The organism is Histophilus somni 2336 (assembly GCF_000019405.1).
Classification (GTDB): Bacteria; Pseudomonadota; Gammaproteobacteria; order Enterobacterales; family Pasteurellaceae; genus Histophilus; species Histophilus somni.
On the sequence record NC_010519.1, the window covers coordinates 1,897,666 to 1,955,336 of the forward strand.

Below are 57,671 nucleotides of genomic sequence, written 5' to 3' on the forward strand. Positions count from 1 at the left end.
AGGTTAATTGATGTTGAGCCGTTACTCGGATATTGCCTTTTGCATTCAGTTGTGTTGCAACCACATCCTCATTGCGACTTCGATTATTTGATTCAGTTTTATTGCGTTGATAGCCCACCGATACAACACCATTCGAAAGACTACCACTCAAACCGCTTTTTTTGGCTTTCTCCCTATAGTCCGTCATTTTTGTATTGATGAGTACATTCAAATCAATGTCTTTTGCAGTAATATCAATATGTTGTTTCGCATTTATATCGGTAGCTTCGGTTTTTAATTTATCACCTGCCACAAGTACAATACTGTCACCGTTTAACAAGCTACCCTGATAGTTATCTTGCTGTTCGTTATAGTGCGTTTCTTTACTTTTCTTAGAAATAGCATTACCGCTTTTATAGCGATGCTGTTCCTCAAGTGTTGATACTGTTTTTATTGCCCCAAATACCATCTCATTTGTTGCAAGTGCGGTCAGTTTTTTCGCTGTTTCAATCGCCGTACTTTGCGTGTAAAGATTATCGGTTTCTAGGCGGATATTGCCGTTGCTTTGTATCCGGCTAATAATGAGGTTTTGATTGGTTTCTTGACGGCGGTGGTCGCCTGTCCCTAGTTTTTCACTGTGTTGGGTAGAAAGTGCGGTGCTTTTTAGGCTGTTTTTAATATTAAGCAGGCTGTCACCTGTGCCACTGTTAATAATATCACTGCCGATTTGGTTAAGATTGTCGGCGTTGATATATAATGTGCCGTCTTCGCCTTTCACGTGGAGTAATGCCTTACGGTCAAGGTGCATGTTTTTATAATGGTACCCATAACTTGGATTGCTACTTTCATCGGTTTTCGTGGTTGAGCGGTGTGAAAATGTGCCACTTACATTCAAGGCTAATCTGCTTTGTGCTTCAATGTGTCCGCCTTCATTAGTTAAATCCCCTGATGTCTGAACATAAAGTCGTTGGGCGGATAAGGTACCTTGATTATGCAAGCTATCGCCATTTAACTGCATCACTTCCCGTCCGAAAATCCTGCCTTGGTTAATCAGTTCGCTGTTTTTTGCATAAATGTTATTCGCTGAAATCAGGCTGCCTTTTGTGGTTAATGGTGAAAAATCTGCTTTGTTCGCTACAAGATAGACTTTCGGTACCAATACTTCTTGTTGACTTCCATTAGGTAGTGTCACTGTTTCAGTTTCCAGCCACACAATATCGGAAGTCAACCTTGCCATTTGTGCTTTACTCAGTTTCACGCCAGGTCGGAGGGTAAATTCATTTGCTAGAGTTTGGCTGAATTTAACTGCCGAATCCATTAAGGCTTGATATTGCACTTCAAAATCTTGCTGATGCCCTGAAGGGAGTTTACCGGTTAATTGATAAAGTTGTTCTCGCACAAGGCGTTGTTCATAGTAGCCGTCGCCTAAACGTTTTTGTACTTGATTTGAGTCATAACGAAGAGCATTAAACATATAATCACTACTTAACCATTTACGATAATCGGTAAAGGCTGGGGTGGTTTCCACTAAAATATGACTGTCCGCTTGCGGATTGATTTGATAAAGAGAAGAACTCGGTAGTATTGTTGTCCCTTGTGTAAAACGAATTTCACCCTTGCCGTCTGTTATTTTAATAAATGGAGCTGTAGTTTGAGAATTGCTTTGTGCTGTCGTAGCAACGGCATAATCCCCTTGAGTTTGACTAAATACCACATTTAATGGAATAGTCACATTATCCACGGTATGGCGGTCATGTCGTCCTCCCCATTTGCGTTGGAAATAGCGTTTGAACCCTCCTCGCCATTTTGACCAAGTAAATTCGTGATTACCGAATTCTTCCGTAGAATGAATGCCTTCTTCATCAGTGTTTTTAAACGGACTATTTTCATCTTGACTTACTAAATTTCCACCGGACAGTATTAGCGAACGGTCATTATGCACCGCACCTTGAAACCACATATCGCCACCAGCCAATATTTTACCCGGTGCGGTTTGTTTCACCACCGTTTGGCTGATTTTGCGACGGTTGAGGTTAATGTCCCAAAAGCGATCATAGATTTTGTTGGAAAAGGCGGCGTTGTGCTTTTCAATTGCCTTTTCTAATTGCTCAAATTGTGTCTCATTGGCTTTCAACCAATCTAAATAAGGTTTCAGTTGCAATGAAAGTGCGGTCTGTTTTGCCTGATATTCTAACTTGTTTACCTCATAATCCGCTTTTTCGGTTTCATAGCTTTGTAGACGTTTAGCAAAATCCGCTTCTGACTCATTATTTTCTCGAGTGGGTTTTTCGGGTTCATTGGGAATGTCAAAATAGGCTTGTAACAGATTTACATCAGGATAATCTTTGAGGGTCAAATGTACTTTTTCATCTAAATGAATATTAAAATGTGACCAAGCCCCGTCATTAGGTAGATACAAAGAATGTGGTTTAATTTGACAATTTTTCTTACCGGTAAGATTGCTGCAACTTTCTTCATTCGGCATCGGTAAGACATAACCGTTAAAGTTGCCATTGGATTCTCTCTCTTTTAACTCAGTTGCTCTAGATGCTACTTTACCGGCTCGACTAAAAGATATCCAACGCAAGGTGTTAAAATCAATTTTGGCAGAATTAGGTTGTCCTTCGGGTAATAAATAATGTTCATTTAATTGGGTATCACTTTGTAATTCAAACGCTGTTTTTAAATGTTCGTTACTATTGATTAAGGATTTCACTCCAAAATAAGCATTGCCGGCCACATCAATTAACCCACTTTGATTTTTAAAATTATCGGCAAAAGATGAGTTTTCAGAAGATAACTCGACTTCCTCAGTTGAATTCAAACGGCGACCGACAAACAAATCCCCCTGACTCAACAGACTTGGACCTTCCGTGATTTGACCGTTTTGCTTTTCCGCTATGGTCAAAAATTGTTTTTGGTTTATCAGTTCAGGTGCTGCCAAATCCAATCGTTTATGAGCGGCAATGACGGCGGATTTAACATCGTTATTATTGCTTGATAGTTGCTCGTCTCGATTGACAATACGAGCACCGGCTTCAATGACGACTTTATCGCCTAATATTTGTCCCGTGCCAATATTTTCCACCGTCTCTGTTGCTTTGATAACTGTCTTTTCCGTTCCTAATACCGCACCTCGGTTAATCAGAGATTTTTCACTTTCAATCCGATTTTGTCTTCCTCGAATCACACCGCTCGAAGTCTGTTCGATATTCTCTTTTGCTTTTACCTCAACCCTCTCTTCTGCATACAGCTTGCCTGCATTATCTAAAGTGCGGTCGGTTTTAAGACGGTTTTTTGTCGCTGCTATTATTTGACCGGATGCGGTATTCACAATCTTGCCCTGACTATCAATCACTATCTCTGAGCTACTTGCACCAATATGCCCTGCATTGCGTACCCCAACGCCGTTTTCTGTACCGATAAGATAAATTTTGCCCGAATACATTCCGCCAAGCTCTGCTACATCAAGGGAAAATTGCGGTTGTGACTCGCCTGAAACGTGTTGGGTTGTGTGAATAATTTGCAAAGTTTTGTCGGAATCAAACCGCTTGATACTATTTTTCCCTGTGATAACGGTTGCTTCTTTTTTCGACCAAATCCCTGCATTCACTTCCGCTTCTCGAGCGAGGATTTCAGTATAATCCACACGACTGTTGTCCAAGCCTTTGCCGCTGACATTGATTTTACCGGCTTCAACCTTAAAACTCTCCACTTCCCCGTTTTTAATCTCAGGCTTGCCTGTAGAAAGTGTCACTCGACCGGAATTTATCACACCGCAACCTTCACAATGTAGCCCGGAGGGGTTGGCTATAATCACATCCGCTTTGCCGCCTGCTACTTCCACATAGCCTTTCATCACGGACGGCGAAGAAGAATTGATCTCGTTTAAAATCACTTTCGCCTCACCTTGGGCGAGATAAGGATTAGCCGTCACCTGCCCTGCAAGTTGGGTAGAAGTGCTTGTGCGACTGTTATTTAAAATTACTCCTTTCTCGGCAACATCAAATTGTGAATATTTATTATGGGAAAGCCCTTTGGTATTGGGCGTTTGAATATTGACTTGCGGAAGCCCATTGGTAGTTTGTAAAACAATCGGTTGTTGGGTTTTTGGGGCGGATTTATCCGCTTGAATAATTAAAGTTTCAGCAAAAGCAGAAGAGAAAAACGAAGAAAAAGAAACAAACTCCAAGGCACAAAACAAACTGAAATAAAGAGGTTTTAACAGAGCTAAAAGCGAAGAAAAATCGACCGCACTTTTTGAACAAACAGAAGACGAACATGAAGATTTGTCTTGGGATTTTGCAAGTTCTGATACAACGATTAAACGTTGTAAGGGGTTACTAAAAATAATGCAAAAATGTTGTGTGTTCATAATAAATCCTCCTGATTTTTCCGTTTTGATTATCCCAACCTGCCATTCGGCGTTTTTGTACTTCAATTTCCGACTTATCAATATAGTTTTGCGATTGATGTGACCAAAGTGCGGTGGAAATTGTGGTTTTTCTGTGACTGTCACGATAAATCAAATAAAACAAAACAATGTGCGCTTATCGGTTTCGCTTTCACCTGAATAAATATAGCTGTTATCAAACGCCCATTGATGGATAGGATAGCAAGGCAATTCAGTATAAGAAAGCAAAAGTGATTCAGGGGGAGAGATATTTAGGCGAATATCGGGTTTAGGCTGTGATTTATCATCTTTTGCCTGCTGATGTTGTTGGGCTATATCGTTTAATTGAGTATCAAATGTATTAGTGAAAGTGGTAGTGGATATTACGGAAGAAATTAAGCTTAAAATGAGTGTTTGATGGCATTTCATAATATCAAATAGAAAATTATATAGTCATTCTAAGTAGAATATAGAATTTATCATTTTTTGCAAATAATGTTACTCAGTATTTAGGAAAAGAAGAGTATGGTTGATATTTTGTTGGGATGTTCGGGGAATATTATCGGGTATGGTTTAGTACCGTTTGGTGATACACTTACTTCAGCCAAAAGAAAAATGGGAGAAAATTATTCTCCTATATTTATGTTACGGATAGACAAACTCCGTTTTATCTTTTAAATGGATGGATTTTATACCGAACACTTCATTCCTTTTGGAGTTTTATGTCAATGGGGATTGGAATACATCTGTCATCTCTGAATCAACTTAGCAAAATGCGATCCCACCATGTATTAAGTAAAACTATTAAATTACTTGGTTTGTATGTGAAATTACATTACATAGTTTTATTAGTTGGTGCTGATCGCTATAGTTTGCATTATATTTCAATGAGATTAAGCAGTTGTTGCAGCTTCCATTGAGAATAAACGTAATTTATTCATTATATAATTCAATAAGATACCGTAAGCAGGTACGAAGAATAGAATACTAATGAAAATTTTAAATAAATAATCTACAGAACCGATTTCGACCCAGTGTTCAGCCATAAACGGATCGTTACTTGCGTAGAAAGCAATACCAAAGAATATGAACGTATCCGCCAGTGAGCCGAATACCATAGAGCAACTTGGTGCAATCCACCAAGTTTTTAATTTACGTAAATGGTTAAATACATACACATCTAATAGTTGCCCAAACAGGTAAGCCGCAAAACTGGCAAACGCAATACGGAAGACAAATGTGTTAAATGATGTAAGTACATGTAAACCTTGATATTGGCTATCGGAAAATAATGTTGAAACAAGATAGCTGATGATTAGTGCGGGGATCATAACGACAAAAATAATCCATCTTGCTTCTCTAGCACCAAAAACTCGCACGGTTAAATCTGTGGCTAAGAAAATAAAAGGAAAGGTGAAAGCTCCCCATGTATTGTGAAACGAAAAATTCTCCGCAAATCCTAAAGTTGTGAGAGGAATGGTAATTTCAAAAGGAATTTGAACGAGGTAGTTGCTTGCCGTAATGATAAATATATGGAAGAAACTCAAGATGATTAATGCACGTTTTTTTTGTTGATCATTGAAGATCGAAGAGATGTTTTTCATTTTGTGTACCTTTTTGATAAATAAAATTGGGGTTAGGGAACCCAATATAAACATGTCCAAAATTGGAGACGGAGAATGATACTGAATTAAGAAAATATTTCAACTAATATTTACAAGCCAAATTGCTATTTTTTTGCTATTCTACACGACAATTTTTATATTACATTTAATGGATCACAGTCATGAGCGAACCAGAAAATCTTGCACAAAATCAACCGCACTTTTCCAAAGATACAACGCATTTTGGATTTCAAACTGTTGCAAAATCAGAGAAACAAAAATTAGTTGCCAATGTTTTTCATTCCGTAGCGGCAAAATATGATTTGATGAATGATTTACTTTCTTTCGGCATTCATCGAGTTTGGAAACGCTTTACTATTGATTGTAGCGGAGTGAGAAAGGGGCATAAAGTCCTCGATCTTGCTGGTGGTACAGGGGATTTTTCCGCAAAGTTTTCTCGTATCGTAGGTGAAACGGGAAAAGTGATTTTGGCGGATATTAATTCTTCAATGTTGGACGTTGGACGTGAGAAATTAAGAAATCTTGGTATCGTGGGTAATGTTGATTATGTGCAAGCCAATGCGGAAGAATTACCTTTTGCAGATAATACGTTTGACTGTGTGATAATCAGTTTCGGGTTGCGTAATGTAACAGATAAAGACAAAGCATTACGTTCAATGTTTCGGGTATTAAAACCGGGTGGACGGTTGTTAGTGTTAGAGTTTTCTAAACCTATTTTGGATCCTTTAAGTAAGATCTATCATTTTTATTCTTTTAATGTATTGCCAAAAATTGGTGAAATTGTTGTGAATGATAGTGACAGCTATCGTTATCTGGCAGAATCTATCCGTATGCACCCGAAACAGGACATATTAAAAGAGATGATGATAAATGCCGGTTTTGAACAAGTCGGTTATTATAATTTAACCGCCGGTATTGTGGCTTTACACCGAGGCTATAAATTTTAGGATAGAGTATGTTGCCTGATTTTAATTCTTTGAAAACACAGTTTATGTTACCGCAGTTTATTAATGCGGGATGTGAACTGTTATTAAATTATCTTTTGCGACGGACAAGTCATCGTGAAAGATACTTGCGTCAATTACAAGGTAAGATCTTAAAGCTGACATTACAAAAAACACATTTTTCTTTGTATTTCGTTTTTTCAGCACAGCAAGTGGATTTATTGAACCATTATGAAGGTGAGGCGGATTGTACAGTGGATATTGCGGTAAATTTATTATTGCAAATGCCGAAAAAATCGGAAATAAGTCGATTTATTAATGATAATTCCCTTCAATTTAGCGGGGATTTGCAGATATTACAAGATTTTGTGGAATTAATGGAAATGTTGGAAAAAGATCCGGCAGAGCTGATTTCTCCTTACGTTGGTGATGTGATTGCACATAGTGCGGTCAGTTTTCTTAAAAATTTAACAGAATCAATAAAGTATCGGCTTACGCAAAGTCAGCAATTTTGGGCGGAGCGTTTGACAGAAGAGTGGACAGTACTTTCGTCCAAATTGGCTGTAATGGATTTTTGCGATCAAGTGGAAAGTTTAGCAAAACAGACCGCACTTTTAGAACAAAAAATTAATCAGATTTTAGCATGATGAAATTTAATGATATTAAACGTTTATATAAAATAGTACGTGTTTTTTTATCTTATGGCATTGATGAAATTTTACCGCATAATAAATATACTCGTTCAATTCGTTGTTGGCGAATGTTATTTTTTTGGTTAAAAAATAAACATAACAATAAAGCTTTTGGATTACGTTTGCGTTTGGCTTTACAAGAGTTAGGACCAGTTTGGATAAAGTTGGGGCAAATGTTATCGACACGTCGTGATTTATTTCCTGCGGAAATTGCTGATGAATTGGCTTTATTACAAGATAACGTTGAGGCTTTTTCAGGAAAGATTGCTCGTCAGCAAATAGAACAAGCTTTGGGTTCTTCTCTAGAAAATTGGTTTACAGATTTTGATGAAAATGCACTTGCTTCCGCATCTATTGCACAAGTTCATACTGCAAAACTTAAATTGGGCGAGGAACAGGAAAAGGAAGTGGTCATCAAGGTGTTGCGTCCAAATATTCAGCCACAAATTGAGGCGGATTTAAGTTGGATGTATAAATTAGCCGGTTTACTGCCCAAATTATTTCGTGAGGGGTATCGTTTAAGAGCGGTCGAAGTTATTCAAGAATATGAAAAAACTTTGCGTGATGAGCTTGATTTACGTGTCGAAATGGCGAATGCAATAAAGTTGCGAGAAAATTTTCTTGATAGTCCGATGTTATATATTCCAAAAATGTATGAAGCATTTTGTCATAAAAATGTGATTGTGATGGAGCGTATTTACGGCATTCCTGTTTCCGATGTTGAGACATTACAACGAAACGGCACTGATATGAAGCTATTGGCGGAAAGAGGTGTACAAGTTTTTTTTACGCAAGTATTTCGTGATAGTTTTTTTCATGCAGATATGCACCCAGGCAATATTTTTGTGAATCCGCTTCGTCCTGAAAATCCGCAATATATTGGTATTGACTGTGGCATTGTGGGGAAATTAAATGAGAGTGATAAACGCTATTTAGCCGAAAGTTTTGTGGCATTTTTTAATCGTGATTATCGTCGGGTTGCACAAATGCACGTAGATGCCGGCTGGACCCCACAAGATACGAATATTGATGATTTCGAACAAGCATTTCGAGAGGTATGTGAACCGATTTTCGCCAAGCCTTTATCTGAAATTTCATTTGCACAAGTTTTACTGAATTTATTTAATGTAGCACGTGAATTTAATATGCAAGTTCAACCGCAGTTAGTGTTATTGCAAAAAACGTTACTTTATATTGAAGGATTAGGGCGTCAACTTTATCCTCAATTAGATTTATGGGATACAGCAAAACCCTTTTTACAAAATTGGTTGAACGAGCAAATAGGTATGAAGGCAACATTTAAAAAGTTGAAAGCCAAATTGCCTTATTTGCAGGAGCATCTACCTGATTTTCCTGAAACTTTAATGGACGCCTTGAAACAACAAAAATTTATTAGTCAGCAATTAGTGGAAATTAACAAGAAGTTAGCTAAACAACAACGTTGGCAAAAGAAAATGTTTGTATTAATTGTGGGAATAGTGATTTTTTCTGTAACGTTATGGCAATTCGCTGCATTGCCGTTGGCGATAAGTGCGGGGTTATTCTTAGTTGGTTTTTTAGTTTGGCTAATCGGTTTTTTGTTACCTTAATGCGTTAGATCAAAAATAATCCAGTTTAGCTATTGTCACTATGATTTAAAATGGTTATATTCTGCAAGATTTTTTATTAAGTTTAATGTCATAGGAGAAATAAAATGGGATTAAGTTGGCAACAATTACTAATTTTGCTTTTAGTTGTTGTGGTTATTTTCGGTACTAAAAAATTAAGAAATATTGGTTCAGATCTTGGCGGTGCGGTAAAAGACTTCAAGAAAGCAATGAATGATGATCAACCTAAAGATGCCGAATTTAAAAAAATTTCCGAAGAGGTAGAGCAAACTTCAGTCGAAAATTCAAAACAAAAAGAGCAGGCGTAATCTGTGTTTGATATTGGTTTCTCCGAACTTGTTTTACTTTTCGTTGTGGGCTTGATAGTACTGGGACCACAGCGTTTGCCTGTAGCTGTTCGTACGGTAATGGGTTGGGTAAGGACTGTGCGAAGCTTAGCGACAAATGTACAAAATGAACTTAGTCAGGAATTAAAACTGAAAGAGTTACAAGAAAGCATTAAAAAAGCTGAAGATCTCAATATTTCCCAATTATCTCCGGAACTTAGTGAAACCGTAGAAGAATTACGTCAATCAGCACAAAAAATTAAAATGAATTTAGAGGAGAAAGCTGCTGAAACAAATTCTTCTGTTGAAGAGCAAGTGCAAGAACTGAAAAGTGCGGTGCAAAATTCACAGGGTACTGCAACGACCGAAATAGAAAAAAATCTTGATTTTCCTTCCGGTGAGTTATCTCCTGCTGAACTTGCAGAGTTAGCGGAAGAGGGAGAACCTATGTTGGAACTTACTGAATCTGATTTTTCAGAAAAGGAGCCAACGACTATCTCGTCTAATGAAGTGATTGAAAATAGTAAAGAAAAAGTATGAGTGTCGAAAAGTCTCAGCCATTAATTAACCATTTATTAGAACTGCGTGATAGATTATTACGCAGTATCATTTTTGTAGTCGTAATATTTCTCGCCTTAGTTTATTTCGCAAATGATATTTATAATTTTGTTGCCTCGCCTTTATTAGATGTATTGCCTGCCGGTGCGACAATGATTGCGACGAATATTGCGACACCTTTCTTTACTCCGATTAAGTTAACCGCAGTAGTTGCTTTGTTTATTTCAGTGCCTTTTTTGTTATATCAAATTTGGGCGTTTGTTGCTCCTGCATTGTATCAACATGAGAAACGTCTAGTTTATCCTTTGCTGTTTTCCAGTACGTTGTTGTTCTATCTCGGTGTCGCTTTTGCTTATTATGTGGTATTTCCATTGGTATTTGCTTTTTTGACTAAGACCGCACCGGAAGGCGTTGCTATCGCTACGGATATTAGTAGTTATCTGGATTTTGTTTTAGCCCTATTCTTAGCCTTTGGGATATGTTTTGAAGTGCCGGTAGCCATTGTTTTATTATGCTGGAGCGGTGTGACTACGCCGGATGATTTAAGAAAAAAAAGACCTTACATTATTGTTGCTGCATTTTTTATTGGTATGCTACTAACGCCTCCTGATGCGATTTCTCAAACATTGTTGGCTTTGCCGATGTGTTTATTATTTGAGATAGGTGTTATTTGTGCGGGTTTTTATCAGCCAAAAGATGAACAGGAAAAATCATAAAAATGATTTGAATTTGAGTGAATAAGATTAAATTATTCGCTCTGGTTTGTAGAAAGGATTGGAAAATGACTAAACAAATATTTACCGGATATCCTCAACGCCGTTTACGTCGTATGCGTAAGCAGGATTTTAGTCGTCGTTTGATGTCGGAAAATAAGCTGACAGTAGATGACTTGATTTATCCTGTGTTTATTATTGAGGGAGAAAATCATCGTGAGTCGGTGCCTTCTATGCCCAATGTGGAGAGGTTAACGCTCGATCAACTTTTACTTGAAGCGGAATTGATGGTGAAATACGGTGTGCCTGTTATTGCATTGTTTCCTGTCATTGAACAAGAGAAAAAATCCTTAATGGCGGAAGAGGCTTATAATCAAGACGGCTTAGTTCAACGAGCGGTAAAAGCATTAAAAGCAAATTTCCCTGAATTAGGTGTACTGACTGATGTGGCTTTAGATCCTTATACTGTTCATGGACAAGATGGGATTATTGATGAATATGGATATGTACTCAATGATGTAACTTCTGATGTACTTATAAAACAAGCCCTTTCTCATGCTCAAGCAGGGGCGGATATTGTTGCCCCTAGCGATATGATGGACGGTAGAATTGGTAGAATTCGTACCGCACTTGAAAAGCAAGGCTTTGTTAATACACTCATTATGGCTTATTCTGCTAAGTATGCCTCAAATTATTACGGACCATTTCGTGATGCTGTCGGATCTGCATCAAACTTAAAAGGGGGCGACAAAAAAACCTATCAACTGGATCCTGCTAATTCTAATGAGGGATTACAAGAGGTTGCTCTTGATATTGAAGAAGGTGCGGATATGGTTATGGTTAAACCGGGTATGCCCTATTTGGATATGGTTTATCGAGTTAAAGATCAATTCGGCGTGCCGACTTTTGCTTATCAAGTATCTGGCGAATACGCTATGCACATGGCAGCTATTCAAAATGGTTGGCTAAAAGAAAAAGAATGTATTATGGAGAGTTTACTTTGCTTTAAACGAGCAGGTGCGGACGGAATTTTAACTTATTTTGCTAAACAGGTAGCGGAATGGTTGTATTTAGACGAAAAGAATAAATAATTTAAAATAGATTTTACTTTAACCCACTTCGTGTTAGCGAAGTGGGTTTTGTTTATCTACAATTGTATGTCTAATTTATCATAGGCTCGAGAAACTTTTTCTAACGCCTTATCAACAGAAATATCACGTGCAAGAATAACACCTAAACGACGATGCCCATTGACTTCGCCTTTGCCGAATAAGCGAATATTAGTATTAGGTTCTTGTAATACTTCGAATAAATTACCAAATTGTACTTGGTTAGATTTGCCTTCAACGACAATCGCTTTTGAGGCAGCGGGGCTAATTAAATTAATTTCAGGAATTGGTAATCCTAATATGGCTCTTGCATGAAGTGCAAATTCAGAAAGCTCTTGCGAGATTAACGTAACCATTCCTGTATCATGAGGGCGAGGAGAAACTTCATTGAAAATAACATCATCTCCACAGACAAACATTTCTACGCCAAAAATACCGCGTCCGCCGAGTTCTGTAGTAATTTTTTCAGCAATATGTTGAGCCTTGGCGAGTGCTTGTACAGACATTGCTTGCGGTTGCCAAGACTCACGATAGTCCCCTTTTTCTTGACGATGTCCGATAGGTGCTAGAAATGAAGTTCCTTCTGCATGGCGTACAGTTAATAAAGTAATCTCATAATCAAATTTAACGAAACCTTCAACGATCACACGACCGGCTCCCGCTCTTCCCCCTTGTTGTGCATAGTCCCATGCTTTTTGTAGGTCGTCTTTGCTTTTTAAGATACTCTGACCATGTCCAGAAGAAGACATAATCGGTTTGATCACACAAGGAATGCCAAGGTTTTCGACCGCACTTTGAAAGTCATCAAAATTATCTACAAATTGATAATTTGATGTTGGCAACTTTAATTTTTCTGCTGCAAGGCGACGAATACCTTCACGGTTCATCGTTAATTGTGTAGCTTTAGCAGTTGGAACAACATTAAAGCCGGCTTGCTCCAATTCAACTAGTGTTGAGGTTGCGATTGCTTCGACTTCCGGCACGATATAATCCGGTTTTTCTTTTTCAATTAATGCTTTCAAAGCATCTCCATCTAACATTGAAATAGTGTAAGAGCGGTGTGCAACTTGTTGTGCCGGTGCATTTTCATAGCGATCTACCGCAATCACTTCTACACCAAGACGTTGTAATTCTATAACGACTTCTTTGCCTAGTTCACCTGAACCAAGAAGCATGACTTTTGTTGCTTTAGGTGTTAAAGCTGTTCCTAATATTGTCATTTTTTGTCCTTTTACATTGTGTTTTTTATTAAAATAAGATTTAAGAATTGAGTAAATTATCATCTAAAAGTAGATCTTCATTTTTATTAATACCTACGCCTCGATTAAGAATATTCCGTGCAATATTATGTGCATCTTCCAATGAATGTTCAGTATAGGTTCCACATTGATATTCGTTTAGTTCAGGAATTTCGGCTTGATTTTTGACGTTTAAAATATCTTGCATTGAAGCTGACCAAGCGTTTGCAACTTGTTGTTCATTCGGCATGCCAATTAATGACATATAAAATCCGGTTCGACAGCCCATGGGCGAAATATCAATAATTTCAATTTGTTCACTATTTAAATGATCACGCATAAATCCTGCGAATAAGTGTTCTAAAGTGTGAATGCCTTTAGGAGAGAGGATTTCTTTATTAGGAATACAAAAACGAAGATCAAAAACAGTGATATTGTCGCCTTTTGGTGTTCGCATTGTTTTTGCAACACGCACAGCAGGGGCATTCATTCTCGTATGATCAACTTTAAAACTGTCAAGTAGTGGCATAATTTTTCCTTTAGAGAGCATTAAAATAGATTATTGACCGGTATTGTATTTACCTAGAAATTGTATTGTAACGTATTGCTATAACAAAAACCTGATTTTTTATGATATAGGTCATGATTTTTAATTTATTGTCGATAATTTTAAATTTTATGTAGATTTTCTTTATTTTATTGAGCTTTATACTTTTTCTTATCCTATCAAATTAATTCGTCTTTTTTTTATAAAAATAGGGTAGAATAGCCGATCGAATAATTCAACATAACTTCGCAGGAGAATAATCATGGTAACTCGTAGGGAATTGGCAAATGCAATCCGTTTTTTAAGTATGGATGCGGTACAAAAAGCAAAATCTGGGCATCCGGGAGCTCCGATGGGAATGGCGGATATTGCGGAAGTATTATGGCGTGATTTTTTAAATCATAATCCGACTAATCCTCAATGGGCAAATCGTGATCGTTTTGTGTTATCTAACGGTCATGGCTCAATGTTAATTTATAGTTTACTGCATCTCACCGGTTACGATCTTTCTATCGAAGATTTAAAACAATTTCGTCAATTACATTCCAAGACTCCGGGGCACCCTGAATACGGTTATGCACCAGGTATTGAAACCACAACGGGTCCATTAGGTCAAGGCATTACTAACGCTGTAGGCATGGCGATTGCAGAAAAAACGTTAGCCGCACAATTTAATCGAGCAGGTCATGACATTGTTGATCATCATACTTACGTTTTTCTAGGGGATGGTTGCTTAATGGAGGGTATTTCTCATGAGGCTTGTTCATTAGCCGGCACGTTAGGTCTAGGTAAATTGATTGCTTTTTATGATGATAATAATATTTCCATTGACGGTCATGTAGATGGTTGGTTCACTGATGATACACAAAAACGCTTTGAGGCTTACGGCTGGCATGTTATTCCTGCTGTTGATGGACATAATGCAGAACAAATTATTGAAGCAATAAAACAAGCTCAGGCTGAGAAAAATAAACCAACTTTAATTATGTGTAAGACGATTATTGGCTATGGTTCTCCAAATAAGCAAAATACTCATGATAGCCATGGGGCACCATTAGGTGATGAAGAAATCGCTTTAACTCGTCAAGCATTAAATTGGAATTACGCACCTTTTGAAATTCCTGCTGATATTTATGCAAAATGGAATGCTCACGAAAAAGGACAAGTGGCGGAAAACGCATGGAATGAAAAATTTGCCGCTTATGAGAAAGCTTATCCTGAATTAGCAGTTGAATTTAAACGCCGTTTAAATGGGGAATTACCGGCAAACTGGGCAACAGAAAGCCAAGCCTTTATTGAAAAATTACAAGCAAATCCAGCCAATATTGCAAGTCGCAAAGCGTCACAAAATGCGATTGAAGCGTATGCAAAATTATTACCGGAATTTTTAGGCGGGTCAGCTGATTTAGCGGGGTCAAACTTAACGTTATGGTCTGGTTCAAAACCCATTCGTGCGACAGAAAATATAGATGGTAACTATATTAATTATGGCGTGCGTGAATTCGGAATGTCTGCCATCATGAATGGTATTGCATTGCACGGCGGATTTATTCCTTATGGTGCAACGTTCTTAATGTTTATGGAATATGCACATAATGCAGTGCGTATGGCAGCCTTGATGAAACAACGTTCATTATTTGTTTATACACATGACTCTATCGGTTTAGGAGAAGACGGTCCGACGCATCAACCTGTTGAGCAAACAACCGCACTTCGCTTAATTCCAAATTTAGAAACATGGCGTCCTTGCGACCAAGTGGAATCTGCAATCGCATGGAAAGCAGCGGTTGAACGTCAAGACGGTCCAAGTGCATTAATTTTCACTCGACAAAATCTTGCTCAAATGAACCGCACTTCTGAGCAATTGGAAAACGTGAAACGTGGCGGTTATATCTTGCGTGCATGCTGTGAAAAAGGTGATTGTCCAGATTTAATCTTGATCGCCACCGGTTCTGAAGTGGAATTAGCGATGAAAGCAGCGGAAGCGTTAGATGCGGAAGGCGTGAAAGTCCGTGTGGTATCAATGCCGAGTACGAATGTATTTGATAAACAAGATGTTGCGTACCGTGAGGCAGTATTACCAAGTGCGGTGACTAAACGTGTTGCAATTGAAGCGGGTATTTCAGATTTCTGGTACAAATATGTTGGTACTAACGGACGTATCGTTGGTATGAATAGCTTTGGTGAATCAGCACCGGCAGATCAACTGTTTAAACTCTTTGGCTTCACTGTTGAAAATATTGTGGCAAAGGCAAAAGAGATTTTATAATCAGTTAAAGTTTAATTTTGTGAGCGGGTAAATTTACCCGCTCTTTTTCAGTATTATGTAGCAGTTGTACAAAGCTTAATTTAGTATTTCTGCTACATTTTTTCTTACTCTCATTACAATTTAAAGGTAAGAAAAAATGAATGCCTTAGAAAAGTTATTATGCGATGACGCTTCAAGCACTAAATTTACAAATTAAATCACCATTTTCGGCAAGTTCGCTACAATCCGATTGGTTTCCAAACTTACGGTAACCACCCGTAAAAATAGTTCCATCGGGTAACGTGGGTTTTGCATGGTTTCGATAGCCCAATCATTCGCATCATTTACAATGCCACTTGCTTTATCGACTTTCACCGATTGACGTTCAATCACCCATTCCAATGCAGGTTTGCCGTTAACCACATAGCCGTAAGCCTCTTCGGGGATATTTTCCAGCGTAAATTTTTTGTTATAAATCACTTTAGTTGGATCATCTTCATTTTTGCCTGTTTCAAGATTCAAGCGTTTTGGGTGTTTCATTTTTTCCACATAAAAATCGCTATCAGCACCGCCAACAATCCTATCATTTGAAATAGATAAACCGCCTGTAAACAATACGCCGTTATACATCGGCACGGTTTCAAAATTTAAATGATAGTGAGCTAATTCACGCCCAGCATTAGAAAATGCCCAAAAATCGACCGCACTTTTTACTCTAGGAATGCGTGGCAATTGCTTACTGAGATTATCCGCATATTTTTCCCGATAATCTTCGCTATGTAATAACCCATAGATATAGTAGAAAATATCTTCTTTTTGGATATTTTCTTGCTCGCCGTAAAATTCGGTGAAGTGTTTTAAGGCTTCATCGGTGATCGCCGAGCGTCTTTGGTAAGTTTTTGGCGGAATTTGACCGCTTGTATTTTGTTCTGTCATTGTTTGGTTATCCTGTTTTATTCGTAAATCCACATCGGAAAACATTGTCCGTTCGCTTGTAATTGAACATCGGGTATCTGATCGGTAATAATCACCGAAAAGCCCTTGCTCGTTCCCAGTCCTGTTATGCAAATCGCCAAATTCTCTACTCGTAGATCCACATCGGGAAGCATTGTGCATCGCCGATGAGATGCAGATCGGGGATCTCGTTGCTGATGAGAATTGAGAATCCCTTGTTGCCTGTAACTGTGAGGCAGATGATAATGTTGTCTGTCTGTCTGTCTGTCTGTCTGTTTGTCTGTATTTTCTACGCTATCAAACAAATCTTTTGGGAAACCTTGACCGCCCGAATGTTGCATATTGAGATCTGGGATTACATTCGTCATTACAGCAGAAAATTCTTTTCCTGAATTTCCTGAACCGCTTAAATAGATCATTTGATTTATAACATTGGGAACAGGAAATAATTTGGGTAACTGATATGGACGATGGTTAAATGTTTTATCAAAATAAATATGATTTTTAGTATAAGGTCTATACAATCCTTGTCTTATTTTATCTTTAGAGAATCTTTCTTTTTCTCCTTTACTTAGCTTAGGATAAAGACTGCTAGACCAACTTATTTTAGAATCATCTTTATCAGCAAACTGTACAGGATCAATTTCTAAATTTGTTTTTCTTTGAATATTTAATCTATCTATTTCATTATTAAAAAATGTAATAGAATTATTCATATTTTCAGATAATCTTTCTTTAGAAAAATTGTAAACCCAAGCATCACGATTTGTCTGTAATCCAGCTGAATAATTTTCAAATATAGTAGGTTCTTTATTATTTTTATCTTTTGAGCCTAGGACCATATAACTATCAAAATTCGGATCTCGTTGATTTAGCCAGTCATTAAACTGATCGGGAATAATTTCCTGCCATTGTTCTGTTTTTGTAATTCCGTTAATTGAACCAAATTCAGCGATTTTTTCTAATTTTTCTTTTTTTGATAGAAAATCACCAATATCATAAAAATGAATATTGCCATTTTTTTCTTTATCTGGATTTTTAACTAAAATAGAAATAGCAACTCCTGTCATAATATCAAAAACATTTTGACCTTCTTTTTTAGCCGAAATGCCAGATTTACCACGAATGGCACCTCTTAAATGGAAAATATAAAGATCGCTAAATTCATCGTGTAAACATTTACGTAATCCATTTGCTGCATTCGTTTCTAAAAAACCAGCATTGGTAATGAAACCAATTACTCCTTTATCTTGAATACGATCACTTGCCCAACGTATCGCTTTAATATAGCTATCATAAAGTGCATTTTTATTTGTTGCAGTTGAATGTAAAGCATAGGTATTTCTAATTTTTTCTTCTAATAATGGATAACTTGTGTTTTCATTATTATCATTTGCTGATGTTTGCCCAACTGAATACGGCGGATTGCCAATAATCACTTGAATATCCAATTCCTTTTGACGTTTACGGCGTTCGCTGTTTTCTACCAAAATTTGATCGATGAGATCTTCTTTTTCGTACATTTGGAAAGTATCAGTTAAACAGATACCATTGAAAGGTTGGTAAGCGGTTGGATTTTCGTTATTTTTTGCAAGTAGCGAGTGATAAACACTTTCAATGTTAATTGCCGCAATGTAATAAGCGAGTAAGACAATTTCATTGGCGTGAATTTCATTATATTTTTGCGGTAATTTTTCAGGCGGAATAATCCCGCTTTGCAATAATCGGGTAATGAATGTTCCTGTTCCCGTAAATGGGTCTAAAATTTGTACACCTTTATCGGCAAGGCTAGCGTTAAATTCATTTTGTAGCACATCTTCCACCGAGCGGATAATAAAATCCACTACTTGAATTGGGGTGTACACAATACCTAATTTATCTTTTAATTTTTTAAATGCTTGAGCAAAGAAATTATCATATAAATCTTTGATGATAGATTGTCGTCCTTCTGGACTTTTGATATTGCTAATGCGTTGCTGAATACCCTCGTAGAACTCTTGTAACTGCTTGGTTTCTGCATTGGCGATATTTTCGCCTTGTAAAATAGTAATAGTTTCACTTAATGCTTTAGACATTGGGTTGTGTTCGGTGAAATTATCGTTAGCAAATAAGGCATCAAAAACTGGTTTGGTAATTAAATGCTGAGCTAACATTTCAATCACTTCATCATCACTAATCGCATTATTTAAATCATCACGCAATTCTGCCGCAAAGGCGTTGAAAGCGGTGATTTGGCGTTGATTGTTAGGGTTTTCCAAAATCGCTTTAATCCGGTCTATATGAGTTTGAGCAATTTTTGCCACATCTGCCGCCCATTCTTCCCAGTGCATACGATTTCCACATTTTTTCACGATTTTGGTAACTAATGCACGCTCAATTTCGCCAATTTCAAACTCAAATTCTTCTTGAGTTGGAAAATCAGCTCCCGTGCCTTTACCTCCGATATTGTGTTGATTTCGCCCCGATTTTTCATATTTTTTCTTTTTCTTGTTTTGATCTTTTGGCTGCTTTTTCAAAATTTGCGAGATGGTAGAAATGACTTCGATTTTATCTTTGGCTGTACCATCAAACTGCATTTTGTTGATCATTGCATCAAAGCGGTCATCGTGAGAACGCAGAGCATTAAGCACTTGCCATACTACTTTATAGTTTTCATTATTATCTAAGGCTTCTTCTGGCGTTTTCCCGGCAGGAATCACTACAGGCAAAATGACATAACCTCGCTTTTTGCCTTCTGTTTTCCGCATTACACGCCCTACCGATTGCACTACGTCAATTTGTGAGTTTCTTGCAGTTAAGAATAACACGGCATCAAGGGCTGGTACGTCCACACCTTCGGATAAACAGCGGACATTTGAGAGAATGCGGCAGGTGTTATATTCCGTTTCCGATTTCAACCAGCCGATTTTGCCTGTTTTTTCACTAGCATTCATTGAGCCGTCTACGTGTTCCGCTTCACATTTTAGTTGTAGCGATTGGTTGAGATCATAAGGTAAGCCCTGTTCTTCCAATGATGCAATTTCTTGTTCTTGATAGGTTTCAACTACCGTCGAGAACATCTCTGCAATCGCTTTGGAACTCACTTTGTGTTTATTACCTCTGTAATTTTTCTCAATCACTTGGCAAAATGCTACCGCACGTTTCATGGGCTGATAATCATCGGCAAGATCTTCTTCCACACCATATTTTGATAATGCTTTCCAACAGCCAACGATTTTTGCCGCATCGTCCACTTGGATTTCATTACCTTCTGCATTCAAAAGATTCTGCAAACGGCGGTTAATATGAGCCTCTTCAACGGCAAGTACTAATACTTTATAATCGACTAATAAGCCTTTTTTCACTGCGGTAGAAAAGCTGATTGTAAATAGCTCTTCGCCAAAAAGTGTTTTATCGTCCATTGAATAAACTTCCACCCCTTCAGATTTTTTGGCATCTTCGGTATAGATGCGTGGGGTGGCAGTCATATAAAGACGTTTTTTTGCTTGGATATAATCATTATTGTGAATGCGAACAAATGCCGATTCTCGTTCATCGTCAAAGGTATGTCCTGTAGTGCGGTGGGCTTCATCACAAATGATAAGATCAAAACTATTTAAGCCTAATTTTTGAGCCTGATGGATAACATCAATTGAGTGGTAGGTAGAAAAGATCACGGTCATTGCTTCATTGGCATTTTTGCATTTTATACCCCGAATTAAACCGCTTGCATCGGTTGTGGCAGGGTAGGAAAGCTCGTGTAATTTAGTTTGAACTAAATCATCGTTAGATTGTTTGCCGACATCACTATCGGAACAGACCGCAAAGCTGTGCAGTTTTACACTGCTTTCTTGTGTCCATTCAGTTAAAGTTTGAGAAAGTAGTGCAAGACTTGGTACGAGAAACAGTACGCTTTTCCCTTGTCCAGCCATTGCTTCGGCAATTTTGAGTGAAGAAAAGGTTTTACCAGTACCGCAAGCCATAATTAGCTTACCACGATCGGCAGTTTCTAAACCTCTTTTAACTGCTTTTAGTGCTTGAATTTGGTGTTCTCTTAATTCCTTTTTAGCACGCAATACAACCGGTTGTTTTGGCACATATTTTTGCCAATCGATCACACTTTCTTCAAAATTGGAACGGTTGATAATATTGACTGGAATAAGTTGATCAGCAAGGGATTTTTCTGCATTTTCAGACCAATGGTTTGTCGTGGTAACAATTAAACGATGTGTAAAATCTTTTTTACCCGATGCAGTGAAAAAGCTATCAATATCGCTTTTTTGAATGCGGTAATCGGCAGAATAGTTTTTGCATTGAATAGCGGTAAATGTGCTATCAAAACCAACAGCGACTAAGTCGATACCTGTATCATTTTTATTTGTGCCTTCCGGTTGATATTTTTCTACCCAATCAGCAAAGGTGAGAATTTCTTGATAGAGATTCGCATATTGCGGTTCGTTGGTGAGATAGTGTTGAGTTAAGGTTTCAAAATAAGTGCCTTTTTCACGCTGGGTTTGCGAATTTTCTTGCAGGCAGATTAAAAGTTGAGAAAATGCTGATTGATTGATTGATTGATTGATTGATTGATTGATTGATTGATTGATTGATTGATTGATTGATTGATTGATTGATTGATTGATTGATTGATTGATTGATTAGACATCATATTTTCCTTTTATCATTGTATCAACACGCTGAATTTGATCTGATAAAGAATAGCAGGTTAGTTTAAGTTGAGCTAGTAAGAGCGGGTAAATTTACCCGCTTTTTTTTGCTTTTTGGTTAAGTGAAGAATAAAAACTCAAATAGAATAATCGCTATTTTGTCTTAATAGCATTGAGTTAGATCCCCCTTTAATGTAAACTATTGTCCCGTCTTTATGGGAAGTTGTTTGTTGTCAAAGCAAATTCTCCAACACTTATTTTCATATCAAAAACACATAGGTTTAATATGGCTACCAATTATATTTTTGTAACCGGCGGCGTTGTATCTTCTTTGGGAAAAGGAATTGCAGCGGCATCTTTAGCTGCGATTTTAGAAGCTCGTGGCTTAAATGTAACTATTATGAAACTCGATCCTTATATTAATGTAGATCCGGGGACAATGAGTCCGACACAACATGGTGAAGTTTTTGTGACTCAAGATGGTGCTGAAACAGATCTTGATTTAGGGCATTATGAGCGTTTTATTCGTACTAAAATGACGAAACGTAATAACTTTACGGCAGGAAAAATTTATTCAGAAGTTTTGCGGAAAGAACGTCGTGGTGATTATTTGGGGGCAACTATTCAAGTTATTCCGCATATTACTAATGAAATTAAATCTCGTGTCATTGATGGTGCGGCGGGATATGATGTTGCCATTGTTGAAGTGGGTGGAACTGTTGGTGACATTGAATCGTTGCCATTTTTAGAGGCATTACGCCAGTTAGCCGTCCAAGTTGGGCGTGAACGGACTATTTTTATGCATCTAACTTTGGTACCTTATATTCCAACTGCCGGAGAGGTAAAAACCAAACCGACACAACACTCCGTTAAAGAGTTACTCTCAATTGGTATTCAGCCTGATGTATTAATTTGTCGTTCAGATCGTATGATTCCACCCAATGAGCGTGCGAAAATTGCCCTTTTCTGCAATGTACCGGAAAGAGCGGTTATTTCTTTAAAAGATGTATCATCTATTTATCAAATTCCGGCTTTATTAAAATCACAAGGTTTAGATGATTTCATTTGCCAACGTTTCCGTCTTGATTGTCAAGAAGCGGATTTATCTGAATGGGAAAAAGTGCTTTATCAAGAAGCAAATCCGACAGGTGAAGTCACTATTGGTATGGTTGGTAAATATACAGAATTACCTGATGCTTATAAATCTGTTAATGAAGCCTTGAAACATGCGGGATTGACTAATCGTTTAACAGTCAATATTAAATACATTGATTCGCAAGATGTCGAAACGAAAGGCATAGATATTTTAAAAGATTTGGATGGTATTTTAATTCCTGGTGGCTTTGGCTATCGTGGTGTAGAGGGCAAAATCTTAACAGCACAATATGCTCGTGAAAACAACGTACCTTATTTAGGAATCTGTTTAGGTATGCAAGTGGCGTTTATTGAATATGCACGTCATGTTGCCGGACTAAAAGGTGCAAATTCTTCCGAATTTGACCGCACTTGTGAATATCCAGTCATTGCGTTAATTACTGAATGGCAAGATGCAGAAGGTAATGTGGAAGTGCGTTCTGATGAAAGCGATTTAGGTGGGACAATGCGGTTAGGTGCACAGCAATGTCATTTAGTCGCAGGAAGTTTAGCACATCAATTATACGGTTCGGATATTATTGAGGAGCGTCATCGTCATCGTTATGAAGTGAACAATGTTATTCGTCCGCAAGTTGAGAAAGCAGGACTGAAAGTAACAGGCTTAAGTGCGGATAAAAAATTGGTAGAAATTATCGAAGTACCAAATCATCCTTGGTTTGTTGCTTGTCAATTTCATCCGGAGTTTACTTCAACACCTCGTGATGGACATCCGCTATTTGCAGGCTTTGTAAAAGCCGCAAGCGAAAACCGGAAAAAATAAACGTGCAGAAAATAAAAATAGCTTGGGAAATCCAAGCTATTTTTTTCTTATTGATATAGTTCCGACACAAGTTGAGGAGAGAGCAATCTTTCTTTTTCATGGAATAGGGTTCCCATGTAGTAAGACCCGAACGGAGTAAAATGATCTTGATCGCCATAAATAGATTTATTTCCTACATAAACTGTATCACCTAAATATTTTGCCGCATCAACCCATGTAACATTCGGAATGTTTTTAATTAATTGGAAGATTTCATTGTTGCTTACGGTATTGTCCGCCAATTTTTGGATCGGATTTAAATATTTATCTAAGTCATATTTTGCTAAGAATGCATTTCTAAGAGCGGAACGATTTAACGAGATATTATTCGCAAACACATAGACTTTTTTTATTTTTGCCAGATGTTTAACCATCGCTTGAAATTTTTGATCAAAATCAGCAATTACAAAGGAATTAGGATTGAATCTCGGTACAGGTGTACCGCCTCTTTTTAACTCATAAAACATGGAAATAAAAATGACAGGATAAGATTCAATTTTTTGCCAATATTGTGCACAATCTTTATCCTCAAATGAGAGGCAATCACGAATGTTTAAAATATCCGAACGCCACCCTTCTTTTGAACCGACATAATTTAAAAAATCTTCTAGATGCCCTGCATGCGAATCACCTATGGTTAAAATTTTACTTGGAATATTGAGAGGCAATACTTCTTGTTCCGCTTTCTGAGCTTGTAAAGCAGAAGTTTTATGCTTTATATGAGAACGTACACTTAAATTGTAGCCGATGACAACTAATGATGGGATTAAATATAATAGGAAAAAAGACTGTTTAAAGGTTAATTTAGATTTTCTAATAGGTTGTTCCAATAAATAATAACTTAATGCCGAACAAATAAAAGTGAGTACGATGATTGTTGACATCCTCCCCCGCCTAAAGGCAGGGGATTCCTACTAGCTCCCACAGCAAGCTGTGGGCTACTCTCGGTGGGTTTCTACTGCTGATCTCTATTGAGATTCACTTCATAGACGCTTCGGGTATGTCCTACCCTGATATTTATTATGCTTGGACTATTGCTTGCCCACGTGTGAGAACATTCATTGCTCCCACTACATCGGCATTTTCTGTATAGCCACATTCTACACATTTAAAATGAGCTTGAGTTTCACGGTTTTCTTTTGCAATATGCCCACAACAAGGGCAAGTTCGACTAGTATTCTGTGCTGGAACAGCAACTAAAAATCCGCCAAGCCATTGCGTTTTATAGCCCAGTTGTCGTCTGAACTCAAACCAAGACTGATCTAATATCGCACGGTTTAAACCTGATTTCTGTTTCACGTTTTTACCGTGTTCTTCCGCTGTGCCTTTTGCCGATTTGGACATATTCGCAACTTGCAAATCTTCAACATAGATCATTGCGTGGTTTTTGCTGATTTGGGTTGAGATTTTATGCAAAAAATCTTTTCGGCAGTTGGCGATTTTATGATGCAACCGGCTGATTTTTTCTTTCAGTTTTTGCCAGTTTTTACTGAACTTCACTTTATTTTTAAGCTGTTTTTGCAGTTTGGCTAACTTACCTTTGTAGGTTTTAAACGCATTTATCGGCTCAAAAAATTCGCCATTGGAAAGGGTTGCAAAGCGTGCAATGCCCATATCAATGCCGATTTCTCCGCCTTTATGCATCGGGATTTCGTGTTCAAATTCCGTTTGAATGCTCACAAAAAAGCGACCGCACTTTTGGCTGACGGTCACATTTTTCACTTCGCCCACAATTTCACGACTATTACGATAGCGAACCCAACCGATTTTCGGCAGATACAAGCGGTCGTTTTGTGGCTGAATTTTGCAGCCTTGCGGAAAACGAAAGCTCTCTTTTATGCCTTTTTTCTTGAATGTTGGGAAACTTGAATGTTTCTGAAAGAAATTTTTGAACGCACTTTCAAGGTCTTTTAACGACTGTTGCAACACTTGAGAATGGCATTCTTTGAGCCAAATTAGCTCTTTTTTCCATTGCGGAAGTAGAGATGTTAATTTTGAATAGCTGAATTTTTGATTATTGTCTTGTTCATATTGCTCGTTCTGCCAAGCTAACGCTCGATTAAACACAAAACGGGAACAACCGCAAAACTGCTTGATTTTACGGATTTGTTCACCATTCGGTCTAATTTCAAACTTAAAGGCTTTACGGAGTAACATTGCACAAATTAGAATACAAAGATTGTTATTATTCTACACTTGGTCTATGAAAAAAGAAACAGAGATTAGACGTGGTCGCCACGTTGTTTTTAACTTACACGTTCATTTAGTTTTCGTGACTAAATATCGCAGAGAAGTTTTTACTAAATTTATTCTTGATGACTTAAAAGCGATTTTTGAATCCGTCTGTTCGGATTTTGAAGCAAAATTAGTAGAATTTGATGGCGAAGACGATCACGTTCATTTACTTGTTGAATATCCACCGAAAGTAGCTATATCAAATCTTGTGAACAGTTTAAAAGGCGTTTCAAGCAGAATGATTAGAAAGAAAAACTATCCGAGTATTCGCAAAAAATTATGGGGAAATCAGCTTTGGTCTCCGTCTTATTTTGCAAGTAGTTGCGGTGGTGCACCTATATCTATTATTCGCCAATACATTGAGCAACAACAAACACCTGATTAGTTAGGTTTGAAACGGCTACGCCGTTTGTGCCTTATATCCCCGACCTAAAGGACGGGGCTTTACGGCACTGTCTGGTAAAAAATTGTCCGCACTTTGTAAAGTGATCTAAATCACATTTTTTTAAAATCATTGAAATAATCCTGTTATTTGATTAATTTTGGTCTGTAGTGATTGCTGTTAGGCTCTTTCTCGTACTCATAAACGGCAATGGGGCTTTTGTGAATTGTGATAGATTGATATTTATCAAAATCTAATCCTATCTTACGCAATCCTTTGAATATTTGCCCTTTGTGCGTAAACTCCGAAATATTTTCATTGTTGCCGTCTATGGTTTTGCCTGTTACCACATAAAAAGCCTTTATTCTGCGTTTTGGTTTTTGCATTTAATCAGGCTCGCTAATTAATTGATAAAGTGCAATTCCGCCATGTGGTTGCCCTGTATGGTCTATGCTATTAATTCTTGTGGTTTCGATTTGATAGCCTTTCTCACGTAACTCTTTAATTCTCTGTGCGGGCGAGGCAATCCCCATCTGCCTAAAATCAAAAGTACTTGAGCTACGCTCTCTCAATACCTTTAAAATAGTTCTGCACTGTGTCGCTTTTGAATTGTCTTTTAGAACTCCTACCATGCTTCCCCCTTAACTTGCGATATAGCTTTCAATATCAGCTAACCGCCAACGAGTAGAACGCCCGCACTTCTTCGCCTTTGGAAACTCGCCCTTATTCATTAGCTTGTAAATTGTGGTAGTAGAAAAGCCTGTAATTGCTTTCACATCTTCAATATTAATTAGTTTCTTTTGGTAAGGTTGAACAGATTGAGCTTGTTCAATAGTTTGGATAGTTTCGCTTTGTGTTGTCATAATTTCCCCTTTAGGTTTGGTGTTGTTTGTATGTGGGGAATTGTGTTGGAAAATAACTTTTATTTCATCTTATTGATTTTTAAATTAAAAACTCGTTTTCAAATAAGGCTTAATTGAAAAGAAAATCCCCTTATTTGAAAACTAAAAGGGCTTAATTAAAAAGATTATTTTTGTTTAGAGGGGAATTTAGAGGGGAATATAGACAATCCATTTATTCTTAAATTGTCATCTATTAAATTGTCTAAGGTTGGATATTTTATATCGCTAGTTCTAATTCCATGCTCTTTCATATCCGCATTTATTGCGTCAAATAATGCGTTTCTGCTTTGATAGTCTTGATAGTTTTTTAACACTAGTAGGGAAAAAAGATCGCGTTGCGGTTGGCTAATTCGTCCTTGCTTTGGTTGGGTTAAAACATCATCAGATTTAACCGCACTTTCTGCCCTTTTAGCTTGTTCTAGCTGTTTTTCAAGCTCGGCTATTTGTTCATCTTTCGCTTGAATGGTTGAATTTGCTTGTTCAAGTTCGGCAATGTGGGCATGTAGTTCGGCTATTTGTTGCAACATCACTAATCTTTCAGCTAAGCCCACGGGGCTTTTATTTATATCTGTATTTCTTACAAATTCTTCAGTTCTTGTAAGTGCCATTCCTACCGCTAGTTTTATCTCATTTTGATATTTATTATTTAAAGCCTCTTTATCAAGAGTGCTTATTCCTAAGATATTTTCTATCTGTTTTCGGTCAATGAAAATATTATTTTGGTAATCTGTCAAATAATCTTTTGCGGTGCAAGTGTCATCAAAAATTAGTGCTTGTTTATCAGTTTTAATCTCTTCTAAAGCAGAAAAAAATTCACTACCGCAAATACTCTGAGGTTTGTTACTAATATCTTCTGTTATAATGTATGTTTTTATTCCATGCTCTGACTCCCAATATTCAAATGCTTCATCCCCCCACAATTGATCATCTGTTTTTCTAATATCGTGCGGTTCAAGTTTTATCAATAATAGGGTTGCAATCTCACTATAAAATGCTTGAGGATTGTGTTTCTTTATAAATTCTAGAAGTTCAGAAATGGAAATAAAATCTTGCTCTCTCTGCTTTCTTATTGCTATAAGCTCGCTTGTAACATCAAACATCTTAAACGCCCCTATTCGTTACCCTATCTAGTGAGGGTGCAACAAGGAATAGATAGGGCTATTCCCTTTCGGCTCGGTTAATTACTCCTAGCCTAGTTGCACCAATTTGAAAATTCATGCTTGGTTGTTATATATAAAACAATCCTTTCTTCTTGTCTATTTGTATTTCTTCGGTTGTGTTTCTATTTTACTGTTTATTTTTACAGTCATCAACTAAACTAAACAATCGTAATAAATGCGTCATAAATCATTTACCGTTACAAAACTAGGACAATTCAAAACTTAAAATAGGACAAAACGACTTCTAAATAGGACAAAATAACCTCTAAATAGGACAAAATAACCTCTAAATAGGACAGATTTTATTATTAATATTTTATAAGTTATTGTTTTTATTATATATATTATTTTTACGTCCTATTTGTCCTATTACTTTTTCTATCGCGTATAAAAAAAGCATTTTTAAGGTAATAATAGACAATAAAAAGCCTTGCTAGATAACAAGGCTATTATTCATTGAATTGATTTTAGATTATTCAGAAAGTGTTAATAATATTCCGCACTTTTCGCAATAATCCCCCCATGCTTGATATGCTTGCTTTCTTTCCTCTAGGTAATCATATCTATCATATATAGCCTGTATTTTCCCTTTCCCTGTTGAATTGTGTGCTATTGCCAACTCTCCAACGACAACAGAAAAGCCAATCTGACTAAGATAGGATCTAAATACTACCCTCAACCCATGTGCGTCTTGTTTATCTCTATAGCCGTTATCCCTTAATGCATTGCTTACAGTATCTAGTCCTATGGTTTTATTTCTGTTTCTCACTCTAGGGAATAAATAAGGGCTTGAGCCGTTAAATTGCCTAATTGTGCCTATAAGTTTAATCATTTGTGAGGATAAAGGAATTATATGATCTTTGGGCTGTTCTCTTAGCTTTCTAGTTTGTTTCATGTTCTCCGAGGGGATAATAAGCAACTTATTACCATCATCAACAAAAGCCCATTCAATGCGTGTTAGCTCTTTCTGTCTCAACCCTGTGAGCAAAGTCAAGTTAAATGCAAAGAGTGTATTAAACTCTAGCTTACCCTCATTGAAAGCGGTGTTTATTGCCTTTAATAGCTCCGGTAGCTCTGCAGGTGTAATAGCTGGGTGATTTTTTGCCAGTGGTGCTATAAAATCATCTTTTGCTAAATTGCAATTATGCCCCTCTATAATGCCTAGCTTAATGCCATAATCTAGAGTAGCTTTTACAAGTCTATGTAATTTATCAAGAGTATTGCTAGCCCCTATTTCTCTGTAAACGTCTATTAATAATCTAGGTGTTATTTCTGAAAGTGGTATTTCTGCGAGCTTGGGGAATATATGCCTTTCTAACCTTTGCCAATTCCTCGCTCTAGTGTCTTCATTGGGTGCTTTTGTTGGGTATATTTCAGCATACCATTTAGCACAAACATATTTAAAAGTGTTTCGTTCTAATGCCTGTGTGTTTTGTTTTTGGTCTCTGTGTGTTTTAGGATCGATATTTTGAGCGAGCAGGGCTAAATACTCGTCTCTTATCTTTCTTGCTTGTAGTAGTGATATTTCAGGATATTTGCCAATGCTGATTTCTGTCCGCTTTTTAGTATAAGGCTTGTAATAGTTAAAACGCCATATCTTTGAACCGCTAATCTCTACAGATAAAAAAAGCCCGTTGCCGTCTCTTAATGGATAAGCTTTTTTTTTAATCTTCGCTTTTTCTATTTCTGTATTTGAAAGAGGTTTGATTAATCTTGCCATAAGTTTAGTAGTATAAAAAAGAAAAAAATAAAGTGCTTTGCACCCTTTAAAATCAAGGCTCTAGCGATTTTTAGTAGTATAATTTTTTAGATAAAAATGTATTTTATGATTTTATACTACCATTTATACTACTAAAATTCATTGCTTTAAACATATAAATACGAATAAACACAAAAGAATAAAAACAATAAAAGGACGTTAAAGCCAGTATTTACAAGGGTTTATTTAATGAATTTGAAAGAGTGGGAAAGAATGGAAAATTGAAGTTGGTGCCAGTGGTCGGACTCGAACCGACACGCTTTTAAGGGCGGCGGATTTTGAATCAAGTGCGTAGAACTGTTCAAATAATATTCGCAAATACACACTTACTACGATGTATCCAGCCAATACATCCACTAGGATTTTCTGTCCGAATTCCAGACGATCCTGATCTTACACATTCTTTCAAGTTTGTAAAGCCTGATAATGATTTTATAGTATATTTTTTACAGGTTAGATTACAAATATAATATATACTAGCTTGACTTTAGGAGATAATCATTATAATCTGATTGTCAAGGTGGCGTTACCTTAATAACGCAATGAGTTGTTGGCTCATCGTCAATCTGATATTAATCTAGGATGTAAAGGCCTAGCGGTGGCAGGCACCAGAAAACTCTGATACTAATCTAGGATGTAAAGGCCTAGCGGTGGCAGACACCAGAATAAACCAACATTTAGGCCCACTTAATTGTGGGCTTAATACTTTATGAAAGAAGCAAATATGACTAATAAATTTACTGGATACAAAAAACTAAGCATTAATGACTTGAAAAAATTTGAGTATAATTTAGAGCATATAAGAAATGCCGCAATCTTTTTCAAAGATCATTTTCTTAGTAAAGAAATGATATATAGTACTGAAAAAGAAAGTACATCCGTTATCTTTCAAAGAAGCAATTTTATGCACTTGTGCGGAATATATTATGAACCCGGTGCGAGTGAATTTTTTAATCTTGCCTTATTAAAACAAATAGACCTAAATAAGGTTTATATAAAAAATGATGGCACAACATTCCAAAAGTTGTCTGTTTTAAGTTCTATAGATTTTTTAATTAATCCAGAGATAACTTTGTCATCAGGTGCAATTTATTTAAACCTTTCTTTTGATAAAGCTCTTAGAACTAAAACCAGAGTCTTTGCTCTCACATTGATAAATGACAATCACTTATTTATTCCACAATCTTTACTGAATCTTAGGACCATGAATGATTTCCCTAAGGGTAACAAAATTATTGGTATAAAATCAGTTCATTTAGAAGATAAAACAGAAATCATCTACTTATAGAAAAAAGAATAAGAGAAATTATATTCTCCCATTTTTATTTTATCAGAGTAAATTCACAATCTTGGGCATTTGCATTATCAAGGCAATACTCAAAGGAGCTCAATCTTTGATAAATCATCAACGGAGAAGTCAATTAAGGCACTTGCAAGAACATTTAAGGATAGTGATCATACTTATGGGAAGCTCAGGAACTTCTCAGAAGCTCCGCTGTTTCTTGACTCAAAGTCATCAAGATTAATTTATTAGCTGATTTGGTTTCCTATGCCATATTTAGGCATTATGAACATAATGATAGCTCATTTTACGATCTTATAAAGAATAACTTTGATCATCATAATGGACGTATTCACGGTTTATATTTACGAAATACAGAGGATATAATCCCATAAGTATGAAGTATAGAAGGGCGATATCCTCTCTAATAATAAACTCTCTCAACATTTCTATGTCATACTCAATATATCAGAGCTTAATACTAATATCATTATGCATTGACAATTTCTGAATGACATAGATATTTTCCGGTTTCTTCATTAATTGAGTAACAGCGGTATATCAAAATCTATATAGTACCTAAGAAAGGCTTACTTGCTTAGAAATATATTAAAAAATATCTTTTAGCTTATTTTGAAGCATATCTTACTATCTTATGAATACATAGGGGAAAATATTCTAAATTTATTCTAGCGATATACAGAGCTTTATCATTAATAGTATTAAGGGATTTACATCTAATTTTTAGATGCTCTAGATAGTCTTTCTACCATATGAAGAATTGTCGTTTTATCTTGTTCTGAGCTATTTCTATAATAGCTTAATAAAATTTCTTCTTCTTTAGTAATGCTTAATCTTTCTCTAATTCTCAATACCCCACTATTGAGCAAAACATTTTTTATATCAGAAAGTATTTGATTTAGAAATTTTTCATTTTCTTTTTGAATATCATCTATCAATTCCTGTTTCAATGCCAAAGTTTCCTTAGTTACTCCTAAACTAGTTTGTACAGATTCTGGCATATCATACACGTAGTATTCAAAAACATTACCTTTCACTCCAGAGACACGCCGTCTACGCCATTTATCTTTTTTAGCATATAAGATTATACCTTGTGGTGTTGAAGGGAGCCCTCCTACATCTAAAAGCTCTTTAAGAGTATACCATTCTTTCATATTACCTCATTGACTTTATTTTAAATTTAAGTTAAATTTAACTTAAATTGAATTAACTTTAACTTAAAAGATCAAGGCTAATTCAAGGAGATCTAGTCTACATTAAATTGAGTGCTATTTGAAGATCGCTTATCTAAATGAGGTTTTGTATGAGTTTTGAACAATTATTGCATTTATTTTTCTTAGAACGGAATCATAGACCTGCCACTATACGTTCTTATCAAAATGTAATAGCGCAGATTGTTAAATTTTATCCAGATAAAGAACCTGAACAAATATCTAAGCTTGACTTATTAGAATGGAGAAAGTATTGCCTCAATAAAATGAGCCCAATTACTTGGAATAGTTATATCAGACATCTTAAAGCTATTTTTAATTATGCTATAGATAATGAGCTATTTGAGTACCCTAAAAATTTATTTAAAGGCCTTATGGTAAGACCTGATAAGCCAAAGAAAAAACTACTAACAGAAAGGCAAATCCATTTTTTAGAAATCTCTTTGGAAAATGAGGAGAAATTACCTCATTATTTACAACCTGCTTATTTTACTAAAGCTTTAATCTACACTTTAAAATATACAGCTATCAGACAATCCCAGCTATTACAGCTAAAAATTTCTGATATCGATATGACAAGCAAAATTATAAATATAAGAGCTGAAACCAATAAGAATCATGAACACCATGAAATTCCAATTTCAGATAAATTATATCCATACCTAAAAAGATTGATATTAGAATCAAGAGCTAGAAGCACTAGTTCAGATGAGCAGTTATTTAACATTAATCGCTTTTCATTAGTTACTACATCAAGAAATAAGAAAATGACAGAAGGACAACTAGTTCATTTTTTTCGCCATATTTCTGAATTTATAGGATTTACAGTAACTTCACATCGATTCCGACATACAACTGCAACAGAAGTCCTAAAGCAATCAGGGGATATCTATGCAGTGAAGCAATTACTTGGACATAAAGATCTCACTGTAACTCTAACATATATTCACAATGATCCTGAAATGCTAAGAAAACATGTCAATTCGTTGTAGAAATGATGCTACATAGATAAAATAAGGGACTGACGTAGATTAGTAAGTATGCTAGTCTACGTCAGCCCCGATTTTTTAATTAATCCAGAGATAACTTTGTCATCGGGTGCAATTTATTTAAACCTTTCTTTTGATAAAGCTCTTAGAACTAAAACCAGAGTCTTTGCTCTCACATTGATAAATGACGATCACTTATTTATTCCACAATCTTTACTGAATCTTAGGACCATGAATAATTTTCCTAAGGGTGACAAAATTATTGGTATAAAATCAGTTCATTTAGAAGATAAAACAGAAATTATTTATTTATAGGCTGAATTTACAATCCAAGTGCAACAAAAAAAGAAGTACTCATCAACTAGAATATAATTTTGTTTCCACACAAAAACCACTTCCAAATGATGAGTACTTCCTACCGACATCTTACAATAAACGAGCGAGAAAAGATAATGATTTTACTCGCACAGGGCAAAAAACAAGCAGAAATTGCCAAAGCACTGGGACGTAGCTCCAGCACCATTTCTCGCGAGCTGAAACGACACGCTCTAGAAAGCTACAGTGCAACGAACGCACAAAACAGCTATTTGAAGCATCGTCAAAATAGCAAAGCACAGCGCAAATTAGAGCAGCCTGAATATTTCAATTTGGTGCAAGAAAAGTTTCTGACAGAAAACTGGTCGCCCGAACAAATCAGCGCACGATTAAAATTGGAAAAATCTGAATTATCCATTAGTTATTCAACCATTTATCGTGGTATTTATTCAGGGTTGTTTGATATAGGCGAACGCAAAGCCAGTCGCAAACTGCGCCACAAAGGCAAAACACGGCATACAAAAAATCATCATGAAAAACGTGGCAAAATTCAGATATCCAACCATTTGAACGACCGTCCCATTTCGGCGCAAAATCGCAGTCGCTTTGGACATTGGGAAGCCGATACCGTACTGGGTAAAGCGGGTGGAGCTTGTTTGCTGACGCTGACGGAACGCAAAAGTCGTTTTGAGTTGGTGAAGAAAATTCCTGCCAAAAAAGCCGAAGCAGTCCAAAAAGACATGATTGAATTGCTGGATTCACATATATTGCGGTCAATTACGCCAGACCGTGGTAAAGAATTTGCCCAACATCGTTTGGTAACAGAAGCACTGGGTGTAGAATTTTACTTCCCCGAGCCGCATCAACCGTGGACACGGGGAACGAATGAAAATACAAATGGGTTACTTCGTGAATACTTTCCGAAGCACCAAGACATCAATCAGTGGAGCGAAGTTGATATTCAACAGGTGGTCAATAAACTGAATTTACGACCGCGTAAATGTTTGGGTTGGAAAACACCTTATGAAGTTTACTTCAAAAAAACGTTGCACTTGGTTTGACAATTCAAGTGAAAATTCAGTTGCTGATATAAAATAATTTAGCCACCTTATTTCTAAGGCGGCTATTATTTGTTAGTAAAATATTAGCTCATTATCATCAATTTCATCTAAAATTGAGATTTGAGATAAATCTTCCACTATCACTGATTTTTCTATATTGTTACCACAGCCTTTCTCAGTAGTGCTATTTACAAGTGGTGCAATTTGTTGCTCCAGTTTATGAGACCAATTTCCCATCAAATGAGCCAGCGTATACATTTGAATTTTTGTTTCATTCAATAGCGTATCACCAACTACAATACAAGCAGGAATATGTAATAACGATAGCTGGATATAACACATCATGGCAGCTGTAAAATCAACATCTTGACAATGAACCCAAAGTTGTTGTTGGGGATTGTATTTCGCATCAAACATCGCATTAACACAACCAATCACCATTACACCCGAACCACAAGTTGGTTCTGATAAAGTAACAAATCCCTGTTGTGAGATGATTCTATCACAGTCCTGTAGTGTAACTTTCGCCATTAGATCTGCGATGTGAGATGGTGTAAAGTATTGCCCTCTATAACCATCACCAAGATTGAGATTCATAAATACTGAGCCTAAGAAATCATAGCGTTTTTGTGTTAAAGCATTCACCGTAACAGCTAACAATTCTGCTAATTGAGTAAACTCAGAATCTGAATATCGTGCCTTAGCATGAGCAAAGCGTTCTCGCAAATTAGGTTCTGCTTGATCTCGATACGTTACTAGGTACATATCAAGTGCAGAGAGTGTAATAAAATCATAAAACACTTCTGAACGTCGATAATGTGGTGCGATACGTTGAAATAAGCTGATAAATTGCTTTTCAAAGTTTTCCATTAGACTACTCCTTAAAGTTTACGGAGTAATCCCCCTAGGGAATTACCCCTAGGGTGGAAAAATTAATTAAGGCTATTCAAGTTTCTCTTCGAACTCATCTTCAAATTCTTCATTAAAGACTTCCTCAGCAAAACTGCGAATACCCCTATCATCTATGTAAATATTGCAGTATGAGCCATCAAGATTTGCGATATATTTGCCCGCAAACCACATTCCCGGCTCAAAAAATGAAAGTATAAACTCAATGTCAGGAAAGGCAGTACAAAGTGCTTGGAACCAACCATCAGGTGGTCCCCATGGCGTATCAAATAGGCAATTAATAGATCCATTATCATTAAAGCTAACTTGACAGCTATCTGAACATACATTCCATTTACAGCCCCACTGTTCATTTGACCAGTCATACCAATCTTTGTAACCATGTTGAGCTAGGTTAGACAGATATTGCTGGCCTAATGCGAGGTTTAGCCATAATATACTTTGTTGTTCAGGACGTTTTATCAACCAGTTGATAAAATGACCTACATCCCAGCGATGATGCTTTGCCTTAGCATATATCCGATCAATTTCGGACCCATAGATATACTTTTTGAGTAGAGGGCGTGTTAAACGTCTATTTGGTGAAATTTTTAGAAATTCCATTGCTCTATCACCAAGACTACTTGATTCAATGCAGATTGATTCTGGCATTGGAACGAGTAATTCAAAGTCTAAACACCATTTATCACTTTCAGTTTTTCTGAAAAGCTTAGGAATAATTTGTTTAGCTTGGATACAATCGCAAAAAATTTGTAGTTTATTTTCACACCAGTTTGGCATAATGTACTCCTAAATAAAGTAGGGGTACACTTGCCTTGAGGCAATGTACCCCAAGGGTTAAAAGATAATCGATACATAATTCCTAAAGGATTATGTATTACTATGAAAGATTGTGTTGAAAGTACCTTTCAGCAAAGAGTTAAGCTGCTTCTTCAAAGACCTCGTTTTTATCAGCCAGCTGTGAGATATTTAATGCATCTAACATATATTGACAAGCTTCACGAGCTTTACCAGAAGCCCGGACAATAGCCCGTTTATCTTCTTTTATAACTCTTATCCAACTTTCAATATATGCCGCATTTTGAGGTACCGTATCAAATCCAAGGTAGGCACACAAAAATGCTCCCCCCATTTCGGCAACCAACTCCTCAAAAGCATAGACTTTGTTTCCAAATTTTGCTTTTCCGGAGGTAATACCCTCACGATCGAGCCTTTTAGCAGCACCAGTTGCATGAGTCATTTCGTGCAATAACACACTATGAAACGCTTGAGCATTTTCAAACTGTTTTATTTCCGGCATTACAACTAAATCTGCACTGGGTTGATAATATGCCCGATTACTCGGTTTCATTTCCACGTGTAAATCCATTCCTTTGATAATCTGCCGAATATCAGCAAAAATCTCGTATTGGTTTGGATCCGATGTAGGCTGTTTAGGTTCTGATATAGGATCGTACAGTTCCTCGGGTAAATTTTCACACTGGTCTAGATTGAACAGATTGTGCTTCTTAATGAAAAAGTGTTGTTCAATTTCTGGATTACCTTCCTCGTCATACACAATATTTCCCTCCTCATCAAGTTTTTCTCTCTTATCAGGACGGTAGTTCATTACAACAGTAGCTTTTTCACCTTTACGGATATATCCGCCGAGCTCGTTAGCTTTTTTTGCTGTAATCCACTTACTCTGTTTGTAACCGTATTCTGCGGTAGCAATCCAGAGTAATAGTGTGTTGATACCAGAATACAATCGGTTAGAGACCGCATTACGAGGTAATGCCATATTACATTCTGGATGACTCCACGGTTTTAACCATGGTGCAGTCCCCTGTTCCAGTGCTGCAACAATTCGGTCTGTGATATGTTGGTATAAATCAAATTTAGTTTGAGTGTTCATTAGTGTTTCTCCAAAGTTCAGGTAGAAAATGGGGAAACACTATTACCCTTATCGGGCACTAGTTTCCCCGATGGGTGGTTTAAAATCTCAACAGAGATAGTTTTTCTAGGTTCATCAAAACCAGTAGAACTGCCTATAATGCAGTAACTACAGATAATTTGTTAATCAGTATTGATTCAAGTTAAACATAATCCTCATATCGAAAATTACTTTGGTAATACAAAGTTACATTATTTCAGATCCATTAAAGTAAACGTTGAAAGCTATTAGCAGCAATAAAGTGATAACTTTTTTCCGCAGCTTCTGTTTCCGTAATCATTCCCTGCTCCAGCAAAACATGGGTGATTCCATTGAAAAACTGATGTAATAGAAATGAAATAAAACCTGTTGTTTCAACTTTTACTGGGCGACAATGAAACTGCATATCCTGCCAAAGTTTAATATCATCTTTTAACTGTTGAGAGCTCACAATTTCATATACAACAGCAGAAATATTAACTAAATTACCGTTGTTATTCAGCCAAATTGTATAACGATTCCAATCTCCTTTTCTCATTGGCTCTATACAAATGTGAAATAGGTATTGGTAGGCTTTATTATTTAAATTGCGGTTATCCCAGATGTATTTGAGTAAATCTAAATCGTGTTTCATAATGTTTCTCCAAAAGAAAAAAGTGGAGAAACATCTTACCTATAGGGAAAATATTTCCCCACAGGGTAAAAAACAATCTCGATAAGCGGTCAAATTGAAATAAAAAACCTACAAATCAGGCATGCAAGTAGGCAAAACGTGCGGCATTACTACGAGCAGAAGCTATAGCATTACTAATAAGCTCTTGTCGATAACCACTCAATGAATGGTCTGTCGGCGAATAGCTTACGCCTGTAATTTCATCGCTACCTAGTTGAATGCCACTTTCCTTATCAGTAACGGTTGCTACAAAATCAGCATAGCAAAGTTTCCCTTGTAGGATTTCCTCTATCATTGCCTCAAAATCGCAGACATCACCACATAGCCAATCAACAGACTCTGAATAAAATTCAGAGGATTTACGTTTAAGTTCTATCAGATAGTTTTCCGTGTTAAATTTGAAAATAGTTTCCGTCTGATACGGTGAGGCCTCAATAATCTGATAGCCATTCGATTCTAAGGCACAGGAAGTATCTTTAATATACTGACCTAAATCTTGAATAAATCCATCCCACAGGGCTTTGTATTTTTCCACTTTTGATGTAGGGAAATACCACTCTTTTCGGGCATCACGATCATAGAAAAATGCCAAATCATCTGCTGTTCTAACAGAAAGCTCCATCGTATTACAATGCGAATAGCGGTACCCAAAACTATTTCGTATGATTTCAAAATCCACGCCATAGTGAGGCTCCCAAGATTCAATGTGATTCAGCAGATTAGAAAACATTTTTTGTGTGCGTTTCTGAGGATTTAGCTTGTTGAAAAGATTAATTAACGTCTCCGTATTAAGCCTACCGTAGAATGCTACGCCATCGCCTTGACAATGAGAAAGTGAATACTCAATGTTTAAGCAATTAGGAAAACCAGCTTTAACAAGAGCGTGTTTAAAATAAGTGTTTAAGACTGAGCCAGACATTGCGCTTCTCCTAAAATTAGAGGGAAACACATTACCCTTTTCCGGAAATTGTGTTTCCCGAAAGGGTGAAAGATTGATTACCACTTATCGAAGTTAATCGCTCTGAATTTATAAACGGATATAGGTTGATCATAGAGTTCTGTTTCCGAAATCCAATTGTGTTCAACCAAGATTTCTCTGACAAGATACATAAATGTACTCATCAAATGACGACTATGACTAAACCCGTTTCCACCAACATAAGCAAACCCTCTCAGGGTTTTGCGAATTCCTGCTTTAACAACAAGGTAAGTAATATCAACCTCGCCATAAGACGGGCAGACATCAAAGCGAGAAAAAACAGAAAATGCTTTGCCAAACTTGGTCTCACGCTCTAATTTCACACTGAATAGATCATGTGCATGGCGTAAATTCCAAAGTACACTGTATAAGTGCAAATCTGTTTCGGTATATTGAATTTTTTTACGAGCCATAATGTTTCTCCTAAAAAATAAAAGGGAAACATTACTTCCCTCTGGGGATAATGCCTCCCCTTGTGAGGTATAAGAATAGGATGTGAATATGAAGTTGCCTATGCTCGACTAACAATTAGCTTGCCGTTCTGCTCGGACACACTCAGAAAGCGAAAATTAAGTCCTTGCCGAGACGGCATTTGTTGCATAAATCGCACGCTTTTGATGTCCTTATCTCGATTTTGCCACGCTTCTAAAGCTCTATGACTAATTTCTTGCTGTAAGGCTTGATGCTCTGATGTCCATTCATTAAGTTTAGTTGGTAAAACATCTCCAATACAGGAAAGTCTAATATGAACTAACATACATTTCTCCAGAATAAGGGGAAATGCATTCCCCTTAAGGGAAACAACATTTCCCCGATGGGTGAGTTAAATTAGATTAAAGAGAGCTGAGTACCAAAAACGGCAGCCATACCACATACAAAGGCAATAATGGCAGCCAACAAAGTCCAGAAAAACATCTTACGCTTAATGCGGGAAATTTCCTGTTCATATTCGGCTGCTTGTTCGTCTAAGCACATTTGCAGTTCTAAGGCTCGCATTTCATCTTCTTCAGCAATCCGTTGATTGATGCCTTTGGTGACTTCAACATACTTGCTTTTGGCTTTATGTTTCGCTGAAACAAAAATATTACCTAGCTTGTTGCCAAGTTTCCAAAAAAGAGAAGGTTTTACGGTTTTGGATGATTCAAACGGGATAACATCCCATCCTGCGGTTTGTTGACTCATAGCGAGTTCTCCTAAAAGTTAAGTGAATAAAATTCCTCAGGAGATCGCAATTCCAAGGGAATTGAAATATCCCTCGGAAGGTAGGTGTGTAGGTAGCATTCCTGCAAATTTGCAGAGTTCCCTTTCAGAATGCTGGGAGACATTTTGGGTAAATAACTCAACTACCTCTAAGGATAGCCGCCGCTTTTCAAGAGTTATGCGACTTTTAAGGGCTGTATCTACAGCGTCTTAATGCTTAATATCATACGAATTCCTCCAATAAAATCAACCGTTTTTTTGTTCAAAAAATATCTCTTTTTTGAAAAGAGTTTTTCCTATCCTCAACATAAAAATCTCGCTAATTTTCTGCTTATTTGTTCGGGAGGAGAGCGTGATGAAAGTAAGTAGATTTCTGGGATATTGCAGTATAGTAACAGGTGTGTTTTCGCCCCTTGCACAAGCACAACCCAATATCATCGTCTATACCACAAAGATGTACCCTATTCAAAATTCACAACTTGCTTCCCAGATTTATTATCTTGACCAAGTAGAGAATTTTGAAGAGTCAATCAGTCGAAACCTCAGTAAATCACCAGAGATTGCCGAACAAGAAATGCGTGCATTCTTTAATTCAGCAGATTGGAAAGCCCAAGAGCAACAATTAAAAGACGCTTATCAAGGCGTGATCAGTGGATGGCAAAATGGCATTAAGAAAGTACCTGCGGTGTTTTTTGATAATCCACAATCTTCTCCGAGTGTGATTTATGGTACGACTGACGTACAGAAAGCATTAGATGAATGGCATAAATGGGTTAAACAACAAGGTGAATCAAAATGAAAAAAACGTTTCTTACGATACTGATCTCTGCCAGTTTAGCTGTCCCAACAACCTTATATCCTCAACCAGCCAGAGCCTCATTGAATACCGCTTCCATTGCTGCATCAAGTGCCTCAACAAGCTGTTTGGAATATAAAGTTGTTGGAACCTGTTTTTGGTTATTTTGTACCTACTTTGGATGTAAGGTTCGCACATCAACCAAAATTAAGCATTATTTACCTGAAATGGTTGTTTCATCTTATAACCACGATGGGCAAACGCCATGGACAGAATTACAAGCTCTCAATCCTGGTGTAAAAGGTGGAGAATACCGTTCTCCACAACGCCAATACTCTCAACTCACTTTCAAAAATGCGGATGCGTTTGGACACCCACAAGGAGCTATCGGTCAATTATTAGGAAATACGGGGTACTATTGTAAAACTCAAACTACGCCATTTATGCCTTACTTTTTGAGTGGGCTGGATTTTTTTGCCTGGCGTGAAAATATGCCGGAAATGTTTTACCCGGAAGCTCTGACTCCGGGAATGCGGGAAGTTGGCCGTGTAGGCGATAGCTGGGGAAATATTTACCCACGTTCCGGTTGGGTAACCCAAGCACACGATTATAAAGCCTCTGCGACCATTGTGCAGAGAGTGGCAGACATTGTGAGCCGAACAGCTCAGCCACACATTTATTTCCCAGCAGCCAAAACAGGTGGTGCAGGAGAATGGCCTCCAGGACCGGTCGAAGAGGGACAAGCAAGAACACATAAATGGCAAATACTTTACCCTCAAATGTCAAATACCTGCTCTGTTTTTCCTAATGGAGGGCAAACAGATACCTATTCTTCTCAAATTTCAAATCAAGGTGATTATGCTTGGGCATTATGGCGACCTTATAGTTGTTGCAAACGCCGTGGGCAAACATTCCTTTACAGTATTGATTGGTCACACTAATAACATTGGGAGCAATAATGAAATCTCACTTTAACTTCAAAAAATCCCACTTACGGATCACGACAGCATTATTATCAAGTGTATCAGGACTATCTTATGCCGATTCGATTACGGATAAACTGGAATTTAGTAAGTCGGATTCGATTATTTCAGACCGTGTTTTTTACCAAATCGGCGGTGGAATGGGTTATATGGCTCCACCTAGTCGTGGTAATACCAAAGTTGTTGATTTAGGAATTGGTTGGAAAGCGAATTTAACCTGTGGTAATTTTGATATTAAAACGACCATTAAAAATGATTTAAACGGTCTCAAAGACGGCTTTAAAGATTTAATGGGGAATGTCATTGATTCAGCGAAAGGTGCGGTTGCAAGTATGCCTGCAATGGTATTGCAACGGGCCAACCCTCAACTCTACGATTTACTCACAAATGGTATGTACCAAGGTAAGCTGGATTTCAACCGTCTTAAAACCAGTTGTGAAGAAATGTCCAAAGTTTTAGCAGATCATACACTGGGAGGAAAATGGGGGCAAGCAGCTGATTTAGAAAGCTATAAGCAAATTACCTCCTCTCAACCTGATGCAAAACAAGCTCAAAAAGACCTGGAAGATAAAAAAGGGAAAGATGGGCGAGTTTGGATAGGAGGTCAGAAAAAAGGTGGGGAAAACCAAGAAGCTATCAATGTTGTTGGCGATGTTGTCAAAGCTGGGTTTAATTTACTGAACAAACGTAATGCCTTAGATACCAGTACAATTTCAGGTTCAAGCTGTGATGGGAATCTTTGCCAAACTTGGGATAATCCACAAACAGCAGCCGATTTTTTAACTAAGATTATTGGTGAACAATCTATTTCGACTTGTAAAGAGGATTGTGGCACTAAAACCAGCTCAAAAGCCGGTGTAGGCTTGAGTCCGGAAATTGAGGAAGAACATGTTCGTACTATTGTCAAATTAGAGAATGTACTGAATATGGATGTGCCTAAGGCTGAATTGTTAGCTGATTTGAGTTCAACTACTGTACCAGTAACAAGAGGGCTTATTGAGAGTCTTCGAGATGATCCTGATGTTGAGGTATTAAGCCAACGCTTATCTGCAGAAATTGCGACTAGTAAGATAATGGAAAAAATGCTCCTGGCTCGGCGAGCAGTCTTAGCTGGTATGCGTGAGCCAAATGTCGCTCAAAATGCGGATGCACAAGTAGAACTGGAAAGAGTACTCAATATTATTGACCGTGAAATTTCCCAAGTAAAACTAGAAATGGATATGCAAAAAATGATCACCGGCAATACGGCTTCGGTGATTTTGCAAAGCAAATCCGAACGAGAAGCTCTTGCTGGTGCTCATAGTTTATCTCAAGACAGTCTGGATAAACGTGTTCAAGGACTTGAAAACGGTAATGTTGCATTAACTGATTTAGAGGCAGGCTCTAATATTAACCTCTCTCGTAGAAATATTGCATTGAGTATCCCGAATATTCCGAATGTAGCTGCTCTCATACCTAATCTGCCAAATCGAGGTGGTTCAGGTGTAGGTGGAAATTTCCCATCACTCGCACAAATCAGCGGTTCAACGATGGATCAAGCAACAGGATTACTACGTAATTTTGAAGGCTTTATCTCTAAGGCTCAATGGGATGTAAATGCTCATCGAGTAGGATATGGTTCCGATACAATTACCCGAGCTGATGGTACGATCGTAAAAGTAACCAAAGATACGGTCATTACCAAAGAAGATGCAGAGCGTGATTTGGCCCGCCGAACAGCTATCTTCGCAAATAATGTGAGAAAAGAGCTTGGAGATTCAAATTGGAATGCGTTACCGCCGAACGCTCAAGCTGTTTTAGTGTCTTATGCATATAATTATGGTTCACTTGCTAAAACAAAAAGCGTACTTGATGCAGCCAGAAGATCAGCTCAAAGTGGTGATATGAATGCTTTAGCTACTGCAATCAGAAATCGCCAAGTTGATAATAATGGCATCAATGCACGTCGCCGGAATCAGGAAGCTGACTATATTCTCGGTAAAAATTAACCTCATAAGGAGTTACATTTATGCGTAAATTATTAGGTATTACTGTACTTACACTTTGTACAACTTCAGCATTTGCAACGGATAAAAATGTGGTATTTTCTTGTACCAGCACAGAAGGTAAACCTCTCACAGTTAAACGGGTAGGAAATGATTACGAGTATTCGTATGATAAAACTATCTTCAAAAACCCAATCAAAAAAGCGGTGACCAACGATGGCTCAATTATCGCTAGAGGATCAGGTTTTACCACGTATGCATTAGAACTGAAAAATGATGGTTTGAAGTATGTAGTTGGGTTTGTTCAACCAAATGGTAACTCAAAAGAGTTTATTGAGCCTGGAGCAACGATTAGCCGTGATAATGATCAACCAAGCATTGGCTCTGTAGATTGTGATCCTTACAAAAAAATCTATTATAAGTTTGATGTTCATTTAATGAATACCTTGTAATGCGATAATTCAATAATATGGGGGAATGGCTTGATTTTTCATCCCCCATACTCTATTATATAGATGTGGTGCTAGAGCCAGCCCACGTTAAAAAATACAAAGCTCGGTAGATGAACTATTGTGGTGCCAGAGCCGGCCCACGTTAAAAAATACAAAGCTCGGTAGATGAGGCCCCTTAAGTCGTAAGATTTAAGGGGTTTTGCTTAGGATATAAAATGGATATTACAACACAAAATATTGAACTTAGATACTTATCTGAGCAGTTTTACCTTGATGTCGCTCCACATCTGAAAGAAATTTTGCTTAAAGAGACTCGCCCATACTGTGTTCTATTAGTTAGAGTTAAAAATTTAGATTTTGCCCTACCATTGCGTTCTAATTTACCTGAAAGAGAAGGAGTTGGAATTAAAACGATACCTAATCCTCAGGAATACGGCAAATTTAAAGGAATTGATTTCTCAAAAGCCATTCTACTGACAGATAAAAGCTATTTAAAAACAGATACCGTTCAGCTCAAAAACAAATCAGAATTGTTGAATATCCAAGGTAATGAGCGTAGAATTGTTCGTGAATTTAAGAAATATGTGAGTGAATATATCACTGCACATAAAAACGGTTATAAATTAGATCATAAATTTGAATATACAACTTTAATTAATTATCATACTGAGCTGAAAATCAGCTAATTAGAATAATTGGAGGAGCTATGAAATTTATCGATTTCGGAAAGCAGCTCGCTAACCCAGTTAAATTTATCAAACAGAATACTGCATTTTTACCTAAGCCTATTCAACAAGTGGTCGTTTTTGCGGTAATTTTTGCAGGATTGCCTCTATTTATCTTGGGTTTCTTTATTCTCAGAATATGGGCTTATAAGCATATTTCTTTGTATAGTGAATATAAAGATATGGCTAATTCAGAAATATCGTCTAAAGATACAGATTTAAAATCACTTTTTTCTGATGATGAAGAACAAGAAGATGATGAATATCAATATGGGTATGATGGACCAGGTATATATCTAGGTAATTACCGTGTTGATGAGTAAAAGTAAATAGAGTGGTATATACCACTCTATTATTCAGTTGTTAGATTATTTCCCTATCTTGGAACCCGCTGTTTTAGAGTCTCTAGAACCAGTAGTTAAATGACTTGCAAACTCTCCCATTTTTACTCCTACCCAAGACATACTGCCTAGCCAAATCGCTGGTAAGACCAAGAACATAGAACCCATCACAAAATTCACAATAATATCGTCTTGTGTATTTTCAAGGAAATAAGGGTTTATTCTGCTATGTGTGCCTGAATCATAGAGGACCGACAGCAACCAAGAGTCAAGCCATCTAGCTAGTTCCCACCAAAATGTGAGTGTAACTAATGCGAAATTCACAAAAGTTAGCGTAACCAATGTTTTTAACGAATAACCACTCATAACCATAATTAAAGGCGTGAGAATAATCAATGCCATTAATGCAAATGAATGCACCATCGGTAATGCTTGCCGCATCGAATCAAAAGCAGGGAATGCTCCGATACTGCCTAATGACAGACCAAACATTGAAGCTGTTTTAGTCACTTCATTTGTAAATGATCTGTCTAAATTTCCCCCATACCCGGGATAAACTTTCCCTCTCGAAATATCCATATTCTCAGCTCGTAATACGGTACGAAGTATGGATTCATCGGAATTTTCTTTACTGCTGAAAAAATCAATCACTTTTGCAGAGAAGTTCTGTTTTACATCATCTAATAAACGATCTTTTAAACCATTATTCGCCGTATCCCACCACTCTGCACAATTTGGAAAACCACCCTCTCCATTATTCGGCAATCCATTATCCCGAGAAGCATTATAGGGAAATAGACTATGAGGTTGTTGGGCTCGATAACGGGGATAAAGCTCGCTATTTGCAATCAAAATACGGCCACCTAACCAGCTAGTCTCACGAACCTGTGCTGGGCTCAATGAAAGTTGGCTATTTTGAATTTTCTGACGTGCCGGTACATAGCATTGTTGTACAAATAAGCGAACCTCTGTCAATAATGCTGGATTATTGATTTTCTCGTGTTGAACTTCAAAACGAACTTGACGTAAATCCGGTTTGCAGGGAATTGAAGCTGTTAAGGCGTGTGTTACCCCTTTGTTGATTTGATGAAATAATCCCCACCAGATAGGGACTCTCGCTTGTTGATCACCCAATTCAGAGTTCATTTGGTTATAACCACTATCCTCTGGTGCAGTTGGAACACGATAACCACAGGCTTTAGAACGTTCTACATTCAACTCAATATTATTCAGGTTGATCGGTATCATTGGAGCTAAGACCAATACAACGACAAACATCGCCGGGTAAAATTTGAGGCTGAGCCAAGTAATAAGTAAATCCCCTTTATTACCTTCGTCCTCACCTTGTTTTTTGACTTCCATCCACGTACTGATTAAGACAAAAATGAGAGGCAGAACAAACAACCCTGTTTGAACCAATACAGCGAAAATATTGTTGTTGATGATCCAAGCCAGTAAGGTAAGAAAGTATTCTAAGTAACTATCTACGGTAAAGGTCATCTCATCCTCCTTAAAGTAGATACAGTAAATTAAGTCCCTCAATAATTGGGATGACAGATAAAATCATTAACCTGGCTTTTAATGGCATTTGCCCTTTTCGATTAAGTTGTACCATCAATAGCCAAATAGCTACATATAAAACAAATCGCCATCCCAACCAGGCATAGCGGGTTTCATAGAACCACGCTTGAAAATTTGTGGAAGGAAAATAGGTCATTGCCAACCAGCCAACAACGAGTAGTAATAAAATAATACCGATGATCATCAAGGTTATTTTTAATACAGTAATAACCCTTGTCATTTTAGGCTTTGTTGTATCAGACTTCATTATTATCTATTACCTCGTTATACACAGAGTTATCCGCAATTGATGTGGATAAGGGTAAAAGATTACTTTTCAAACCGAGATACTGAGTAAGGAATGCCGAAAACCAATAAGCATCCACATGATCAGCTATTTCAATAATTAAACGAGCTGACCATTCACTGTTATTGGAAGTTGGTAGCAAAGAACGCCCCGTCACATTAAGTAATAAGTGAACAGAACCCTGCTCACCAGAAAGTTCGATAGCCCAGTGATTTTGCACGACACGATGAGGGAATAAGGTAATCTGTTTCCCAACGCCGATGAGTTGGCGAATTTGTTCACAAAATCCAAGCAATTGAGTTTCTACCGCTGGAGATACAACTCCTAATGAGGATTTTTGTGGGCCTGCATTAAATAAACGGTAATGTTGTTTATTCATTAGTGTATTCCTCTTGCTTTATCAATCCGAGCTGCAACCTCTAAAGCTGCATCGAGTTCGGTATAGCCGTGCTGCATCATCAGTTGCTTACGTTCTGCTTTTTCATGTTTTTCAGTCATTCCTAAAGCTAAAAATAAGCTAGGCGGTACAACTCGGAATAGAGCTTCCATATTCGTTGCTAATACCACGCCCTCGGTATATTTACGATCTGATTTTTTGGCAGATAACAACATCGTTTTCTGGGCCTCTGACAGTTTCCGGAAACGATTGATTTCATCAATTTCACTGGCAGACACATTCAACAATTCCCACCATTCGACCATTGAGAGTAATTTCGCCGCTTCATTCGGGAAGTCATCCATATTTTGAGTAGCAAGCCATAGCCAAATCCCTAGTTTACGCCACATTTTTGAGCCTTTAACTAGGAATTTAGCTAATAATGGGTTGGCCGTGATAATGTGTGATTCATCTGTTACATTCAGAATCATCCGATCACTGTGTTGGTATTTTTCACCAAGACTGTTGATATGGTTAATGAGTGAAATATAGGAAATGGCCAACTCTGCTTCATAGCCTTCCCGGGCAAACATAGCTAAATCAACTAAGGTTAGATCAGCCTCCGGCCAAATTGCCCCCTCTCGATTAAAAAATTGCCCATTTACACCGGTACAAAACATTTCTAATGATTCTGCCATTTCTGCTAAACGGGTACGCCGTTCTTCACGAGTATGCTCATCATGACTTAATGCTTCCAAAGCATTTTTAATATCTTCAGTCAGCGTTTGTCTGCCTTCAGATTTGGTTTGGCGAGCTGCATTTAAAATGGCACGACGAATAGCAGCACGATCAGCACGGCTCATTTTTTCATCTTCTTTCTTTTCACCTCCGGTGATCATCAAACGTGCCGTCAGCTCCATTTCGGCCAATAAATCTCGTTGCATATCACCTTCATCATCAGTGTCATCGTTATCCTCAATGTCTTCCGGCACATCTTCCGGGTTTAATTCCATATCCAATAGACGATGTGCTTCTGAAAAGAGTGGTAAGACAATGCCGCTGTTTGGAGCTAACGTAATGCGATTTACAGTCAGTCCGAAACGTTCTGCATAGTCCGCTAATAAACCAAATGAATTTCCTGCCTCAACAACAAAAGTCCGTGGGCGATAAACGGCCATAGCCTGACATAATTGCCCACATAACGTAGCTGATTTTCCCGAACCGGTTGGACCTAATAATAGCTTGTGAGCATTTTTGGTTCTGTCTTTACGGTTAAATGGGTCGAAATTAAATGGTGCTCCTCCTCGATTAAAGTAAGTGATCCCCGGATTCCCAGTCCCGGTATCTCGGCCAAAGATAGGTAATAAGTTTGCCAAATGTTGTACAAAATAGTACTTCGTGTAGTAATGTGATTTGGCATCCATCTGCGGATTAAAATTCATTGGTAGCCAACGCAAATAGCTGTTAAGTGGGGCAATTTCTGCATTTTCCTTCACGGGTTCTAGGTTGTTACTGAGCAGAATCGTTCTCAACTGGCGAGAACGGGTACGTAGCTCCTTTTCATCCTTACCTCGAACGTAAAATGCAATAGCTGCTTGATAGAGTTTATGCCCCTCTTTAAGATAAGACTGTACAGTTTGACAGTCTTCTTTTAGGTATTTCGACTCAAAATTTTCACCTACCGCTCGACTACTAATTTTTTCTAAATGTGCCTCCAACTTATCCTGTGGATGGATGACGATGGTAATTGCCATAATGGTTGATTCCGGCAACAAGTCAAATAATGCATTGATATTACGCCCACGAGTAATCTCGCCAGTCATCAACCCCACTTCCGGTTGTTTCCTCAAATTATTGACTACAACAACTTCGTGCGGTTGGTCATCAAAATACCAATAGTTGCCTTCATTTTTCGGTTGAGAATAAAATAAATCTTCACTGAAATCGTTAAACGCTAATTCTGGAAGCCCGTCATTTGAGGTTTGTTTACCAAAGAGATGGTAGCAATCATTGTTGCTTAACCCCTCAAAATTAATAGAAGGATTGGGATTAAACCAACGTAACAGCCATTGACGAAATTGTTCGCCATCCAGTCGCTGCAATTGTAATCCAGCAGTTGTTAGAGCTCCATTTATGCGAGAACAAGCATTGTTCAGCTGCTCGACAATCAGATTTTCATTAGTGTCATTGGATTTATCAACATACCGATAGATCACCATTTTGGTACTACGTATACGACCAGACCAAGCTGTATTTGTCACTCGCTCATCAATAAAAAGCCCCTCTGGTTTACCGATATCCTTGAAATGCTTGGCTTGTACCCGTAACCATTCTTCGCTAAATGCACTATTTTTAGCGATAGGCGAGATATAATTTCGTAGCTGTTCAATATAAGGCTGTAAATCATCGCTGTCTTGGCAATAAAATTGAACAACGTACGGATTTACATCCAATTCATCAAAGCTGTCTTGCAAGGCATCTTTGACAAGATTACGTATCCGACTTAAAAATTCAATACTACGGCCAGCAGTACCAATCGGCTTAATATCAAATACTGCCCCAACACTACGGGCATCATCAAGGAGTATCACACCGTGCTCATTCAAATATTCTCCCCAAGGTAGATGATCGATAAAGGAGGGCTCTTGTGAGTATAACCGACGGTGATGCTGTGACTGGGTGAGTTTTCCACTGCGTTTTAATTGTTGAACCTCGTTATTTACCTCACTCATTTTATTTTGAATGATGTCAGACTCACCGGTATTTTCATTTGGTTCACTTGATATAACCCCTGCTTTAGTCGGTTTGAAAGAGGAAAATACCTCACTTAAAAAAGACATGATTAAAGCCCTCTTGTTCTATCACCCGGCTGAGCATATTGAACTCGTCCATAGAAAGGTAGTACTGTAGAATATCCTGGAATACTGAGAGGCTCTCCGGAACGAGTTTGATGTGGGTACACATACATAATCAGATCCGGATTAGGTAAACGAGGGAACAAGTTATTAATTTCATTTTCTGCCGTACGGGTATAGGCTCGTTGCTCACTATTAGGAATATAATCGACAGGGTCAAGTGTTCGCCCTTGTTGTGAACGGTATAAGTGTAGATCGTTATTACTCGCTCCTTTATCCCAAATATCCCGCATCGTACTGCCGTTAGTAGGTAATAATTCTTCTGTTGATGTTGTGCAACCTGTTATCAATAAGGCACTTATCATTATGCAAAATAAATGTTTCATCGTTTGTTCCTTCTAATCCAGTTGTGAATTCGTTGATTTTGAGCCATATTTCACTTTACGACCTTGGGCGTTGTAATCGATTTCAATCTCTTTCTCGATATGAATAGAGACACGATGACCCGGTGGCACATATACAGCATCAAAGTTTTCAGCAAAACGTTTTCTAAACCAGTCAGCAGATTCTTTTAAGCCGCCTCCGATAGCTTGTCCTAAGATGAACTTACCCTGATCGCCGGTAACAGCTCCAACAACACTACTTCCATCAACAACAGTGGTTGTTTGTGACTGTGAGAATCCTTGGGCAGCAGCACTTGCAGCAGCCAAAAAGAAATTCGTTCCCAAATATTCTGGGGCATTGGTTTTCCGCTCTCCTGGAACACAAGGGATACCCGAACTATCTGATAACCAGCCAATCTCTTCGCCATTCCCTTTATTAGAGGTACTCACAATACGTCCATCATTGAACACAAAAGTCATACTTTTTACACTGCCTCTAACACAGGATAGTGTCCAGTCGCCAGTAGCAGTACCTGATACAATTGCTCCGTCTACATCAGGTAATTCAATACCATTAGCAATGAGATTTTCTCGACCAATAAGTACTTTGAACGGATAAGCATCCGATACTCGATTATCAATCGGGATACGTCCGATGAGTCCCGTCATTGCAACTGAATCAAGGAATGTTGAATTACTTGGTATGGTATATACTGATGTCATCTGGTTTTTACCACGTGCGTTTCCAGCCGTTCCTTGTGAGCTTGTCACAGTATCTGTTTCCGGGAAAAACGGCAGACCTTTCTTTTCGTTATTTCCTGCAGATTGTCCTCCATTAAAATCTTTCGGAAAGCCAAATTTAGTTGCTACTGTATTGCCTGACACAGGTTTTCCACTTGCATCCAAACTAATCTGATCGCTTGGTTCTACCCAATACATTCCACTGGTATCCACGTTGGACATAGTTGCACCACCGATAGGTAATTTATCTCCTGCTGTTCCAAATCCTTTATTCGGTACCGTATTAGGCTGAGCCTCTACCTGAGGGGTAGACTCTTGTGTTGTTGGTTTGTTATTAACGAGAGTCGCCATATCAAATAATTGCATTTTCAAATCTGCAATCTGCTCTTGCAGTTTTCGGGTTTCATTATTTACCGCATCATTGATACGACCATTCACTAAATCTTCTTTCTGTTTGAGTTGGCGATTTTCATCAATTAACTCATCCATACGACGCTCATTGGATTTAACGGTTGTCACAAGGGTACGCAGCGTATCAATCGGCGTATCACCTTGAATACCCATTGTTCTGACTTGTTCAGGTGTTAAATCTTTAATGGAAATATCTAAAATTTCCTGTTGTGTCGGTTGTGGAACTGACTCACTACGTCCAAATAAGGCATAGACAATTCCACCGACTAAGATAAATACAATGCCCAGTATGACAAATAAGGCTTTATTCGCTTTCATTGCCTTTCCTCCTACTTCGCCGATTGAGCCGGTTTAGTTTCAACTTTTGTTGTTCTTTTCACTTTTTTACTGACTAGTTTGACTGGACGGGTTTCCGGAATTAATGCGTTATTAGCATAGCCTTCGGTCACTAAATACAGGGTTGTGGTATCTTCATTTTCTCCGTACCCCCCAAGCCAATTATGCTGGAAAGTCGCTGCATAAAATTGTCCTTGAAGCTCTCGAGGGTCAAGCGTAATTTGAGTGTTACCCTTATTTTGCAAACGAATAGCGGTAACTACATATTCGTCTAACTGCCAGCTAATTAAAGGTGTTGCTTCTATTGAATAAGCCGGTAGCAGCTTGGTAATTTTTTTAGGTAGACGATGTGCCACACGACGCACACCATCTAAAGGTTCAACTGTACGTAGTGGAGCATAAAGTGATTGTGCTGCATAACGGGTCAATGCGGCAGGTACTGGAAGCTGAGGACGGCTATTCGCAATAGGCAGATCAGAGCTTTCATCATCTCTATTGCTTGAAAAAGATTGTTTTTCTACCGTACCGTCAAAAACCACTCGAATTGCCTCTTCAGGATTAGCGACTTTCGAAGCTGCTGTTAAATCAAATAGAAAAATTTCACCGGTTGTAACATCACGGAATTCTATGCGAGTGGAGGGAAATGTTTCTAATGCTTTTAAATAGACGGCTCCACCGGTAGATTGAATTCGTAGCTTACCGTCCAGTTCTGCCGGATAACCAACCTTGACATTTTTATCGACAAAAATAATTCGTTCTTTTTCCACTTGTAACGCAACAGGAAGTGGTTTTCTTTCCCATTTCATCAATACATCAGCCAAGCTACTCCCAGAGAAGCCTATAAGCAAAGAGACGAGCAAAATTGGTAGACGTTTCATTATTTTTTCTCCTCTGTTTTTGGCTCAACACCTTCTAAGAGTTTTGGAATGGAGTGATAGCAATTAAACCCTAATCCCCAAGGGTTTTGAGCAGAATCGACATCCATTCTCACAATACTGATAGGAAAACGAATATAAACTCGTTTTACCGGCTGTCCTTGGAAATGTTCATCCACACTTAAATCAAGATTGACAGCCCAACTATCTTCACTGAATATGGTAACTTTATCTTCACTATATCCTCTACCGGTAATTTCATACACCATACGGGTTCGGCTGCGTAGTTCATTGTTACGCAGACGATCTTTATAATCTTGTCGTAAAAATGCTTCACAGTGTGGTGTTAAAAATGGTTTGAGGGTGGTGATATTTTTCTCATAATCCTCTTCGCCATTTGTCATCCACCGATTCATTTGCTGGAAAATTTGATAGGAGAATGCATAAATTGTTGGTTTAGGAATTTCCCACCAAGCTCGTTGGCTCCCAGCACGCAGATCTGGTGGGTTGTATATCGTAAGGCGACTTGGGAAAGTATAGATTACGCCTGCCAGTACCAAAATAATAATGAAAAACAGGAAGGCAAAAATTCGAGTCGTTTTGATATGTTTATCTTTTTCGTGTAATTGGCTTTTTAACTGGCTCATTTGTTATTTCCTTCTATATCGGCGAATAGACCAAAACCCTTCTCGTTTTATAAACTTATGACCGTTAAAGAGGTCATCCATTTTCTTTTCAACTAATCTATTTAAATAAGCCTCTGGTTTTCCTCGTTTAACCGCAGCGACAATACCTTTTCCGATTAAGACAGTTGCGATGCAGAGCAACATTGCCATTGCCGGAATAAGAAGCCAAAAATCAGTTAATATCCACAAGAAGAGACCAACAATCAGACCTAACATAAATCCTAATCCGGCAGATATGCCGAACTCACTAACTGTCATCCCACCGTAAACGGTAGCTTCACGATTAAGGCGGGTGGGAAGAAAAGGAATGGTTGTATCTTGTTCTGACATATTGGTCTCCTAGACATTTTAATTAGAAGAGTCCGACTGCAAGTTTGACTAACCACAAGCAGAAGAAAATCACAATAAAGCCGATAATTAAGGCGAGAATAAAGTGTCCCCAACCTTTTTTACCATTTTCAGATGTAGCTTCGTTATAGATGCCAATCAATGCTTTAACAACTGTCAAAATGGCTACGGCTGCTAAAATAACAGCTCCGAGAGTGACAAGACCTTTCAGAACAATCCAAATAATTTCCATTGGATCTTTGGTATTACTATCCACGCCTGGAATTTGGAAGTCTGGGATTTTGGAAGCATCAGGACCGGCTGCAAATGCATTTTGGAGGGAACCCCAGAAGAAGAGCATTACAGCCAAATAACGACTATGCAGATGTTTCGTAAGAGATTTAATGCGGTTCATAATAGACCTCGAATCTAATAGATAAAGAAATAAGTAACACAAGCTAACAGTGCCACTCCTTTGAGAAATAAAACTAAAAGTGAAAAAGGACTTTTATCTCTAAATGAAAATCCCTTATAACCACTATTCAATGCCCAAGCGACGGCTAAGAGCAGTAATGAAAGAAAAATAATGGCGATCATGATTTTCAATCTAAAAGGGTCGATACCGCTGGCAACAGAAAACGCATTCGCAGGGGAGTAAGACATCACTGCCCCCGTAATTTGCTATAATCATCACTTAATGTACGTAGTACATTCGGATCACGAGGTAATGCTCGGCTTGGATTGATATATTGTTGAATTCCTTTTTTGACGGTTTCAATATCACTGTGAATAGCAGAATAGTTAAAGTATTCTCGTGTTTTAGGCGAGGCTTTAGCTACTTTTTCTGCTCGTTGAAGTGATAATTTTGCCGCTTCCAGTTGCTTAATTGCCTGGGCTAATTGCTCTTGTTCTGTTGAAGCAAGTGCTGGCAAGCAAGATAAGGTAACAAGGACAACAATACCTTTCCTTAAAGATGTTGAAATAGACATAGTGCACCTCTATTTTTAGTTTTACTTCAGGTTAAGAGTGCCAAAAGCGATCCTAAAATTTAATGGAAAACTCTGTTACCGTTCAGAAGAGAAATTGCACAAAATAGTAAATGGTGAGAAAGATATTATTCTATGTTTAAGCTAGTCAATTAAGTAGTATCAACACCGAAATCTTCACGCTTTACGATGAGATACCAGATGAGATATCTAGCACTGTTCCTTGTAGTTTTCCCATATGTTGCCCATTCTCTTCCTTCAGCACAGAAAGTGGGGAATATTTGCCATGCAGAAAATGCTCAATATAATTACGGAGGTCTTTGGGAATTAAGTTTAAGAGGAAAGTTAATCTGTAATTATTGGCAATTTCTAGGCGATGATGAGCGAAAAAAGATAGAGTTACAATTGGATGAGTACGGGGAATTTCCTATTTGGAATACCTCTGAACAAATTTCTGAACAAATCATTGAAGATGATGAATATCCACAATATTGGGAAGTCGAAGACTGGGAGGATTCTGATTGGGATACTGAGTCAGAAAATGAAGATACAGAGGCAACAACAGAAGAATAAGCCCCCGCATATTGCTAAGGGCTTATGAAATTTACAAGAATTTCTTGAAACTCGCCGCAGTTATACAGATGGATAAACCAAACAAACAGGCTGCTGGGACTAAAATGATGTTCGGATGAATTGAAAACGGGATAGATAAATAAAGCACCCAAGCTGTGACCATCATTGGCATAATATAACGTCTAGCGTGATGGTATAGGTAGGCTGATTCCCGCCCGGCACCAAATTTTCGTATATCTCGTAATGACAGTCCTTCGGTTAAACCGGAAAGTGCAGTCAATAAAAAGAGTGGGCTGGTAAAAACAATAATAATGAGGCGAATAATAAAGGTGATCACCACATAAATAACAGATTCAATATAGGCTCTGCCGTAGTGATGTACCCACTGTTCCATACTACCATTACCCGGTGAAGTTAACCACTCCTTAACACCCGTATAAACGAATAACCAGTTATACACGTTTTCAATAATTGATGTTGCAAAAGCAGTAGAAGACTTGGCAAACAGGCTTTGAGAAAAGTCATCCGATAGCCATTGCATCTCATTGAGCATCATCGTTTGGCTATGCAAATGCCCTTCTTGCGGCCACCAGAAAGCAATGCCTATCCACTCTAAAATAATGCTGAATATGAGAGATACTGCAATTGCAGCAAGCGACATATTTATTTTTCCAAAAATCAGGTTGATTAAACCTGATTTTCGGCGAGCTTTAGTTTCTTCACTCATTGCAAACTATCCTCTCTATCGAGCTGGCACTGGACAAGGATATAGCCGGAAGGATTATTATCAAAAGCAAGATAAAAAGCGAAAATATCTTTGGATTTATCCGAGTGACGCATAGATACTTCATCGGCAGACCATAACGAAAGCCCTTGATCTGCGAATTTTTCGGCAAACTGATGGAAGGAATAACCTTGTTCAAACCATTCAATAAAATAGGATTGACTATGAATCAGGAGTTCTTCTGCATTATCTAAGCCACAGGAAGCTGAAAACTCCCCATTAAAATTACGGTATTTATTTGGTAAATCTAATAGATTGGTTCTTTTTTCCTCTCTCATTTTGGCACTACTCATCATTTTCCTCTTCATCAATATCGTAAGGTTCATCTATGCCGAAATTATCTACTTGATGGTCTATCTGTGTTTTATATTGAGGCTCCGACATCGCTTCAAATGCTTCTGCAATGTCTCGGGACGGCGTATATTCTGTAAATGCCGGTTGCCACCAATTTTCAACAACGTGATAGTTTTTACGCATATAATCTGTCAGCTCTCGTAAAGATTGAGGCATCATATCATCTTTATCGACAGCAGGTAACGGCATTCGAATTTTCCATAATTTACTACCGTCCATTAAAGCGAATGCTTGTCCTTTTGGTAAATTGGTAATGTTGGCCGGAACCAACATAGGAACGGTACTTTCGCTGATACGCTGTCCGGTATTGGAGCT

General features: G+C 37.7%; 60 protein-coding genes (2 of these 60 only partly in view). 20 read left to right on the top strand and 40 right to left on the bottom strand.

The genetic code is table 11. The features are described 5' to 3' along the window. The 4 genes from HSM_RS08510 to HSM_RS08520 all read right to left on the bottom strand — a co-directional run. Positions 1 to 4,354, bottom strand: partial view of a two-partner secretion domain-containing protein gene (locus tag HSM_RS08510; protein ID WP_012340780.1) — the 5' portion only. 3,881 nt of this gene lie to the left of the window's left edge; 4,354 of the gene's 8,235 nt are visible here — the first part of the coding sequence; the start codon lies at positions 4,352 to 4,354; its stop codon lies off the left edge, out of view. Next, a complete protein-coding gene (locus HSM_RS10900; protein ID WP_012340781.1) occupies positions 4,323 to 4,517 on the bottom strand; it encodes a ShlB/FhaC/HecB family hemolysin secretion/activation protein in 195 nt (64 codons plus the stop codon). The genes HSM_RS08510 and HSM_RS10900 overlap by 32 nt, the downstream gene beginning before the upstream one ends. Next, a complete protein-coding gene (locus HSM_RS11315; RefSeq protein WP_012340782.1) occupies positions 4,505 to 4,801 on the bottom strand; it encodes a hypothetical protein in 297 nt (98 codons plus the stop codon). Before HSM_RS11315 ends, HSM_RS10900 begins: the two co-directional genes overlap by 13 nt. 464 nt (positions 4,802 to 5,265) lie before the next feature. Further along, a complete protein-coding gene (locus HSM_RS08520; protein ID WP_012340783.1) occupies positions 5,266 to 5,976 on the bottom strand; it encodes a 7-cyano-7-deazaguanine/7-aminomethyl-7-deazaguanine transporter in 711 nt (236 codons plus the stop codon). Between the two features lie 182 nt (positions 5,977 to 6,158). Here HSM_RS08520 and ubiE point away from each other — a divergent pair, with 182 nt between their 5' ends. The 7 genes from ubiE (at position 6,159) to hemB (ending at position 11,928) form a co-directional block, all read left to right on the top strand. Then, positions 6,159 to 6,944 (top strand): bifunctional demethylmenaquinone methyltransferase/2-methoxy-6-polyprenyl-1,4-benzoquinol methylase UbiE, encoded by a 786-nt coding sequence (gene ubiE, locus HSM_RS08525; RefSeq protein ID WP_012340784.1) that lies wholly within the window; start codon positions 6,159 to 6,161, stop codon positions 6,942 to 6,944. 8 nt (positions 6,945 to 6,952) lie between these two features. Further along, positions 6,953 to 7,588 carry a ubiquinone biosynthesis accessory factor UbiJ gene (locus tag HSM_RS08530; RefSeq protein ID WP_012340785.1) on the top strand — a complete coding sequence of 212 codons (636 nt, stop codon included), beginning with the start codon at positions 6,953 to 6,955 and terminating at the stop codon, positions 7,586 to 7,588. After that, positions 7,588 to 9,222: a ubiquinone biosynthesis regulatory protein kinase UbiB gene (gene ubiB / locus HSM_RS08535; RefSeq protein ID WP_041605323.1), complete on the top strand. Its 1,635-nt coding sequence runs from the start codon at positions 7,588 to 7,590 to the stop codon at positions 9,220 to 9,222. Before HSM_RS08530 ends, ubiB begins: the two co-directional genes overlap by 1 nt. Before the next feature lie 104 nt (positions 9,223 to 9,326). After that, complete coding sequence (gene tatA / locus HSM_RS08540; RefSeq protein WP_011608702.1) at positions 9,327 to 9,548, top strand: Sec-independent protein translocase subunit TatA; 222 nt, start codon at positions 9,327 to 9,329, stop codon at positions 9,546 to 9,548. A gap of 3 nt (positions 9,549 to 9,551) precedes the next feature. Beyond that, positions 9,552 to 10,106, top strand: coding sequence for a Sec-independent protein translocase protein TatB (gene tatB, locus HSM_RS08545; protein WP_012340787.1), 555 nt, complete (start codon positions 9,552 to 9,554; stop codon positions 10,104 to 10,106). Then, on the top strand, positions 10,103 to 10,840 hold the full coding sequence (gene tatC / locus HSM_RS08550) for a twin-arginine translocase subunit TatC (protein ID WP_012340789.1): 738 nt from the start codon (positions 10,103 to 10,105) through the stop codon (positions 10,838 to 10,840). Before tatB ends, tatC begins: the two co-directional genes overlap by 4 nt. Positions 10,841 to 10,905: 65 nt before the next feature. Beyond that, positions 10,906 to 11,928, top strand: coding sequence for a porphobilinogen synthase (gene hemB, locus HSM_RS08555; RefSeq protein ID WP_011608705.1), 1,023 nt, complete (start codon positions 10,906 to 10,908; stop codon positions 11,926 to 11,928). Between the two features lie 56 nt (positions 11,929 to 11,984). Here hemB and purT read toward each other — a convergent pair whose 3' ends face one another. Together purT and luxS are read right to left on the bottom strand one after the other, a co-directional pair. Further along, on the bottom strand, positions 11,985 to 13,166 hold the full coding sequence (purT, locus tag HSM_RS08560; protein ID WP_041605325.1) for a formate-dependent phosphoribosylglycinamide formyltransferase: 1,182 nt from the start codon (positions 13,164 to 13,166) through the stop codon (positions 11,985 to 11,987). Positions 13,167 to 13,206: 40 nt separating this feature from the next. Further along, positions 13,207 to 13,713, bottom strand: a complete 507-nt coding sequence (gene luxS, locus HSM_RS08565; protein ID WP_012340791.1) for an S-ribosylhomocysteine lyase — start codon at positions 13,711 to 13,713, stop codon at positions 13,207 to 13,209. Between the two features lie 280 nt (positions 13,714 to 13,993). Here luxS and tkt point away from each other — a divergent pair, with 280 nt between their 5' ends. Next, positions 13,994 to 16,000, top strand: coding sequence for a transketolase (tkt, locus tag HSM_RS08570; protein ID WP_012340792.1), 2,007 nt, complete (start codon positions 13,994 to 13,996; stop codon positions 15,998 to 16,000). A 192-nt stretch (positions 16,001 to 16,192) separates the two neighbouring features. Here tkt and HSM_RS08575 read toward each other — a convergent pair whose 3' ends face one another. From HSM_RS08575 to HSM_RS11200, 3 genes are read right to left on the bottom strand one after another with little or no spacing between them, the layout of a single operon-like run. Then, complete coding sequence (locus HSM_RS08575) at positions 16,193 to 16,915, bottom strand: type ISP restriction/modification enzyme (protein WP_012340793.1); 723 nt, start codon at positions 16,913 to 16,915, stop codon at positions 16,193 to 16,195. A 17-nt stretch (positions 16,916 to 16,932) separates the two neighbouring features. After that, complete coding sequence (locus tag HSM_RS08580) at positions 16,933 to 21,504, bottom strand: DEAD/DEAH box helicase (protein ID WP_322597395.1); 4,572 nt, start codon at positions 21,502 to 21,504, stop codon at positions 16,933 to 16,935. Further along, on the bottom strand, positions 21,450 to 21,575 hold the full coding sequence (locus HSM_RS11200; RefSeq protein WP_265468942.1) for a hypothetical protein: 126 nt from the start codon (positions 21,573 to 21,575) through the stop codon (positions 21,450 to 21,452). The genes HSM_RS08580 and HSM_RS11200 overlap by 55 nt, the downstream gene beginning before the upstream one ends. A 287-nt stretch (positions 21,576 to 21,862) precedes the next feature. Between HSM_RS11200 and pyrG the strand changes: the two genes are divergently transcribed. Then, positions 21,863 to 23,491: a glutamine hydrolyzing CTP synthase gene (gene pyrG / locus HSM_RS08585; RefSeq protein WP_011608709.1), complete on the top strand. Its 1,629-nt coding sequence runs from the start codon at positions 21,863 to 21,865 to the stop codon at positions 23,489 to 23,491. A 47-nt stretch (positions 23,492 to 23,538) separates the two neighbouring features. On the opposite strand, the gene HSM_RS08590 is transcribed toward pyrG, so the two are convergent. Together HSM_RS08590 and HSM_RS08595 are read right to left on the bottom strand one after the other, a co-directional pair. Next, positions 23,539 to 24,414 carry an SGNH hydrolase domain-containing protein gene (locus tag HSM_RS08590; protein ID WP_012340796.1) on the bottom strand — a complete coding sequence of 292 codons (876 nt, stop codon included), beginning with the start codon at positions 24,412 to 24,414 and terminating at the stop codon, positions 23,539 to 23,541. Positions 24,415 to 24,550: 136 nt separating this feature from the next. After that, entirely contained in the window at positions 24,551 to 25,687 is a 1,137-nt protein-coding gene (locus HSM_RS08595) for an RNA-guided endonuclease InsQ/TnpB family protein (protein WP_012340754.1), read from the bottom strand. A 46-nt stretch (positions 25,688 to 25,733) separates the two neighbouring features. Between HSM_RS08595 and tnpA the strand changes: the two genes are divergently transcribed. After that, positions 25,734 to 26,150: an IS200/IS605 family transposase gene (tnpA, locus tag HSM_RS08600; RefSeq protein ID WP_012340753.1), complete on the top strand. Its 417-nt coding sequence runs from the start codon at positions 25,734 to 25,736 to the stop codon at positions 26,148 to 26,150. Between the two features lie 143 nt (positions 26,151 to 26,293). Here the strand turns inward: tnpA and HSM_RS08605 are convergent, their stop codons facing one another. The 5 genes from HSM_RS08605 to HSM_RS08625 form a co-directional block, all read right to left on the bottom strand. Further along, positions 26,294 to 26,533 (bottom strand): hypothetical protein, encoded by a 240-nt coding sequence (locus tag HSM_RS08605; protein ID WP_012340797.1) that lies wholly within the window; start codon positions 26,531 to 26,533, stop codon positions 26,294 to 26,296. Then, positions 26,534 to 26,779, bottom strand: a complete 246-nt coding sequence (locus tag HSM_RS08610; RefSeq protein ID WP_011608680.1) for a helix-turn-helix domain-containing protein — start codon at positions 26,777 to 26,779, stop codon at positions 26,534 to 26,536. A 9-nt stretch (positions 26,780 to 26,788) separates the two neighbouring features. Beyond that, positions 26,789 to 27,010: a helix-turn-helix transcriptional regulator gene (locus HSM_RS08615; protein ID WP_012340798.1), complete on the bottom strand. Its 222-nt coding sequence runs from the start codon at positions 27,008 to 27,010 to the stop codon at positions 26,789 to 26,791. Between the two features lie 164 nt (positions 27,011 to 27,174). Next, positions 27,175 to 28,149, bottom strand: a complete 975-nt coding sequence (locus tag HSM_RS08620; protein WP_012340799.1) for a hypothetical protein — start codon at positions 28,147 to 28,149, stop codon at positions 27,175 to 27,177. 532 nt (positions 28,150 to 28,681) lie between these two features. Then, positions 28,682 to 29,929: a tyrosine-type recombinase/integrase gene (locus HSM_RS08625; protein WP_012340800.1), complete on the bottom strand. Its 1,248-nt coding sequence runs from the start codon at positions 29,927 to 29,929 to the stop codon at positions 28,682 to 28,684. 748 nt (positions 29,930 to 30,677) lie between these two features. Here HSM_RS08625 and HSM_RS08630 point away from each other — a divergent pair. Then, positions 30,678 to 31,256, top strand: a complete 579-nt coding sequence (locus HSM_RS08630; protein ID WP_012340801.1) for a PBECR4 domain-containing protein — start codon at positions 30,678 to 30,680, stop codon at positions 31,254 to 31,256. Positions 31,257 to 31,987: 731 nt separating this feature from the next. Here HSM_RS08630 and HSM_RS08635 read toward each other — a convergent pair. Beyond that, on the bottom strand, positions 31,988 to 32,425 hold the full coding sequence (locus HSM_RS08635; RefSeq protein WP_012340802.1) for a DNA-binding protein: 438 nt from the start codon (positions 32,423 to 32,425) through the stop codon (positions 31,988 to 31,990). A 149-nt stretch (positions 32,426 to 32,574) separates the two neighbouring features. On the opposite strand from HSM_RS08635, the gene HSM_RS08640 reads away from it, so the two are divergent. Both HSM_RS08640 and HSM_RS08650 read left to right on the top strand, forming a co-directional pair. Then, positions 32,575 to 33,474 carry a tyrosine-type recombinase/integrase gene (locus tag HSM_RS08640; RefSeq protein WP_012340803.1) on the top strand — a complete coding sequence of 300 codons (900 nt, stop codon included), beginning with the start codon at positions 32,575 to 32,577 and terminating at the stop codon, positions 33,472 to 33,474. 398 nt (positions 33,475 to 33,872) lie between these two features. Then, entirely contained in the window at positions 33,873 to 34,847 is a 975-nt protein-coding gene (locus HSM_RS08650) for an IS30-like element ISApl1 family transposase (protein WP_012340804.1), read from the top strand. Positions 34,848 to 34,919: 72 nt separating this feature from the next. Here the strand turns inward: HSM_RS08650 and HSM_RS08655 are convergent, their stop codons facing one another. The 8 genes from HSM_RS08655 to HSM_RS08690 form a co-directional block, all read right to left on the bottom strand. Next, positions 34,920 to 35,717 (bottom strand): N-6 DNA methylase, encoded by a 798-nt coding sequence (locus HSM_RS08655; RefSeq protein WP_012340805.1) that lies wholly within the window; start codon positions 35,715 to 35,717, stop codon positions 34,920 to 34,922. 72 nt (positions 35,718 to 35,789) lie between these two features. Then, positions 35,790 to 36,536, bottom strand: coding sequence for a DUF1281 family ferredoxin-like fold protein (locus tag HSM_RS08660; RefSeq protein ID WP_012340806.1), 747 nt, complete (start codon positions 36,534 to 36,536; stop codon positions 35,790 to 35,792). Between the two features lie 139 nt (positions 36,537 to 36,675). Continuing rightward, positions 36,676 to 37,650, bottom strand: a complete 975-nt coding sequence (locus tag HSM_RS08665) for an ArdC family protein (protein WP_012340807.1) — start codon at positions 37,648 to 37,650, stop codon at positions 36,676 to 36,678. Between the two features lie 244 nt (positions 37,651 to 37,894). Beyond that, positions 37,895 to 38,302 (bottom strand): hypothetical protein, encoded by a 408-nt coding sequence (locus tag HSM_RS08670; RefSeq protein ID WP_012340808.1) that lies wholly within the window; start codon positions 38,300 to 38,302, stop codon positions 37,895 to 37,897. Between the two features lie 115 nt (positions 38,303 to 38,417). Then, entirely contained in the window at positions 38,418 to 39,260 is an 843-nt protein-coding gene (locus HSM_RS08675) for a hypothetical protein (protein ID WP_012340809.1), read from the bottom strand. Between the two features lie 77 nt (positions 39,261 to 39,337). Continuing rightward, positions 39,338 to 39,733, bottom strand: coding sequence for a hypothetical protein (locus HSM_RS08680; protein ID WP_012340810.1), 396 nt, complete (start codon positions 39,731 to 39,733; stop codon positions 39,338 to 39,340). Positions 39,734 to 39,831: 98 nt separating this feature from the next. After that, positions 39,832 to 40,077, bottom strand: a complete 246-nt coding sequence (locus HSM_RS08685; protein WP_012340811.1) for a hypothetical protein — start codon at positions 40,075 to 40,077, stop codon at positions 39,832 to 39,834. A 71-nt stretch (positions 40,078 to 40,148) separates the two neighbouring features. After that, complete coding sequence (locus HSM_RS08690; RefSeq protein WP_012340812.1) at positions 40,149 to 40,502, bottom strand: hypothetical protein; 354 nt, start codon at positions 40,500 to 40,502, stop codon at positions 40,149 to 40,151. A 373-nt stretch (positions 40,503 to 40,875) separates the two neighbouring features. On the opposite strand from HSM_RS08690, the gene HSM_RS08695 reads away from it, so the two are divergent. The 6 genes from HSM_RS08695 to HSM_RS08720 all read left to right on the top strand — a co-directional run bounded on the left by HSM_RS08695 (position 40,876) and on the right by HSM_RS08720 (position 45,784). After that, positions 40,876 to 41,319, top strand: coding sequence for a TIGR03757 family integrating conjugative element protein (locus HSM_RS08695; RefSeq protein ID WP_012340813.1), 444 nt, complete (start codon positions 40,876 to 40,878; stop codon positions 41,317 to 41,319). Then, positions 41,316 to 42,257 (top strand): TIGR03756 family integrating conjugative element protein, encoded by a 942-nt coding sequence (locus HSM_RS08700; RefSeq protein ID WP_012340815.1) that lies wholly within the window; start codon positions 41,316 to 41,318, stop codon positions 42,255 to 42,257. The genes HSM_RS08695 and HSM_RS08700 overlap by 4 nt, the downstream gene beginning before the upstream one ends. A 17-nt stretch (positions 42,258 to 42,274) precedes the next feature. Then, the gene (locus HSM_RS08705; protein ID WP_012340816.1) at positions 42,275 to 44,287 is read left to right on the top strand and encodes an integrating conjugative element protein; all 2,013 of its coding nucleotides are present in this window, start codon (positions 42,275 to 42,277) and stop codon (positions 44,285 to 44,287) included. A 20-nt stretch (positions 44,288 to 44,307) separates the two neighbouring features. Then, positions 44,308 to 44,736 carry a hypothetical protein gene (locus HSM_RS08710; protein ID WP_012340817.1) on the top strand — a complete coding sequence of 143 codons (429 nt, stop codon included), beginning with the start codon at positions 44,308 to 44,310 and terminating at the stop codon, positions 44,734 to 44,736. A 215-nt stretch (positions 44,737 to 44,951) separates the two neighbouring features. Beyond that, entirely contained in the window at positions 44,952 to 45,422 is a 471-nt protein-coding gene (tenpIN, locus tag HSM_RS08715) for a type III toxin-antitoxin system TenpIN family toxin (protein ID WP_012340818.1), read from the top strand. A 20-nt stretch (positions 45,423 to 45,442) separates the two neighbouring features. Continuing rightward, a complete protein-coding gene (locus HSM_RS08720) occupies positions 45,443 to 45,784 on the top strand; it encodes a hypothetical protein (protein WP_012340819.1) in 342 nt (113 codons plus the stop codon). Positions 45,785 to 45,829: 45 nt separating this feature from the next. Here HSM_RS08720 and HSM_RS08725 read toward each other — a convergent pair whose 3' ends face one another. Genes HSM_RS08725 through HSM_RS08780 form a run of 12 tightly spaced genes read right to left on the bottom strand, consistent with a single transcriptional unit; the run spans position 45,830 to position 55,648 of the window. Beyond that, entirely contained in the window at positions 45,830 to 47,302 is a 1,473-nt protein-coding gene (locus tag HSM_RS08725; RefSeq protein WP_012340820.1) for a conjugal transfer protein TraG N-terminal domain-containing protein, read from the bottom strand. Positions 47,303 to 47,312: 10 nt separating this feature from the next. Continuing rightward, on the bottom strand, positions 47,313 to 47,630 hold the full coding sequence (locus HSM_RS08730; RefSeq protein WP_012340821.1) for a hypothetical protein: 318 nt from the start codon (positions 47,628 to 47,630) through the stop codon (positions 47,313 to 47,315). Beyond that, a complete protein-coding gene (locus HSM_RS08735; RefSeq protein WP_012340822.1) occupies positions 47,620 to 48,048 on the bottom strand; it encodes a hypothetical protein in 429 nt (142 codons plus the stop codon). The genes HSM_RS08730 and HSM_RS08735 overlap by 11 nt, the downstream gene beginning before the upstream one ends. Then, positions 48,048 to 50,885: a conjugative transfer ATPase gene (locus HSM_RS08740; protein ID WP_012340823.1), complete on the bottom strand. Its 2,838-nt coding sequence runs from the start codon at positions 50,883 to 50,885 to the stop codon at positions 48,048 to 48,050. The genes HSM_RS08735 and HSM_RS08740 overlap by 1 nt, the downstream gene beginning before the upstream one ends. Positions 50,886 to 50,887: 2 nt before the next feature. Next, on the bottom strand, positions 50,888 to 51,286 hold the full coding sequence (locus HSM_RS08745) for a TIGR03751 family conjugal transfer lipoprotein (RefSeq protein ID WP_012340824.1): 399 nt from the start codon (positions 51,284 to 51,286) through the stop codon (positions 50,888 to 50,890). A 12-nt stretch (positions 51,287 to 51,298) separates the two neighbouring features. After that, complete coding sequence (locus HSM_RS08750) at positions 51,299 to 52,753, bottom strand: TIGR03752 family integrating conjugative element protein (protein WP_012340826.1); 1,455 nt, start codon at positions 52,751 to 52,753, stop codon at positions 51,299 to 51,301. 11 nt (positions 52,754 to 52,764) lie between these two features. Next, positions 52,765 to 53,649 carry a TIGR03749 family integrating conjugative element protein gene (locus tag HSM_RS08755; RefSeq protein ID WP_012340827.1) on the bottom strand — a complete coding sequence of 295 codons (885 nt, stop codon included), beginning with the start codon at positions 53,647 to 53,649 and terminating at the stop codon, positions 52,765 to 52,767. Then, positions 53,649 to 54,293, bottom strand: coding sequence for a PFL_4703 family integrating conjugative element protein (locus HSM_RS08760; RefSeq protein ID WP_012340828.1), 645 nt, complete (start codon positions 54,291 to 54,293; stop codon positions 53,649 to 53,651). Before HSM_RS08760 ends, HSM_RS08755 begins: the two co-directional genes overlap by 1 nt. Before the next feature lie 3 nt (positions 54,294 to 54,296). After that, positions 54,297 to 54,662, bottom strand: coding sequence for a TIGR03750 family conjugal transfer protein (locus HSM_RS08765; protein WP_012340829.1), 366 nt, complete (start codon positions 54,660 to 54,662; stop codon positions 54,297 to 54,299). Between the two features lie 22 nt (positions 54,663 to 54,684). Beyond that, positions 54,685 to 55,074, bottom strand: coding sequence for a DUF2976 domain-containing protein (locus HSM_RS08770; RefSeq protein ID WP_006248894.1), 390 nt, complete (start codon positions 55,072 to 55,074; stop codon positions 54,685 to 54,687). Positions 55,075 to 55,088: 14 nt separating this feature from the next. Beyond that, positions 55,089 to 55,322, bottom strand: coding sequence for a DUF3262 family protein (locus HSM_RS08775; protein WP_014325829.1), 234 nt, complete (start codon positions 55,320 to 55,322; stop codon positions 55,089 to 55,091). Continuing rightward, the gene (locus HSM_RS08780; protein ID WP_006248892.1) at positions 55,322 to 55,648 is read right to left on the bottom strand and encodes an integrative conjugative element protein, RAQPRD family; all 327 of its coding nucleotides are present in this window, start codon (positions 55,646 to 55,648) and stop codon (positions 55,322 to 55,324) included. The genes HSM_RS08775 and HSM_RS08780 overlap by 1 nt, the downstream gene beginning before the upstream one ends. A 198-nt stretch (positions 55,649 to 55,846) precedes the next feature. Here HSM_RS08780 and HSM_RS08785 point away from each other — a divergent pair, with 198 nt between their 5' ends. Continuing rightward, positions 55,847 to 56,218: a hypothetical protein gene (locus HSM_RS08785; protein ID WP_021265447.1), complete on the top strand. Its 372-nt coding sequence runs from the start codon at positions 55,847 to 55,849 to the stop codon at positions 56,216 to 56,218. 31 nt (positions 56,219 to 56,249) lie between these two features. On the opposite strand, the gene HSM_RS08790 is transcribed toward HSM_RS08785, so the two are convergent. The 3 genes in view from HSM_RS08790 to traD are tightly spaced (each overlapping or abutting the next) and all read right to left on the bottom strand, a layout consistent with a single transcriptional unit that may run on beyond the window. Further along, a complete protein-coding gene (locus tag HSM_RS08790) occupies positions 56,250 to 56,945 on the bottom strand; it encodes a TIGR03747 family integrating conjugative element membrane protein (protein ID WP_012340831.1) in 696 nt (231 codons plus the stop codon). Further along, entirely contained in the window at positions 56,942 to 57,295 is a 354-nt protein-coding gene (locus HSM_RS08795; RefSeq protein ID WP_006248889.1) for a hypothetical protein, read from the bottom strand. Before HSM_RS08795 ends, HSM_RS08790 begins: the two co-directional genes overlap by 4 nt. Continuing rightward, positions 57,288 to 57,671, bottom strand: partial view of a type IV conjugative transfer system coupling protein TraD gene (traD, locus tag HSM_RS08800; protein WP_012340833.1) — the 3' portion only. Its footprint extends 1,818 nt past the window's final position; the window shows 384 of its 2,202 coding nt (coding positions 1,819-2,202); its start codon lies beyond the right edge, outside the window; its stop codon occupies positions 57,288 to 57,290. Before traD ends, HSM_RS08795 begins: the two co-directional genes overlap by 8 nt.

Bases quoted from the DNA above. Each gene is read 5' to 3' on its own strand.
- ubiB (WP_041605323.1), top strand. From the start codon at position 7,588: ATGAAATTTAATGATATTAAACGTTTATATAAAATAGTACGTGTTTTT.
- pyrG (WP_011608709.1), top strand. From the start codon at position 21,863: ATGGCTACCAATTATATTTTTGTAACCGGCGGCGTTGTATCTTCTTTG.
- HSM_RS08590 (WP_012340796.1), bottom strand. From the start codon at position 24,414: ATGTCAACAATCATCGTACTCACTTTTATTTGTTCGGCATTAAGTTAT.
- HSM_RS08660 (WP_012340806.1), bottom strand. From the start codon at position 36,536: ATGCCAAACTGGTGTGAAAATAAACTACAAATTTTTTGCGATTGTATC.
- HSM_RS08785 (WP_021265447.1), top strand. From the start codon at position 55,847: ATGAGATATCTAGCACTGTTCCTTGTAGTTTTCCCATATGTTGCCCAT.
- HSM_RS08615 (WP_012340798.1), bottom strand. From the start codon at position 27,010: ATGACAACACAAAGCGAAACTATCCAAACTATTGAACAAGCTCAATCT.
- HSM_RS08640 (WP_012340803.1), top strand. From the start codon at position 32,575: ATGAGTTTTGAACAATTATTGCATTTATTTTTCTTAGAACGGAATCAT.
- luxS (WP_012340791.1), bottom strand. From the start codon at position 13,713: ATGCCACTACTTGACAGTTTTAAAGTTGATCATACGAGAATGAATGCC.
- HSM_RS08730 (WP_012340821.1), bottom strand. From the start codon at position 47,630: ATGAAGTCTGATACAACAAAGCCTAAAATGACAAGGGTTATTACTGTA.
- HSM_RS08670 (WP_012340808.1), bottom strand. From the start codon at position 38,302: ATGAAACACGATTTAGATTTACTCAAATACATCTGGGATAACCGCAAT.
- HSM_RS08635 (WP_012340802.1), bottom strand. From the start codon at position 32,425: ATGAAAGAATGGTATACTCTTAAAGAGCTTTTAGATGTAGGAGGGCTC.
- HSM_RS08650 (WP_012340804.1), top strand. From the start codon at position 33,873: ATGATGAGTACTTCCTACCGACATCTTACAATAAACGAGCGAGAAAAG.
- HSM_RS08595 (WP_012340754.1), bottom strand. From the start codon at position 25,687: ATGTTACTCCGTAAAGCCTTTAAGTTTGAAATTAGACCGAATGGTGAA.
- HSM_RS08775 (WP_014325829.1), bottom strand. From the start codon at position 55,322: ATGTCTTACTCCCCTGCGAATGCGTTTTCTGTTGCCAGCGGTATCGAC.
- HSM_RS08705 (WP_012340816.1), top strand. From the start codon at position 42,275: ATGAAATCTCACTTTAACTTCAAAAAATCCCACTTACGGATCACGACA.
- HSM_RS08695 (WP_012340813.1), top strand. From the start codon at position 40,876: ATGAAAGTAAGTAGATTTCTGGGATATTGCAGTATAGTAACAGGTGTG.
- HSM_RS08690 (WP_012340812.1), bottom strand. From the start codon at position 40,502: ATGAGTCAACAAACCGCAGGATGGGATGTTATCCCGTTTGAATCATCC.
- tenpIN (WP_012340818.1), top strand. From the start codon at position 44,952: ATGGATATTACAACACAAAATATTGAACTTAGATACTTATCTGAGCAG.
- HSM_RS08625 (WP_012340800.1), bottom strand. From the start codon at position 29,929: ATGGCAAGATTAATCAAACCTCTTTCAAATACAGAAATAGAAAAAGCG.
- HSM_RS08700 (WP_012340815.1), top strand. From the start codon at position 41,316: ATGAAAAAAACGTTTCTTACGATACTGATCTCTGCCAGTTTAGCTGTC.
- HSM_RS08665 (WP_012340807.1), bottom strand. From the start codon at position 37,650: ATGAACACTCAAACTAAATTTGATTTATACCAACATATCACAGACCGA.
- HSM_RS08765 (WP_012340829.1), bottom strand. From the start codon at position 54,662: ATGTCAGAACAAGATACAACCATTCCTTTTCTTCCCACCCGCCTTAAT.
- HSM_RS08735 (WP_012340822.1), bottom strand. From the start codon at position 48,048: ATGAATAAACAACATTACCGTTTATTTAATGCAGGCCCACAAAAATCC.
- hemB (WP_011608705.1), top strand. From the start codon at position 10,906: ATGACTAAACAAATATTTACCGGATATCCTCAACGCCGTTTACGTCGT.
- HSM_RS08620 (WP_012340799.1), bottom strand. From the start codon at position 28,149: ATGTTTGATGTTACAAGCGAGCTTATAGCAATAAGAAAGCAGAGAGAG.
- HSM_RS08720 (WP_012340819.1), top strand. From the start codon at position 45,443: ATGAAATTTATCGATTTCGGAAAGCAGCTCGCTAACCCAGTTAAATTT.
- tatA (WP_011608702.1), top strand. From the start codon at position 9,327: ATGGGATTAAGTTGGCAACAATTACTAATTTTGCTTTTAGTTGTTGTG.
- purT (WP_041605325.1), bottom strand. From the start codon at position 13,166: ATGACAATATTAGGAACAGCTTTAACACCTAAAGCAACAAAAGTCATG.
- HSM_RS08750 (WP_012340826.1), bottom strand. From the start codon at position 52,753: ATGAAAGCGAATAAAGCCTTATTTGTCATACTGGGCATTGTATTTATC.
- tkt (WP_012340792.1), top strand. From the start codon at position 13,994: ATGGTAACTCGTAGGGAATTGGCAAATGCAATCCGTTTTTTAAGTATG.
- HSM_RS08740 (WP_012340823.1), bottom strand. From the start codon at position 50,885: ATGTCTTTTTTAAGTGAGGTATTTTCCTCTTTCAAACCGACTAAAGCA.
- tnpA (WP_012340753.1), top strand. From the start codon at position 25,734: ATGAAAAAAGAAACAGAGATTAGACGTGGTCGCCACGTTGTTTTTAAC.
- HSM_RS08795 (WP_006248889.1), bottom strand. From the start codon at position 57,295: ATGAGTAGTGCCAAAATGAGAGAGGAAAAAAGAACCAATCTATTAGAT.
- HSM_RS08745 (WP_012340824.1), bottom strand. From the start codon at position 51,286: ATGAAACATTTATTTTGCATAATGATAAGTGCCTTATTGATAACAGGT.
- ubiE (WP_012340784.1), top strand. From the start codon at position 6,159: ATGAGCGAACCAGAAAATCTTGCACAAAATCAACCGCACTTTTCCAAA.
- HSM_RS08655 (WP_012340805.1), bottom strand. From the start codon at position 35,717: ATGGAAAACTTTGAAAAGCAATTTATCAGCTTATTTCAACGTATCGCA.
- HSM_RS08605 (WP_012340797.1), bottom strand. From the start codon at position 26,533: ATGCAAAAACCAAAACGCAGAATAAAGGCTTTTTATGTGGTAACAGGC.
- HSM_RS08675 (WP_012340809.1), bottom strand. From the start codon at position 39,260: ATGTCTGGCTCAGTCTTAAACACTTATTTTAAACACGCTCTTGTTAAA.
- HSM_RS08575 (WP_012340793.1), bottom strand. From the start codon at position 16,915: ATGACAGAACAAAATACAAGCGGTCAAATTCCGCCAAAAACTTACCAA.
- HSM_RS08630 (WP_012340801.1), top strand. From the start codon at position 30,678: ATGAAAGAAGCAAATATGACTAATAAATTTACTGGATACAAAAAACTA.
- HSM_RS11315 (WP_012340782.1), bottom strand. From the start codon at position 4,801: ATGAAATGCCATCAAACACTCATTTTAAGCTTAATTTCTTCCGTAATA.
- HSM_RS08680 (WP_012340810.1), bottom strand. From the start codon at position 39,733: ATGGCTCGTAAAAAAATTCAATATACCGAAACAGATTTGCACTTATAC.
- HSM_RS08790 (WP_012340831.1), bottom strand. From the start codon at position 56,945: ATGAGTGAAGAAACTAAAGCTCGCCGAAAATCAGGTTTAATCAACCTG.
- HSM_RS08520 (WP_012340783.1), bottom strand. From the start codon at position 5,976: ATGAAAAACATCTCTTCGATCTTCAATGATCAACAAAAAAAACGTGCA.
- HSM_RS08780 (WP_006248892.1), bottom strand. From the start codon at position 55,648: ATGTCTATTTCAACATCTTTAAGGAAAGGTATTGTTGTCCTTGTTACC.
- HSM_RS08770 (WP_006248894.1), bottom strand. From the start codon at position 55,074: ATGAACCGCATTAAATCTCTTACGAAACATCTGCATAGTCGTTATTTG.
- HSM_RS08710 (WP_012340817.1), top strand. From the start codon at position 44,308: ATGCGTAAATTATTAGGTATTACTGTACTTACACTTTGTACAACTTCA.
- HSM_RS08610 (WP_011608680.1), bottom strand. From the start codon at position 26,779: ATGGTAGGAGTTCTAAAAGACAATTCAAAAGCGACACAGTGCAGAACT.
- tatC (WP_012340789.1), top strand. From the start codon at position 10,103: ATGAGTGTCGAAAAGTCTCAGCCATTAATTAACCATTTATTAGAACTG.
- HSM_RS08755 (WP_012340827.1), bottom strand. From the start codon at position 53,649: ATGAAACGTCTACCAATTTTGCTCGTCTCTTTGCTTATAGGCTTCTCT.
- HSM_RS08530 (WP_012340785.1), top strand. From the start codon at position 6,953: ATGTTGCCTGATTTTAATTCTTTGAAAACACAGTTTATGTTACCGCAG.
- HSM_RS08685 (WP_012340811.1), bottom strand. From the start codon at position 40,077: ATGTTAGTTCATATTAGACTTTCCTGTATTGGAGATGTTTTACCAACT.
- HSM_RS11200 (WP_265468942.1), bottom strand. From the start codon at position 21,575: ATGTCTAATCAATCAATCAATCAATCAATCAATCAATCAATCAATCAA.
- HSM_RS08760 (WP_012340828.1), bottom strand. From the start codon at position 54,293: ATGAGCCAGTTAAAAAGCCAATTACACGAAAAAGATAAACATATCAAA.
- HSM_RS08725 (WP_012340820.1), bottom strand. From the start codon at position 47,302: ATGACCTTTACCGTAGATAGTTACTTAGAATACTTTCTTACCTTACTG.